The sequence below is a fragment of the Microvirga sp. HS2 genome (genome assembly GCF_055792805.1).
This window is the reverse complement of sequence record NZ_JBVVAJ010000017.1, coordinates 1-56006: the sequence shown is the minus strand read 5'-3', so window position 1 is coordinate 56006 and position 56006 is coordinate 1. Positions and strand designations below refer to the sequence as shown.

The 56006-nt window shown below is 64.6% G+C and carries 57 protein-coding genes and 1 tRNA gene (1 of these 58 running past the window's edge); 21 read left to right on the top strand and 37 right to left on the bottom strand.

Annotated features, from left to right (window positions below; genetic code table 11):
- From nuoG to ACS5Q0_RS15665, 15 genes are all read right to left on the bottom strand, one after another.
- Positions 1 to 568, bottom strand: the start of a protein-coding gene (nuoG, locus tag ACS5Q0_RS15735) for an NADH-quinone oxidoreductase subunit NuoG (protein ID WP_473127594.1). It extends 1511 nt beyond the left edge of the window; the window shows 568 of its 2079 coding nt (coding positions 1-568); it begins with the start codon at positions 566 to 568; its stop codon lies beyond the left edge, outside the window.
- Positions 569 to 576: 8 nt separating this feature from the next.
- Entirely contained in the window at positions 577 to 1878 is a 1302-nt protein-coding gene (gene nuoF / locus ACS5Q0_RS15730) for an NADH-quinone oxidoreductase subunit NuoF (RefSeq protein ID WP_473127593.1), read from the bottom strand.
- A gap of 15 nt (positions 1879 to 1893) precedes the next feature.
- Positions 1894 to 2946 (bottom strand): NADH-quinone oxidoreductase subunit NuoE, encoded by a 1053-nt coding sequence (gene nuoE, locus ACS5Q0_RS15725; protein ID WP_473127592.1) that lies wholly within the window; start codon positions 2944 to 2946, stop codon positions 1894 to 1896.
- Positions 2947 to 3064: 118 nt separating this feature from the next.
- On the bottom strand, positions 3065 to 4255 hold the full coding sequence (locus ACS5Q0_RS15720; protein WP_473127591.1) for an NADH-quinone oxidoreductase subunit D: 1191 nt from the start codon (positions 4253 to 4255) through the stop codon (positions 3065 to 3067).
- Between the two features lie 18 nt (positions 4256 to 4273).
- On the bottom strand, positions 4274 to 4876 hold the full coding sequence (locus tag ACS5Q0_RS15715; protein WP_473127590.1) for an NADH-quinone oxidoreductase subunit C: 603 nt from the start codon (positions 4874 to 4876) through the stop codon (positions 4274 to 4276).
- A 15-nt stretch (positions 4877 to 4891) separates the two neighbouring features.
- Positions 4892 to 5476 carry a NuoB/complex I 20 kDa subunit family protein gene (locus ACS5Q0_RS15710; protein WP_473127589.1) on the bottom strand — a complete coding sequence of 195 codons (585 nt, stop codon included), beginning with the start codon at positions 5474 to 5476 and terminating at the stop codon, positions 4892 to 4894.
- On the bottom strand, positions 5467 to 5832 hold the full coding sequence (locus tag ACS5Q0_RS15705; RefSeq protein ID WP_370437226.1) for an NADH-quinone oxidoreductase subunit A: 366 nt from the start codon (positions 5830 to 5832) through the stop codon (positions 5467 to 5469). The genes ACS5Q0_RS15710 and ACS5Q0_RS15705 overlap by 10 nt, the downstream gene beginning before the upstream one ends.
- Before the next feature lie 176 nt (positions 5833 to 6008).
- Positions 6009 to 6434, bottom strand: a complete 426-nt coding sequence (locus ACS5Q0_RS15700) for a low affinity iron permease family protein (RefSeq protein WP_473127588.1) — start codon at positions 6432 to 6434, stop codon at positions 6009 to 6011.
- 185 nt (positions 6435 to 6619) lie between these two features.
- Positions 6620 to 6696: transfer RNA gene (locus tag ACS5Q0_RS15695), tRNA-Asp, on the bottom strand.
- Positions 6697 to 6972: 276 nt separating this feature from the next.
- Positions 6973 to 7464, bottom strand: coding sequence for a MerR family transcriptional regulator (locus tag ACS5Q0_RS15690; protein ID WP_473127634.1), 492 nt, complete (start codon positions 7462 to 7464; stop codon positions 6973 to 6975).
- Positions 7465 to 7486: 22 nt separating this feature from the next.
- Complete coding sequence (locus tag ACS5Q0_RS15685; protein ID WP_091134929.1) at positions 7487 to 7798, bottom strand: integration host factor subunit alpha; 312 nt, start codon at positions 7796 to 7798, stop codon at positions 7487 to 7489.
- A gap of 127 nt (positions 7799 to 7925) precedes the next feature.
- Entirely contained in the window at positions 7926 to 8903 is a 978-nt protein-coding gene (locus ACS5Q0_RS15680; protein WP_473127587.1) for a beta-ketoacyl-ACP synthase III, read from the bottom strand.
- Positions 8904 to 8916: 13 nt separating this feature from the next.
- Positions 8917 to 9951, bottom strand: a complete 1035-nt coding sequence (gene plsX, locus ACS5Q0_RS15675) for a phosphate acyltransferase PlsX (protein WP_473127586.1) — start codon at positions 9949 to 9951, stop codon at positions 8917 to 8919.
- A gap of 142 nt (positions 9952 to 10093) precedes the next feature.
- The gene (locus ACS5Q0_RS15670) at positions 10094 to 10609 is read right to left on the bottom strand and encodes a YceD family protein (protein ID WP_473127585.1); all 516 of its coding nucleotides are present in this window, start codon (positions 10607 to 10609) and stop codon (positions 10094 to 10096) included.
- Positions 10606 to 11151: a ubiquinol-cytochrome C chaperone family protein gene (locus ACS5Q0_RS15665; RefSeq protein WP_473127584.1), complete on the bottom strand. Its 546-nt coding sequence runs from the start codon at positions 11149 to 11151 to the stop codon at positions 10606 to 10608. The genes ACS5Q0_RS15670 and ACS5Q0_RS15665 overlap by 4 nt, the downstream gene beginning before the upstream one ends.
- A 103-nt stretch (positions 11152 to 11254) precedes the next feature.
- Between ACS5Q0_RS15665 and ACS5Q0_RS15660 the strand changes: the two genes are divergently transcribed.
- Positions 11255 to 11710 (top strand): outer membrane protein assembly factor BamE, encoded by a 456-nt coding sequence (locus ACS5Q0_RS15660; protein WP_473127583.1) that lies wholly within the window; start codon positions 11255 to 11257, stop codon positions 11708 to 11710.
- 122 nt (positions 11711 to 11832) lie between these two features.
- Here ACS5Q0_RS15660 and ACS5Q0_RS15655 read toward each other — a convergent pair whose 3' ends face one another.
- The 12 genes from ACS5Q0_RS15655 to ACS5Q0_RS15600 all read right to left on the bottom strand — a co-directional run bounded on the left by ACS5Q0_RS15655 (position 11833) and on the right by ACS5Q0_RS15600 (position 24227).
- Positions 11833 to 13956: a sodium-translocating pyrophosphatase gene (locus ACS5Q0_RS15655; protein ID WP_473127582.1), complete on the bottom strand. Its 2124-nt coding sequence runs from the start codon at positions 13954 to 13956 to the stop codon at positions 11833 to 11835.
- 159 nt (positions 13957 to 14115) lie between these two features.
- Entirely contained in the window at positions 14116 to 15333 is a 1218-nt protein-coding gene (locus tag ACS5Q0_RS15650) for an MFS transporter (protein ID WP_473127581.1), read from the bottom strand.
- Positions 15290 to 16297 carry a thiamine-phosphate kinase gene (thiL, locus tag ACS5Q0_RS15645; protein WP_473127580.1) on the bottom strand — a complete coding sequence of 336 codons (1008 nt, stop codon included), beginning with the start codon at positions 16295 to 16297 and terminating at the stop codon, positions 15290 to 15292. The genes ACS5Q0_RS15650 and thiL overlap by 44 nt, the downstream gene beginning before the upstream one ends.
- A gap of 8 nt (positions 16298 to 16305) precedes the next feature.
- The gene (gene nusB / locus ACS5Q0_RS15640; protein WP_473127579.1) at positions 16306 to 16788 is read right to left on the bottom strand and encodes a transcription antitermination factor NusB; all 483 of its coding nucleotides are present in this window, start codon (positions 16786 to 16788) and stop codon (positions 16306 to 16308) included.
- 2 nt (positions 16789 to 16790) lie between these two features.
- On the bottom strand, positions 16791 to 17279 hold the full coding sequence (ribH, locus tag ACS5Q0_RS15635; RefSeq protein ID WP_473127578.1) for a 6,7-dimethyl-8-ribityllumazine synthase: 489 nt from the start codon (positions 17277 to 17279) through the stop codon (positions 16791 to 16793).
- A gap of 95 nt (positions 17280 to 17374) precedes the next feature.
- Positions 17375 to 18010 (bottom strand): riboflavin synthase, encoded by a 636-nt coding sequence (locus ACS5Q0_RS15630; RefSeq protein ID WP_473127577.1) that lies wholly within the window; start codon positions 18008 to 18010, stop codon positions 17375 to 17377.
- Positions 18010 to 19146: a bifunctional diaminohydroxyphosphoribosylaminopyrimidine deaminase/5-amino-6-(5-phosphoribosylamino)uracil reductase RibD gene (ribD, locus tag ACS5Q0_RS15625; RefSeq protein ID WP_473127576.1), complete on the bottom strand. Its 1137-nt coding sequence runs from the start codon at positions 19144 to 19146 to the stop codon at positions 18010 to 18012. The genes ACS5Q0_RS15630 and ribD overlap by 1 nt, the downstream gene beginning before the upstream one ends.
- Complete coding sequence (gene nrdR / locus ACS5Q0_RS15620; protein ID WP_473127575.1) at positions 19146 to 19643, bottom strand: transcriptional regulator NrdR; 498 nt, start codon at positions 19641 to 19643, stop codon at positions 19146 to 19148. The genes ribD and nrdR overlap by 1 nt, the downstream gene beginning before the upstream one ends.
- 13 nt (positions 19644 to 19656) lie before the next feature.
- A complete protein-coding gene (glyA, locus tag ACS5Q0_RS15615; RefSeq protein ID WP_473127574.1) occupies positions 19657 to 20961 on the bottom strand; it encodes a serine hydroxymethyltransferase in 1305 nt (434 codons plus the stop codon).
- 176 nt (positions 20962 to 21137) lie between these two features.
- Positions 21138 to 22394, bottom strand: coding sequence for a L,D-transpeptidase family protein (locus ACS5Q0_RS15610; protein WP_473127573.1), 1257 nt, complete (start codon positions 22392 to 22394; stop codon positions 21138 to 21140).
- A gap of 322 nt (positions 22395 to 22716) precedes the next feature.
- Positions 22717 to 23175: a DUF6163 family protein gene (locus tag ACS5Q0_RS15605; protein ID WP_473127572.1), complete on the bottom strand. Its 459-nt coding sequence runs from the start codon at positions 23173 to 23175 to the stop codon at positions 22717 to 22719.
- Positions 23175 to 24227: an enoyl-CoA hydratase/isomerase family protein gene (locus tag ACS5Q0_RS15600; RefSeq protein WP_473127571.1), complete on the bottom strand. Its 1053-nt coding sequence runs from the start codon at positions 24225 to 24227 to the stop codon at positions 23175 to 23177. The genes ACS5Q0_RS15605 and ACS5Q0_RS15600 overlap by 1 nt, the downstream gene beginning before the upstream one ends.
- Before the next feature lie 202 nt (positions 24228 to 24429).
- Here ACS5Q0_RS15600 and hemB point away from each other — a divergent pair, with 202 nt between their 5' ends.
- From hemB to ACS5Q0_RS15575, 5 genes are all read left to right on the top strand, one after another.
- Positions 24430 to 25470 (top strand): porphobilinogen synthase, encoded by a 1041-nt coding sequence (hemB, locus tag ACS5Q0_RS15595; protein ID WP_473127570.1) that lies wholly within the window; start codon positions 24430 to 24432, stop codon positions 25468 to 25470.
- A 16-nt stretch (positions 25471 to 25486) separates the two neighbouring features.
- A complete protein-coding gene (locus tag ACS5Q0_RS15590) occupies positions 25487 to 26842 on the top strand; it encodes a branched-chain amino acid ABC transporter permease (protein WP_473127569.1) in 1356 nt (451 codons plus the stop codon).
- 31 nt (positions 26843 to 26873) lie between these two features.
- On the top strand, positions 26874 to 28115 hold the full coding sequence (locus ACS5Q0_RS15585) for a threonine ammonia-lyase (RefSeq protein WP_473127568.1): 1242 nt from the start codon (positions 26874 to 26876) through the stop codon (positions 28113 to 28115).
- Positions 28116 to 28124: 9 nt separating this feature from the next.
- Entirely contained in the window at positions 28125 to 28610 is a 486-nt protein-coding gene (locus ACS5Q0_RS15580; RefSeq protein ID WP_473127567.1) for an RDD family protein, read from the top strand.
- 102 nt (positions 28611 to 28712) lie between these two features.
- Positions 28713 to 29459: an arginyltransferase gene (locus ACS5Q0_RS15575; protein WP_473127566.1), complete on the top strand. Its 747-nt coding sequence runs from the start codon at positions 28713 to 28715 to the stop codon at positions 29457 to 29459.
- A 2-nt stretch (positions 29460 to 29461) separates the two neighbouring features.
- Here the strand turns inward: ACS5Q0_RS15575 and ACS5Q0_RS15570 are convergent, their stop codons facing one another.
- The gene (locus ACS5Q0_RS15570; RefSeq protein WP_473127565.1) at positions 29462 to 29800 is read right to left on the bottom strand and encodes a hypothetical protein; all 339 of its coding nucleotides are present in this window, start codon (positions 29798 to 29800) and stop codon (positions 29462 to 29464) included.
- Positions 29801 to 30173: 373 nt separating this feature from the next.
- On the opposite strand from ACS5Q0_RS15570, the gene wrbA reads away from it, so the two are divergent.
- A complete protein-coding gene (gene wrbA, locus ACS5Q0_RS15565) occupies positions 30174 to 30836 on the top strand; it encodes an NAD(P)H:quinone oxidoreductase (RefSeq protein WP_473127564.1) in 663 nt (220 codons plus the stop codon).
- A 23-nt stretch (positions 30837 to 30859) separates the two neighbouring features.
- On the opposite strand, the gene ACS5Q0_RS15560 is transcribed toward wrbA, so the two are convergent.
- The 3 genes from ACS5Q0_RS15560 to recO form a co-directional block, all read right to left on the bottom strand.
- Positions 30860 to 32263, bottom strand: coding sequence for an MFS transporter (locus ACS5Q0_RS15560; RefSeq protein ID WP_473127563.1), 1404 nt, complete (start codon positions 32261 to 32263; stop codon positions 30860 to 30862).
- Positions 32264 to 32366: 103 nt separating this feature from the next.
- Complete coding sequence (parC, locus tag ACS5Q0_RS15555) at positions 32367 to 34613, bottom strand: DNA topoisomerase IV subunit A (RefSeq protein ID WP_473127562.1); 2247 nt, start codon at positions 34611 to 34613, stop codon at positions 32367 to 32369.
- A gap of 67 nt (positions 34614 to 34680) precedes the next feature.
- Entirely contained in the window at positions 34681 to 35412 is a 732-nt protein-coding gene (gene recO, locus ACS5Q0_RS15550; protein WP_473127561.1) for a DNA repair protein RecO, read from the bottom strand.
- Between the two features lie 196 nt (positions 35413 to 35608).
- On the opposite strand from recO, the gene ACS5Q0_RS15545 reads away from it, so the two are divergent.
- Positions 35609 to 37543 (top strand): OmpA family protein, encoded by a 1935-nt coding sequence (locus ACS5Q0_RS15545; protein ID WP_473127560.1) that lies wholly within the window; start codon positions 35609 to 35611, stop codon positions 37541 to 37543.
- A gap of 667 nt (positions 37544 to 38210) precedes the next feature.
- Here the strand turns inward: ACS5Q0_RS15545 and era are convergent.
- From era to ACS5Q0_RS15520, 5 genes are all read right to left on the bottom strand, one after another.
- Positions 38211 to 39125, bottom strand: a complete 915-nt coding sequence (gene era, locus ACS5Q0_RS15540; RefSeq protein WP_473127559.1) for a GTPase Era — start codon at positions 39123 to 39125, stop codon at positions 38211 to 38213.
- Positions 39112 to 39822, bottom strand: a complete 711-nt coding sequence (gene rnc / locus ACS5Q0_RS15535) for a ribonuclease III (protein ID WP_473127558.1) — start codon at positions 39820 to 39822, stop codon at positions 39112 to 39114. The genes era and rnc overlap by 14 nt, the downstream gene beginning before the upstream one ends.
- A gap of 3 nt (positions 39823 to 39825) precedes the next feature.
- The gene (gene lepB, locus ACS5Q0_RS15530) at positions 39826 to 40581 is read right to left on the bottom strand and encodes a signal peptidase I (RefSeq protein ID WP_473127633.1); all 756 of its coding nucleotides are present in this window, start codon (positions 40579 to 40581) and stop codon (positions 39826 to 39828) included.
- Between the two features lie 198 nt (positions 40582 to 40779).
- Positions 40780 to 41211: a holo-ACP synthase gene (acpS, locus tag ACS5Q0_RS15525; protein WP_473127557.1), complete on the bottom strand. Its 432-nt coding sequence runs from the start codon at positions 41209 to 41211 to the stop codon at positions 40780 to 40782.
- A complete protein-coding gene (locus tag ACS5Q0_RS15520; protein WP_473127556.1) occupies positions 41208 to 41966 on the bottom strand; it encodes a pyridoxine 5'-phosphate synthase in 759 nt (252 codons plus the stop codon). Before ACS5Q0_RS15520 ends, acpS begins: the two co-directional genes overlap by 4 nt.
- A gap of 129 nt (positions 41967 to 42095) precedes the next feature.
- Here ACS5Q0_RS15520 and ACS5Q0_RS15515 point away from each other — a divergent pair, with 129 nt between their 5' ends.
- The 9 genes from ACS5Q0_RS15515 to ACS5Q0_RS15475 all read left to right on the top strand — a co-directional run bounded on the left by ACS5Q0_RS15515 (position 42096) and on the right by ACS5Q0_RS15475 (position 50815).
- Positions 42096 to 42350 carry a hypothetical protein gene (locus ACS5Q0_RS15515; RefSeq protein WP_473127555.1) on the top strand — a complete coding sequence of 85 codons (255 nt, stop codon included), beginning with the start codon at positions 42096 to 42098 and terminating at the stop codon, positions 42348 to 42350.
- 381 nt (positions 42351 to 42731) lie between these two features.
- Positions 42732 to 43133, top strand: coding sequence for a 30S ribosomal protein S6 (gene rpsF / locus ACS5Q0_RS15510; protein ID WP_473127554.1), 402 nt, complete (start codon positions 42732 to 42734; stop codon positions 43131 to 43133).
- 2 nt (positions 43134 to 43135) lie between these two features.
- The gene (gene rpsR, locus ACS5Q0_RS15505) at positions 43136 to 43387 is read left to right on the top strand and encodes a 30S ribosomal protein S18 (RefSeq protein ID WP_160883627.1); all 252 of its coding nucleotides are present in this window, start codon (positions 43136 to 43138) and stop codon (positions 43385 to 43387) included.
- Between the two features lie 128 nt (positions 43388 to 43515).
- Complete coding sequence (locus tag ACS5Q0_RS15500; protein WP_473127553.1) at positions 43516 to 44478, top strand: DUF2232 domain-containing protein; 963 nt, start codon at positions 43516 to 43518, stop codon at positions 44476 to 44478.
- 25 nt (positions 44479 to 44503) lie between these two features.
- Positions 44504 to 45067, top strand: a complete 564-nt coding sequence (gene rplI / locus ACS5Q0_RS15495) for a 50S ribosomal protein L9 (protein WP_473127552.1) — start codon at positions 44504 to 44506, stop codon at positions 45065 to 45067.
- Positions 45068 to 45408: 341 nt separating this feature from the next.
- Positions 45409 to 46902 (top strand): replicative DNA helicase, encoded by a 1494-nt coding sequence (locus ACS5Q0_RS15490; protein ID WP_473127551.1) that lies wholly within the window; start codon positions 45409 to 45411, stop codon positions 46900 to 46902.
- Positions 46899 to 48062, top strand: coding sequence for an alanine racemase (alr, locus tag ACS5Q0_RS15485; RefSeq protein ID WP_473127550.1), 1164 nt, complete (start codon positions 46899 to 46901; stop codon positions 48060 to 48062). Before ACS5Q0_RS15490 ends, alr begins: the two co-directional genes overlap by 4 nt.
- A complete protein-coding gene (gene radA, locus ACS5Q0_RS15480) occupies positions 48062 to 49462 on the top strand; it encodes a DNA repair protein RadA (protein WP_473127549.1) in 1401 nt (466 codons plus the stop codon). The genes alr and radA overlap by 1 nt, the downstream gene beginning before the upstream one ends.
- Before the next feature lie 141 nt (positions 49463 to 49603).
- Entirely contained in the window at positions 49604 to 50815 is a 1212-nt protein-coding gene (locus ACS5Q0_RS15475; RefSeq protein WP_473127548.1) for a cadherin repeat domain-containing protein, read from the top strand.
- A gap of 113 nt (positions 50816 to 50928) precedes the next feature.
- Here the strand turns inward: ACS5Q0_RS15475 and ACS5Q0_RS15470 are convergent, their stop codons facing one another.
- Positions 50929 to 51315, bottom strand: coding sequence for a YybH family protein (locus ACS5Q0_RS15470; protein WP_473127547.1), 387 nt, complete (start codon positions 51313 to 51315; stop codon positions 50929 to 50931).
- A 357-nt stretch (positions 51316 to 51672) separates the two neighbouring features.
- Here ACS5Q0_RS15470 and ACS5Q0_RS15465 point away from each other — a divergent pair, with 357 nt between their 5' ends.
- The 4 genes from ACS5Q0_RS15465 (at position 51673) to ACS5Q0_RS15450 (ending at position 55933) form a co-directional block, all read left to right on the top strand.
- A complete protein-coding gene (locus ACS5Q0_RS15465) occupies positions 51673 to 52290 on the top strand; it encodes a CvpA family protein (RefSeq protein WP_473127546.1) in 618 nt (205 codons plus the stop codon).
- Positions 52291 to 52402: 112 nt separating this feature from the next.
- Entirely contained in the window at positions 52403 to 53890 is a 1488-nt protein-coding gene (purF, locus tag ACS5Q0_RS15460; protein ID WP_473127545.1) for an amidophosphoribosyltransferase, read from the top strand.
- A 9-nt stretch (positions 53891 to 53899) separates the two neighbouring features.
- The gene (locus ACS5Q0_RS15455; protein ID WP_473127544.1) at positions 53900 to 54643 is read left to right on the top strand and encodes an SDR family NAD(P)-dependent oxidoreductase; all 744 of its coding nucleotides are present in this window, start codon (positions 53900 to 53902) and stop codon (positions 54641 to 54643) included.
- A 327-nt stretch (positions 54644 to 54970) separates the two neighbouring features.
- The gene (locus ACS5Q0_RS15450) at positions 54971 to 55933 is read left to right on the top strand and encodes an SbmA/BacA-like family transporter (RefSeq protein WP_473127543.1); all 963 of its coding nucleotides are present in this window, start codon (positions 54971 to 54973) and stop codon (positions 55931 to 55933) included.
- Positions 55934 to 56006 lie beyond the last annotated feature (73 nt).

Genomic DNA, 56006 nt, shown 5'->3' with positions numbered 1-56006 from the left:
TCTCGAGATAGCTCGTGATCTCCATGTCCTCGCCGCGCCACAGGGCGCCCATATCCGGCACGCCCGCCACCTCGGCGGTGAAGCGCACGCAGCGGGTGCAGTGGATGCAGCGGTTCATGGAGGTGCGCACGAGCGGGCCGAGATACTTGTCGGTCACGGCGCGCTTGTTCTCATGGAAGCGGCTGGTGTCGACGCCGTAGGCCATGGCCTGGTCCTGCAGGTCGCATTGTCCGCCTTGGTCGCAGATCGGGCAGTCAAGCGGGTGGTTGATCAGGAGAAACTCCATCACACCCTCGCGCGCCTTCTTCACGGTCGGCGACTTGGTCGAGATTTCCGGCGGCTCCCCGTTCGGGCCCGGGCGGCAGTCGCGCACGCCCCAGGCGCAGGACGCGACCGGCTTCGGCGCGCCCTTCACCTCGACGAGGCACATGCGGCAATTGCCGGCGATCGACAGCCGTTCGTGGTAGCAGAAGCGCGGAACCTCGGCGCCCGCGGCCTCGGCGGCCTGAAGCAGCGTGTACTCGGCGGGGACGTCGACCTCAACGCCATCAACGATGATTTTAGCCATCTTCACTCTCACTCCGCCGCGATCATGACGGATTCTGAATGCGGGTTCGCCGCGTAGTCGTCGATCCGCTTCTCGATCTCGTGACGGAAGTGACGGATCAGGCCCTGGACCGGCCAAGCCGCCGCGTCGCCGAGCGCGCAGATGGTGTGGCCTTCGATCTGGGTCGAGACTTCGAGCAGCATGTCGATCTCGCGCTTCTGCGCGCGGCCCTCGGCCATGCGGTTGAGCACGCGCCACATCCAGCCGGTGCCCTCACGGCACGGGGTGCACTGGCCGCAGCTCTCGTGCTTGTAGAAATACGAGATCCGGGCGATGGCGCGAACGATGTCCGTGGACTTGTCCATGACGATCACCGCCGCGGTGCCGAGACCGGACTTCAGGTTGCGCAGCGTGTCGAAATCCATCGGCGCGTCGATGATCTCCGCCGCCGGAACGACCGGAACGGACGAGCCGCCCGGAATGACGCCGAGCAGGTTGTCCCAGCCGCCGCGGATGCCGCCGCAATGGCGGTCGATCAACTCGCGGAACGTCAGGCCCATGGCCTCTTCCACGTTGCAGGGCTTGTTCACATGTCCCGACACGCAGAAGAGCTTGGTGCCGACGTTGTTCGGGCGGCCGATGCTGGAGAACCAGGACGCGCCGCGGCGCAGGATCGTGCCCGCGACCGCGATCGACTCCACGTTGTTCACCGTCGTCGGGCAGCCGTAGAGGCCCATATTGGCCGGGAACGGCGGCTTCAGGCGGGGCATGCCCTTCTTGCCTTCGAGACTCTCGATGAGGGCCGTCTCCTCGCCGCAGATGTAAGCGCCTGCGCCGTGGTGGACGTAGAGGTCGAAGGGGTAGCCGTGGACGTTGTCCTTGCCGATGAGACGGGCTTCATAGGCCTCGTCCACCGCCCGCTGGAGCTCGTGGCGCTCCGCGATGTACTCGCCGCGGATGTAGATGTAGGCCGCGTGCGCGCCCATCGCGAAGGACGCGAGCAGGCAGCCCTCGATGAGAAGATGCGGGTCGTTCCGCATGATCTCGCGGTCCTTGCAGGTGCCGGGCTCCGACTCGTCGGCATTGACGACGAGATAATGCGGACGCCCGTCCGACTGCTTGGGCATGAACGACCATTTCAGGCCCGTGGGGAAGCCCGCGCCGCCGCGCCCGCGCAGGCCGGACGCCTTCATCTCGTCGATGATCCAATCGCGGCCCTTCTCGAGCAGGAACTTCGTCCCGTCCCAGGCGCCGCGCATCTTCGCGGCTTCGAGGCCCGGCGAATGGAAGCCGTAGAGGTTGGTGAAAATGCGATCCTTATCCTGAAGCATCTTAAGCTCACTCCCTCACGACGTCTTGTTGTCTTTGTCGACGACCACGCCCGGCTTGCTCTCGCTGCCGTCGCGGCGTCCCTCGGACTGCGCCGGAGGTGTACCGGCATTCGGTGTGGTGGGGCTCGTCGGAACGGCGTCCTTGCCCGGTGTCGGCACGTAGGACTTGCTGCTCTGCGGAGCGGGCTGCGTGCCCTTCTCCGTATGCGCGTCGCCCTTGGTGGCCTTCGACGGATCGGCGGCCTCCTTCTGGTCGACGGGGCTCACGGGAGTCTCGCCTTCCTTGGCGCGCTTGGCCGGCGTATCGGCGGCGTCGCTCTCGATCGGGCGGCCCGCCTTGGGCTTTGCGGCCTTGGCGTCCTGCGGAACGGACGCCGTGGCGGCCGCCGCCTCGCCGGTCGCCGCAGGCTGAGCCTGTTCCTCGAAGCGCTTGCGCCACGCGCCGATCTGGGATCCGTCGTAGAGCGAAGGATCCTGCAGGGTGTTGACGGCCTCGAACGGCTCGGAGGTGACGCGGCCGATCTGCGAACCCGTCTTGACCGGGCGGCCGGCGGCGAGATCGTCGAGCAGCTTCTCGAAGTTCTCGGTCGTCAGGTCCTCGTAGTAATCGTCGTTGATCTGCACCATCGGGGCGTTGCAGCACGCGCCCAGGCACTCGACCTCGAGCCAGGAGAACTTGCCGTCGGCGGTGACGTGGTTCTGGTCGCCGATGCGCTTCTCGAGAACCTTCTTGATATCTCCGGCCCCGCGCAGCACGCAGGGCGTGGTGCCGCAGAACTGGATGAAGTATTTTCCGACCGGCTCGAGGTTGAACATCGTGTAGAAGGTCGCCACTTCCATCACACGGATGATCGGCATGTCGAGGCGCGCGGCGACGGCCTCGATGGCTTTGCGGGGGAGCCAGCCACCGGCCTGCTCCTGCGCCTTCCCCAGAAGCGCGATCACCGCCGAGGCCTGACGACCGGGCGGATACTTGGCGATCTGCTGCTGGGCGAAAGCTTCCGTCTCGGGCGAGAACACGAAGCTCTCGGGCTGCATTTCTTCAGGCGCGAGCTTACGAACGGCCATTTTGACTCTTCTCCTCATCGTCATGGCCGAGCGCGAGCCCGGCCATTCACGACTTGAACGCTTTGATCACGCCTTCAAACAGCGTGTCCCAGGCCCGTAACCGAGCCTGGATTGTTTCTTACCGGTCCACTTCACCGAACACGATGTCGATGGAACCGAGGACGCCCGCGACGTCGGCCAGCATGTGACCGCGGCACATGAAATCCATGCCCTGCAGGTGAGCGAAGCCCGGAGCGCGCACGTGGCAGCGATACGGCTTGTTGGTGCCGTCCGAGACCAGATACACGCCGAACTCGCCCTTCGGAGCCTCCACGGCCGCATAGACCTCGCCAGCGGGGACGTGGAAGCCCTCGGTGTAGAGCTTGAAGTGATGGATCAGCGCTTCCATCGAGCGCTTCATGTCCTTGCGCGAGGGAGGCGCGACCTTGCCGTCGAGGGTGTTGACCGGCCCCTGCCCGTCCGGAGCGCGCAGCTTGTCCAGGCACTGACGCATGATGCGCACGGACTGGCGCATCTCTTCCATGCGGATCACCTGACGGTCGTAGTTGTCGCCGTTGAGGCCCACGGGGATGTCGAACTCCATCTCCTCGTAGCACTCGTAAGGCTGCGACTTGCGAAGGTCCCAGGCCACGCCGCAGCTGCGCACGATCACGCCGGAGAAGCCCCACTTCCAGCAGTCGTCGAGGGTGAGCGTGCCGATATCCACGTTGCGCTGCTTGAAGATGCGGCTACCCATGACGAGCGTGTCGAGATCGTCCAGCACCTTCAGGAAGGGATCGCAGAAGGCCTCGATGTCGTCGATCAGCTCGGGCTGGATGTCCATGCTCACGCCGCCCGGCCGGAAGTAATTGGCGTGCATGCGCGAACCGGAGATGCGCTCATAGAAGATCATGAGCTTCTCGCGCTCCTCGAAGCCCCACAGGGGCGGCGTGAGCGCGCCGACGTCCATGGCCTGCGTGGTCACGTTGAGGAGATGCGACAGCAGACGGCCGATTTCCGAGAACAGGACGCGGATCAGCTGCGCGCGACGCGGAACCTCGATGCCGAGGAGCTTTTCCGTCGCGAGACAGAAGGCGTGCTCCTGGTTCATCGGCGCGACGTAGTCCAGCCGGTCGAAATAGGGATTGGCCTGAACGTAGGTCTTGTACTCGATCAGCTTCTCGGTGCCGCGGTGAAGCAGGCCGATATGCGGGTCCACGCGCTCAACGACCTCGCCGTCTAGCTCCAGCACGAGGCGGAGCACACCGTGCGCGGCCGGGTGCTGGGGACCGAAGTTGATCGTGAAATTGCGGATATTATGCTCGCCCATGGGTCGCCCTTTCCGCCTTTAAGCCTTGGCCTTCTCGTCGCCGGGCAGCACGTAATCCGTGCCCTCCCAGGGAGAGAGGAAGTCGAAGTTGCGGAATTCCTGGCTCAGCTTCACCGGCTCGTAGACCACGCGGCCCTGGCCGTCGTCGTAGCGGACCTCGACATAACCCGTGAGCGGGAAGTCCTTGCGGAGCGGATGCCCTTCGAAGCCGTAATCGGTCAGCAGCCGGCGCAGGTCAGGATGGCCCGAGAACAGAACGCCGTACATGTCGTATGTTTCGCGCTCGAACCAGTTGGCTGCGGGGAAGAGGCCGATGATCGAGGGGACCGGAGTCACCTCGTCCGTCTCCACCTTCACCCGGATGCGGCGGTTATGGTGAGGCGCGAGGAAGTGGTAGACCACGTCGAAGCGCTTCTCGCGGGCGGGATAATCCGCGCCGCAGATATCGATGAAGCAGACGAAACGGCACTGCGGATCGTCCCGCAGGAACGTGACGACCCGCTCGATCTCCTCGAGACGGGCGACGAGCGTCAACTCGTTGAAAGCGATCGCGCGATCCTCGATCGCCTCGCCGAGGGACGAGGCGATGTGGTCGCTCAGGGCTTGGAGCTCAGCACTCATGAAGATGACCTTTGCTCAGCGCTCGATGGTACCGGTACGGCGGATCTTCTTCTGGAGAAGAAGCACGCCATAGAGGAGCGCCTCCGCGGTCGGGGGGCAGCCGGGCACGTAGATGTCGACCGGAACGATGCGGTCGCAGCCACGAACCACCGAATAGGAATAATGATAATAGCCGCCGCCATTGGCGCAGGAGCCCATGGAAATCACGTAGCGCGGCTCGGGCATCTGGTCGTAGACCTTGCGGAGCGCAGGCGCCATCTTGTTGGTGAGCGTACCGGCGACGATCATCACGTCCGACTGGCGCGGTGAGGCGCGCGGCGCGAACCCGAAGCGCTCGGCGTCGTAGCGAGGCATGGACATCTGCATCATTTCGACGGCGCAGCAGGCCAGGCCGAAGGTCATCCACATCAGCGAGCCGGTCCGCGCCCACTTGATGAGCTCCTCGGACGAGGCCACGAGGAATCCCTTGTCGGCCAGCTCGTCGTTGATGGAGACGAAATACGGATCGGTCGAGCCGACCGGCTTGCCGGTATTCGGGTCGATGATTCCGCGCGGGGCGGGCGCCACCAAGGCGGACTGGTTGTCAGAGATCAATCCCATTCCAGGGCCCCTTTCTTCCACTCATAGACGAAGCCGATGGTCAGGACGCCGAGGAAGAGCATCATCGAGAGAAAGCCGAACCAGCCAAGGTTCCCGAACACGATGGCCCAGGGGAACAGGAAGGCGACCTCCAGGTCGAAGATGATGAAGAGAATAGCGACCAGATAGAAGCGCACGTCGAACTTCATGCGTGCGTCATCGAAGGCATTGAACCCGCACTCGTAAGCGGAGAGCTTCTCCGAATCGGGCTTGCTGTAGGCGACGATGAACGGCGCCACGAGCAGCGCCACCCCGATCAGGAGCGACACGCCGATGAAGATCACGAGAGGCAGGTAGTCGGCGAGAAGATTCGTCATACGACACCCAGAAGAAACGGAGCACGGCCGGACCGGCCGGCGGCATGCCACGCATTTAAGCCACAGAAAGGCCCGAAGGAAGGTCCTGCGACAAACGGCGGTTTGTGGCCGGAGGCTTAGCCGAGTTCCCCTGCCCTGACAAGTGTTTGAGGCGCTCGAAAAAGAACCATTCCAAACTAAGACGTTGCCTGCTCGGCCGCATGGGCCGCCTTGCGGTTGGCCTTCTCCTCCGCCCGATTTGCGGCGCTTTCCGCCTTGGCTTTGGCCTCACATTTGGCCCGAATCTCGTCCAGCTCCTCCTGCGTCAGGTGTTCGATGCCGATGAAGACGTTCTGGGCCGCGCTGGCCCGGATCAGTTCGTCGAGCTTGGCCTGTATCGCGGCCCCGTCCCGGTTCTGGGTGTTCTGAATCAGGAACACCATCAGGAAGGTCACGATCGTGGTGCCGGTGTTCACCACCAGCTGCCACGTGTCGGAGAAGCCGAAGAGCGGACCGGATAGAGCCCAGACGAGAATAATCACCAGGCTGAGCGCAAAGGTGAGAGGCCGCCCGGAGACCTGCGCCACCCAGTTGGAGAAACTGGTAAAGACCTTCGACACCATCGGCAGAACCCTAGCTCACACTCGTCAGACCCTTTTGCGGCGCAGAAGGGCCCGACCTCACTGGGAAATGCGCAAGGTCTCAAAAAGTGCCACGCTTCGGCCGCATGCGGCAATCGGACGGAAAACGGCCGCCTCGGGCGAGGCCACGTCTTGTCTCGATGGAAGCGTATGAGGGGGAGGGAAAGTGGCGCGGGCGACGGGGCTCGAACCCGCGACCTCCGGCGTGACAGGCCGGCACTCTAACCGACTGAGCTACGCCCGCGCATTTCTTGGTCCGCCGAAGCGGTGTGGGTGCTTTAAGGGCCGCCCTGTTCCCTGTCAAGCGGTTCCCTGCACGTGTTTTCAGATCAGCTTCAAAAACCTGCGCCGCGCAGTTTCACAATCTTCGCCGAGGAGCAAATTCACCGAGAGCATCGGACCCAAAAGTGGATCTGCACTTTTGGGATCCATCCGATGCTCCCTCTAAAGGCAGCGCATCGTTCGAGCGGAAAACCGGGTCCACTTTTCCGTACGATGCGCTAGGCGAACCTGTAAATCCCTACTCGGAAGCAACCGATTCACCGGCCTTCAAGGAGCGGAGCACCCGGTCGCATTCGACCAGCTCCTCCAGCGCCGACTGAAGCTTGCGCAAGGCTTCCTCGGGAAGGGCATCCTGAAGCGGAACAGGGCCGGATTCGACGTCGGAAGGCTCGATGAGCTCCTCATCCTCCTCGACGACGCTCTCCCTCGCCTCCTGCCTGGGCGCGGATACGCTCTCCTCGCCCCGCCCAACGGCTTGCACGAACCGCACGCCTTCGGACTTGAGAATGCGCTGCACGCCCCTGATCGTATAGCCTTCACCGTAGAGGAGATGACGGATCCCTTTCAGGAGATCCACATCGTCGGGGCGGTAATAGCGGCGTCCGCCGCCGCGCTTCAGGGGCTTGATGTGGCTGAATCGGGTTTCCCAGAAGCGCAGCACGTGCTGCGGCACGTCGAGATCCTCGGCCACCTCGCTGATGGTGCGGAACGCGTCAGGGCTCTTGTCCATGGCGCCGCCGGCCATCTGGGGCTCAGTCCTCGCGCTCGACGGTTTCGCCGTTGATGTAGGCTTTCAGGACGTTGGACGGCTTGAAAACCATGACCCGGCGCGGGTCGATGGGAACTTCCACGCCGGTCTTGGGATTGCGCCCGACGCGCTCGCCCTTGCTGCGCACGACGAAGGAGCCGAAGGACGACAGCTTGACGGTTTCGCCGGCGGCCAGGCTGTCGCAGATCTCCGCCAGGACCCGCTCGACCAGTTCCGCCGATTCGGTCCTCGAAAGGCCGACCTTCTGGTAAACGGCCTCGCTCAGATCCGCCCTCGTCACAGTTTTGCCAGCCATTGAGCTCCCCAAGCCAGAATGAGTCCTTGGTCTTTCAATCAGTTAAGACGCTATGCAGATGGCTCCGTATGGTCAACCTTAGACTTGTCGTCAAGCGGTAACCATATAGGCCAGATGGCCTATATTCCTACCATCTGATGAGCGCGCTGCCCCAGGTGAAGCCGCCGCCGATGGCCTCGATCATGACGAGGTCGCCATCCTTGATCCGCCCGTCCTTGCGGGCGACGTCGAGGGCGAGCGGGATGGAGGCGGCCGAGGTGTTGCCGTGCCGGTTGACGGTGATCACGACCTTTTCGGGCGAGATCCCGAGCTTTTCAGCGCTCGAGGTGATGATGCGCCTGTTCGCCTGATGCGGCACGAACCACTTCAGCTCCTCGGCAGACGTGCCGGTAGCCTTGAAGGCGTCCTGCACGACGTCGGCGACCATGCCAACGGCGAACTTGAAGACCTCCCGGCCTTCCATTTTCAGGACCCCGGTGGTCTTGGTGGAGCCGGGGCCGCCATCCACGTAGAGCTTCTCGCGGTAGCGTCCGTCCGAGCGGAGATGCGACGTCAGGACCCCACGGTCGGCGGAGGTCCCCTCCCCCTCCTGCGCTTCCAGCACGAGAGCGCCGGCGCCGTCTCCGAAGAGCACGCAGGTGGTTCGGTCGTTCCAGTCGAGGATCCGGGAGAAGGTCTCGGCGCCGATCACGAGGGCGCGCTTGTGCGAGCCCGATTGCAGGAACTTGTCCGCCGTGGCGACCGCGTACACGAAGCCGGTGCAGACCGCCTGCAGGTCGAAGGCCGCGCCGTGCGTGATCCCCAGGCCGTTCTGGATCATCGTCGCCGTGGACGGGAAGGTATGATCCGGGGTCGAGGTGGCGCAGACGATGAGGTCGATGTCCTGCGCGTCGAGCCCCGCGTCGGCGAGCGCCGCCTGGGCGGCCTTGATGCCGAGAACCGACGTGGTTTCGCTGTCGTCGGCGATATAGCGCTGCTCGATGCCCGTGCGCTGCACGATCCAGTCGTGGGTGGTATCCACGATCTTCTCGAGGTCCTGATTGGTCAGCTTGCGTTTGGGCAGGTAGGAGCCGACCCCGCGCACAACGGAACGGATGCGTTTCAAGATACTACTTTCCTCAGGCCTCATGCCCGACCGGACCATGCTCCAGCATGCTCCGGATGGTCCTCATCAATTCAAAATGCGCCATGTCGTAGGCCACGTCGATGGCGCTGGCAAAGCCCAGATCGTCCGTGCCGCCGTGGCTCTTCACGACCACCCCCTCGAGGCCCAGGAAGAGACCGCCATTGACCTTGCGCGGGTCCATCTTGTCCTTGAGAGCGTTAAAGGCCTGTTTCGCGAACAGATAGCCGATCTTGGCCATCAGGGTGCGAGTCATGGCCGAGCGGAGATACTGGCCGATCTGCTTGGCCGTGCCCTCGGCGGTCTTCAGGGCGATATTGCCCGTGAACCCCTCGGTCACGACCACGTCCACCGTCCCCTTCCCGATATCGTCGCCTTCCACGAAGCCGCGGTATTCCAGGTAAGGGGCGTCCATCTCCTTGAGAATCCGGCCGGCTTCCTTGACGGCCTCGATCCCCTTGATTTCTTCCGTGCCCACGTTGAGCAGGCCCACGGTCGGCCGTTCCAGGTCGAACACGATGCGCGCCATGGCCGCGCCCATGATGGCCATGTCGACCAGATGCCCCGCATCCGCGCCGATGGTTGCCCCCACGTCGAGCACGATGCTCTCACCGCGCATGGTCGGCCACATGGCGGCGATCGCCGGGCGCTCGATATGGGCCATGGTCTTCAGGCAGATCTTCGCGGTCGCCATCAGAGCGCCGGTATTGCCGGCGGAGACGGCCGCATCCGCCTCCCCGTCCCGCACCGCCTGAACGGCCTTCCACATGGAGGACTTGCCGCGGCCCATGCGGATCGCCTGGCTCGGCTTCTCGTCCATTCCGATCGAGATCTCGGTATGGCGAAGCTCGCTCGCCGCCTTCAGCTTCGGATGGGCATCCAGGAGCGGCGCGATCAGTGCCTCGTTGCCGAAGATGAGAAAGCGGATATCGGGATGGCGCTCGAGGGCCAGCGCAGCACCAGGGATGACGATCGACGGGCCATGGTCCCCCCCCATCGCATCGAGCGAAATACGCACTGGCTTCGACATACCGCTTATTCTTTCTTTCGGCTTGAACAGGGGGCGGAAAATACCTTTTTGCGAGGGTATCGCAACCGAATTCTATAGCCCCGTCGACAGCGGCCCGCGGGAGAGGCATCCCCCGCAAGCCATTGTTTTTGAACGCTTCGGCTTACTTGTCCGCCTTGAGCTTGCCCAGGGCTGCGAAAGGCGAATCCTTGTCGCTCCCGGGGTCGCGGTAGTCGAAATCGACACCGGGCTTGCGCGGGTAGGGATCGAGGCCGAGCGCCAGGAATTCGGCGGTCAGCGCCCCCAAATCGATCTGGCCGTTGATGATCTCGTCCGGCGGCTCGTACTCGTTGATATCTGTCGGCGGCTCGGCCGGCATCCCGGAGGATTTCGCGAAATCCACCTCGACCTCCTCCTCGATATCCGAATCGAAGGGATCGAGGGTGACGACGCAGACCTGCGTGATGGATGCTTTGACGACCCCGGTGACGTTGATGCCCTTGGCAGTGGTGTTGAGCTTGAAATCGCCGGAGAGCGCCTGGATTCCCGGCAGCCCAAAGTCCTTCGCGAGGGCGTCCCGCTCTTCGGCGCTCGCCTCCACGCGGATCTCCTGCCCACGCGGCGGGATGTTCATGACGTCCACGAGGCGCGACAAGGGACCAACGGTTTCAGGGGTCATCGGCTTTCCTCCTTTGAGAACGCCTCGGGCGCCGGGAAAGCGGGCCCGGATTCGAGTAACATCTCCAGCGTGACGCCTTTAAGGCTCCTGTCCGCCGCCAGGGCATAACGCGCGAGCCCGATGGCGGGTGCATCGCCGCCGAGGGCGTTTCGTCCGAGAGCTTCGGCAAGCTCGGCCTCGTCCCCGGCATTGAAGGCCGGGTCATAGGCCTGAGCCCTGCCATAAAAGGCCGCGGCGACCTTCTTCATGCGTTTGGGCACGACCGTGTCGCCGACGCCCATCTCCCGCAACGAAGCGTCCATGTCCCGGAAAAAGGCGTCCGTCAGATCCTTCGCCACGTCGTCCGCCGGAGCCGGAAGCTCCCGCAGGGCCCGCAGGGCGAGGATCATGTGCAGCGAGAGGGATTCGAAACGCCCCTCGAGACTGTCCGGGATGCCGAGTGCCGCATAGAGCCCCGGGATGCGGGAGGCATTGGCGATTCTCGCATAGAGAGCCGCGATGGCCGTACGCCGGGGGTCCTTGCGGAAGAGACTGAATATCACAGCCTTTTCCCTTCGAAGCTTGTCAAAATCGAAACCTCGGGTTACGCCATCACGATCCATAGGCGCAAGCTCATCCGCGCCGCATTCCTGGAAGAACCGTACAATGCGTCGATATCATACCCTTTTGGTACGCTTGGCTACTGCGACTTTCCTGGCCACCTCCGTTGCAGCCTGCACGATGGGTGAGGAATTTGCCCGCGGATATCAGCTCGACGAGAACGCCGTGAACCAGGTGAAGAAGGGCATGAGCGCCGAGCAGGTGCTCCAGACCCTCGGCACCCCCTCGACAGTGTCCACCGTCGGCAACAGGAACTGGTATTACATCAGCCAGCGGTCACGCCGGACGTTCCAGTTCATGGGCGAGACGGTCGTGGATCAGCGGGTCACCGCCGTCTATTTCGACAAGAACCTGCGCGTCGAGCGTGTGGGCCTCTACGGCATTCAGGACGGCCAGGTGTTCGACTTCATCAGCCGCAAGACCCAGTCCGGCGGCGAGGAAACGAGCTTCCTCGGACAGATCCTCAAGGGCACGAACACCTTCAATCCGTTCGGCACCTGAGACGCCAAACATCCCCAACACGAAGGCCGGGCTCTCGTCCCGGCCTTTTTCTTTGCCTGGCGCCGACAAAAAAACCCGCGGCCTGGGCCGCGGGTCTGTCGGAATTCGCGAGCGTCCGGCTGTTACGAATGCGCCAGGATCGCCAGCAGCATCAAAGCGATGATGTTGGTGATCTTGATCGCCGGGTTCACGGCAGGGCCCGCGGTGTCCTTGTAGGGGTCGCCGACCGTGTCGCCGGTCACGGAAGCCTTGTGCGCCTCCGAGCCCTTGTGGTGGGTCGTGCCGGAGGCATCGGTGAAGCCGTCCTCGAAGGACTTCTTCGCGTTGTCCCAGGCGCCGCCGCCGGAGGTCATGGAGATCGCGACGAAGAGACCCGTCACGATCACGCCGAGCAGCATCGCCCCCACGGCCGAGAAGGCCTGGGATTTGCCCGCCACCCAGTAGATCACGAAATAGGTCACGATCGGCGCGAGAACCGGCAGGAGCGACGGCACGATCATTTCCTTGATCGCGGCGCGGGTGAGCATGTCCACCGCGCGTCCGTAATCAGGACGATCCGTGCCCGCCATGATGCCCGGCCTCTCGCGGAACTGACGGCGCACCTCCTCCACGACGGCGCCCGCCGCGCGGCCCACCGCCGTCATGGCGATGCCGCTGAACAGGAACGGGATCAGGCCGCCGAACAGAAGACCGACCACCACGTAAGGATTGGTGAGCGAGAAGTCCGGAGCCACGCCCTGGAAGTAGGGATACTGCTCGGCGTTTTTCGTGAAGTAGGTGAGGTCCGACGTATAGGCGGCGAAGAGCACGAGAGCACCCAGGCCCGCCGAGCCGATGGCATAGCCCTTCGTGACCGCCTTGGTGGTGTTACCCACCGCGTCGAGCGCGTCCGTGGACTTGCGCACCTCTTTCGGCAGTCCCGCCATTTCGGCGATGCCGCCCGCATTGTCGGTGACCGGGCCGAAGGCGTCGAGGGCGACGATCATGCCCGCGAGGGCCAGCATGGCTGTGACCGCGATCGCGATGCCGAACAGGCCCGCGAGCTTGAACGCCACGATGATACCCGCGATGATCACGATGGTCGGCAGCGCCGTGGATTCCAGCGAAACCGCGAGGCCCTGGATCACGTTCGTGCCGTGCCCCGTCACCGAAGCCTGCGCGATGGAGCGCACCGGACGGAAGCCGACGCCGGTATAATACTCGGTGATGACGACGATGAAGGCTGTCACCGCGAGACCGATGATCGCACACCAGAACAGAGCCTGGCCGGTAAAATCCGCCCCCTGGATCGGACCGAATCCGATCAATTGCCAGGTCACGAGAGCGATCGCGATCGCGGAGAGGACGCCCGTCGCGATGAGGCCCTTGTAGAGCGCTCCCATGATCGATTCGTTCTGACCGAGCTTCACGAAGAAGGTGCCGATGATCGAGGTGACGATGCACGCGGCGCCGATGGCGAGCGGATACATGAGCATCGAGTCGAGGATGCTCTGTCCGCCGAAGAAGATTGCAGCCAGCACCATGGTGGCGACCACCGTCACCGCATAGGTCTCGAACAGGTCGGCGGCCATGCCGGCGCAGTCGCCGACGTTGTCGCCCACATTGTCCGCGATGGTGGCCGGATTACGGGGATCGTCCTCGGGAATGCCCGCCTCCACCTTGCCCACGAGGTCGCCGCCGACGTCCGCGCCCTTGGTGAAGATACCGCCGCCGAGACGGGCGAAGATCGAGATCAGCGAAGCGCCGAAGCCCAGCGCCACCAAGCTGTCGATGACCGTGCGGTTATCGGGGGCCAGGCCGTCGATGCGGGTGAGATAGCCGTAATAGAGCGCCACGCCGAGGAGCGCGAGACCGGCCACGAGCATGCCGGTGACGGCGCCCGCCTTGAAAGCCACGTCCAGGCCGCCGCCGAGGGATTGGGTGGCCGCCTGTGCGGTGCGGACATTGGCGCGAACGGACACGTTCATGCCGATGAAGCCCGCGGCTCCGGACAGGATGGCGCCGATGGCGAAGCCGATCGCGACGCGCAGACCGAGGAAGTAGGCGATGATGGCAAACAGCACCACGCCCACGATGGAGATCGTCGAATATTGCCTGCGGAGATATGCCTTTGCGCCTTCGGCAACCGCGCCTGCGATTTCCTGCATGCGCTGTGAACCGGCGTCGCGCTTCATCACGTCGCTGATGGCCCAGAGGCCATACGCAATCGAGAGAAGCCCGCCCAGAATAATAAGGGTGAGTGCCATCGTGCCATCCTTGTTATGGGAAAGCAGAAAGCCGCTCTTCAAGGCCTGAATTCAGGCCTTGAACGGCCTCCACCCCCAGCGAACTTTATATTTGGTGGCAAAAAACTAGGCCGTTCGCAACGATACTTCACGCCCAACCCACAGGAAGCCCTTTAGACTTTATGCGGGTACCGTCGCTCGCGCCCTCTGCTGCCAAGCTAGCAGAAGTAGCGCGACGGCGACGGGCGGGAAGACCATCCAGTTGACGGTTTCCCATCCTCCCGCGTTCAAGAGCTTCCCCGAGGAGAAGGAGGCGAGAGCGACCGAACCGAAGACGAGGAAATCGTTGGCCGCCTGAACCTTCGTGCGCTCCTCCGCCCGGTAGCAATCCGTGACCATGGCGGTCGCGCCGATGAAGCCGAAGTTCCACCCGAATCCGAGCAGGATGAGCGTGGCCCAGAAATGGGCCACGTCGACGCCCGACAGGCCGATGACGGCCGAAACGGCGATGAGGCACAATCCGGCAGCCGTCACAGGCTCCTTGCCGAAACGGGTGATGAGCCGTCCCGTGAAGAAGCTGGGGCCGAACATGGCCAGGATGTGCCAGCGGATGCCGGAGGCCGCGTCGCCTACAGTATGCCCGCAACCCACCATGGCGACGGGGGCTGCGGTCATGACGAAGCTCATGAGGGCATAGGAGACGAGGCCCGCCACGACCGCGACGACGAACCGGGGCTGTCTCATGATTTCGCCCAGCGGCCTGCCGCCTGCCTTCGGCGCGGCGCTGACCGGCACAGGCTTGAGAAACGAGACGACCACCATGGACAGGAGTGCGAGCGCCGCCTGCCCCAGGAATGCGCCCGCGAACGGCGCGGCCGGTGCGGCGTCCTGGAGCCAGATCACCGTCTGGGGCCCGATGAACCCGGCCGCGATGCCGCCGATCATGACCCAGGAGATGGCCCGGGGCTTGAACGACTCGGATGCGGCATCGGTGGCGGCGAACCGGTAGCTCTGATTGAAGGAGCCGTACATGCCGATGATGGTCGTGCCCAGGCAGAACAGCAGGAAGCTCGTGGAGACGATTCCAAAGGCCGCGAGGCAGCCGCCGAACAGGCCGATGCCTGCCCCGACGATATAGCCGATGCGCCGCCCGGCGCGCCGCATGAGGATGGCGGCCGGAATGGTGCCCAGAGCCAGGCCCAGATTGAGCAGGCTGACGGGAAGCGTGGCGAGTTCCTTGTTGTCGGCGAGATTCTGCCCCACGAGACCGCCGAGGGAGACGACGATGGCCGGACTTGAGCCGCCAAGCGCCGCCGCCATGGCGAGAACGACGGCGTTGCGCTTCGCCAGCGCGTCAGAAGTGGGAGAATGAGCCTTCATCGTAGCGTCTTTCAGCATCTTGCATCCGAAAGACCGGGGCTTCCTGCCCTTCAACGACTCGGCCTATGGCGGACATCATGACGCCCACGCTATCAGCCTCTTTCATGAAGCTGTCGAGATTCTTTTCCGCCACTGTGCAGAGAATCTCGTAATCGTCGCCGCCCGTGACCGCCAGATCGAAGAGGCCGGGATCGGCGGCGACGGCCTTCATTACGGCGGGCGAGAGCGGAACCTTGTCCGCGTCGACGATGGCCGAAACGCCGCTCACCCGCATCATCTTGGCGAGATCGCCCGCAAGCCCGTCCGAGACGTCCATGGCGGCATGCGCATGGTCACGCACCGCCTGCGCGAGCCGGTGCCGCGGACGGGGATGGAGGTAGCGGTCGGCCAGATGCGCCCGCTCCTCCGCCGACAGCCCTCTGGCCCATGCCGGAGCCTGCCGGAGCTTCAGGCCCAGGGCGGCATCGCCGATGGTGCCGCTCACGCAGATCACATCGCCCGCCCGCGCGGTCGTGCGGCGAACCATCCGTCCGGCGGGCACTTCGCCGATGGCGGTGACCGAGAGGGTGAGCCCCCCGCTCGCCTTGACGGTGTCTCCGCCGAGGAGCGGGCAGGCGAAGTCGCGCGAAGCCTGCCCCAGACCGGACGCGAAAGCCGCGAGCCATTCCTCGGTCCAGGCTTCGGGAAGTGCGAGGCTCAGAAGGAATCCCGCCGGCTCCGCACCCTTGGCGGCAAGGTCCGACACGTTCACGCCCAACGCCTTCCGGGCGACGGATGCAGGAGAATCCTCCGGGAGGAAATGAACCGACTCGACCAGGGCATCCGTCGTCAGCACGAGATCGTGCCCCGGCCGGGGAGACAGGCAGGCCGCATCGTCCTTCAGCCCGAGAGCGCCCTCGCCTGCGAGCGGCGCGAAGAAACGGGCGATCAGGCCGTCCTCGCTGGGACGCTCATGAGAGCCTTGGCCTGACGGTCCCGCCATCCGAAGCCTCAGCGCTTGCCCTGCCCGGCCGCCTTCTTTTCGAGCTCGCCGGGGCGAACGTCGCGGGCGAGCTTGTCGAGCACCGCGTTCACGAGGCCCGGCTCGTCCTCGCCGTAGAAGCCGTGGGTCACGTCCACGTATTCCGTGATCACGACACGGGCGGGAACGTCCTTGCGGAACATCAGTTCGTAGCCGCCGGCGCGCAGAATGGCGCGCAGCACCGCCTCGACACGACGCAGGGGCCAGCCTTCGGAGAGAGCCTGATCGACCTTCACGTCAATCGGGCGCTGGTTCTGCACCACACCCGAGATGACATTGCGGAAAAATTCGATGTCGGACGGCTTGAACTCGATGCCTTCCACTTCGCGGCCGATCCAGAAAGCCTCGAACTCGGCAAGCGCGTCCGTCACGGTCTTGCCGGAAAGATCCATCTGGTAGAGGGCCTGGACGGCAGCGAGGCGAGCGGCCGAGCGCTCTGCAGGCTTCGTCATGATCAGGCCTCCAGCTTTTGTTTGATACGCAGAACGGCGAGCGCCGCTTCCACCGCACCCCCGCCCTTATTCAATTCACTCACGCTGGCCCGGGTCCAGGCCTGCTCATCATTCTCCACGGTCAGGATGCCGTTGGCGAGCGGGACCTTGCGGGCGACCGACAGGTCCATCAGCGCCCGGGCGCTCTCACCCGCCACGATATCGTAATGCCCCGTCTCGCCCCGGATCACGCAGCCGAGGGCCACAACGGCATCATAGGGCCTTCCGGCCTTCTCGGCGGCATCGAGGGCAATGGCGACGGTCGCCGGGATTTCGAGCGCGCCGTCGAGCGTCAGCACGTCCACTGCGGCCCGGGCGGCCTCGGCCGCGCCTTGTGCCCCACGCAGCAGCTCGTCGGCGATGTCGTCATAGAACCGGGCCTCGACGATCAGGATGCGGGCGCCGGGAACCGGCGGGCGGGAGTCTTGCGGCTTTGCGGAATGCGAGACCATGGAACAGTCCTTCATCCTCCCCTTGCCGGGGAGGTTCGGCGCCGAACGGGCAGCGTCGACGAATATGGTGAAACACGAATGAGATGGGCGTTCCCCTACCCCGCCCGGCGAGCCTCCGCAAGCCGTGCCGCGTAGCGAGCCATGAGATCGACTTCGAGATTGAGTCGGTCGCCCTCTTTGCGCTCGCCCCAGGTGGTTACGGCGAGCGTATGCGGGATGATGAGCACGGAGAAGAGATCGCCCTCCACCGAATTGACCGTGAGCGACGTGCCGTCGAGGCAAACGGAGCCCTTCTCCGCGATGAACGGCGCAAGGGCGGACGGCGCCTTGATGACGAAGCGCGCGGTCGGGCCCCAGGGATCGTCGCCGGCGGTGATCGCTTCCCGCGTCACGATGGTCGCCAGGCCGTCCACATGGCCGGTGACGATATGGCCGCCGAGCTCGTCGCCGATCTTCAGCGAGCGCTCCAGGTTGATCCTGGTGCCCGCCTTCCATTTGCCGACCGTGGTGCGGTCCAGCGTTTCCGCCGCCGCATCGACATCGAACCAGCAGCCACCCTCGCGCGGGCCGACGGCCACGACCGTCAGGCACGGTCCTCCGCAGGCGATGGAGGCGCCGAGGGCAATGGTCGCGGGATCGTAGGACGCGTGGATGCGCAGGCGCTTGAGGGTGCCCTGTGCCCCTTCCGCGGACACGACCTCGCCGACATCGGTGACGATACCCGTAAACATCAGGGCTTCTCCCAGAACATGAAAAGATCGGAGCCGACCTGTTCGCCGGCGTAAAGGTCGAGGGCGTCCATGCGGTCCTGCAGCGCCAGCCCGAGGGCGGGCACATCGCCCTGACCGCGCGCGGAACGGCCCGTGACGAGGATCAGCTCGTCGATGAGGTCGGCCCCGGCCAGCGCATCGGCCAGCCCCGGTCCTCCCTCGCAGAACACGCGCGTGAGGCCGCGCGCGCCGAGCAGCGTCAGGGCCTCGGACAGCGACACATGCCCCTTCTGGTCCGAGACCCGCAGCACCTCGACGCCTTGCGCGACGAGAGCCCGCTCCGCCTCGACGGGTGCGGCGATTGTGGTCACGATCCAGGTCGGAATCTCGCGGGCTCCCGCGACGATGCGGGCCGACAGGGGCGCCCGCAGATGGGAGTCGAGCACGATGCGGACGGGCGAGCGGCTCTCGAGACCGGGCAGGCGCACATTGAGCAGCGGATCGTCGGCGAGGATTGTGCCGACGCCGACCATGATGGCATCCGCGTGGGCACGCATCAGGTGCATCGTCGCGTTGGCGATCTCCCCTGTGATCATCAGGCGCGGACCGTTGCGCGACCCCGCCAGACCTTCGGTCGTGCGGGCGAGCTTCACGGTAACGGCGGGCCGCCCCTTCGTGACGCGGGTGATGTGACCGCGATGGGCGCGGCGCGCCTGAGGCTCCAGGCACCCGGTCACCACCTCGATTCCGGCGACCCTCAGCCGGGCATGGCCGAGCCCGGCGACGCGAGAATCCGGGTCCTCAATGGCGGAGACCACGCGGGCGATGCCCGCCTCCACCACCGCATCGGCGCAGGGAGGCGTCCTGCCGTGGTGGGAGCATGGCTCCAGGGAAACGTAGAGGGTCGCGCCCTTCGCCCGGTCGCCGGCGGCCGCAAGCGCGACCCGCTCCGCATGCGGGCGTCCACCCGGCTGGGTCGCCCCTTGCGCGACGATCACGGGAGCGTCCCCGCTCTCGTCCACGACGACGGAGCCGACGGAAGGGTTGGGCCAGGTCAGGCCGAGATTCCGCTCGCCGAGCGCGATGGCGAGGCGCATGAAGCGCTCGTCCTGCCGGTCTCTTTCGGAGCCCCGATCCTGTGCTTCGGTGAGGCTCATCACTCGGACTGCGCGGGCTTCTTCTGCAGGCGCGGAGCCTCCTCCGGCTCTTCCGCCAGTTTCCCGAGGATCTCCTCGAAATCCTTGGCTTCGCGGAAGTTCTTGTAAACGGAAGCGAAGCGCACATAGGCCACGTCGTCGAGGGCCTTGAGGCCCTCCATGACGAGTTCGCCCACGGTTTCGCTCGGCACCTCGCCGTCACCCATGCTCTCGAGCTGGCGCACGATGCCGTTGATCATCCGTTCCACACGCTCGGGGTCCACCGCGCGCTTGCGCAGAGCCACCTCGACCGATTGCTGGAGCTTGTCCCGGTCGAACGGCACGCGCCTCCCCGAGCGCTTGACCACCGTCAGCTCGCGCAGCTGCACGCGCTCGAAGGTCGTGAAGCGGCCGCCGCAATCCGGACAGACGCGGCGGCGGCGGATGGAGGAGGAATCGTCCGTCGGCCGGGAGTCCTTCACCTGAGTGTCGAGACTCCCGCAATAGGGACAGCGCATGGTCGATCCAAGTTTAAGCGTAGATCGGGAAGCGGCGGGTCAGCTCGTGGACGCGGGCCTTCACGGATTCCTCGACCGAGGCGTTGGCTTCCTCACCGTGGGCGGCAAGTCCGTCGAGCGTCTCGACGATCAGCTCGCCGACCTTCCGGAACTCGGCAACGCCGAAGCCGCGCGAGGTGGCGGCGGGGGTGCCGAGACGGATGCCGGAGGTCACCATCGGCTTCTCGGGATCGAAGGGCACGCCGTTCTTGTTGCAGGTGATGTGGGCGCGGCCCAGGGCAGCCTCGGCGGCCTTGCCGGTGAGCTTCTTCGGGCGCAGGTCCACCAGCATCAGATGGTTGTCCGTGCCGCCCGCGACAATGGCGTAGCCGCCGGCGAGCATCGTGTCGGCGAGCACCTTGGCGTTCTCGACGACCGAGCGGGCATAAAGCTTGAACTCGGGGCGCAGCGCCTCGCCGAAGGCCACGGCCTTCGCGGCGATCACATGCATGAGCGGGCCGCCCTGGAGGCCGGGGAAGATCGCGGAGTTGATCTTCTTCGCCAAGTCCTCGTCGTTCGTGAGGATCATGCCGCCGCGCGGGCCGCGCAGGGTCTTGTGGGTGGTGGTGGTCACCACATGGGCATGGGGGAACGGCGACGGATGCGCGCCGCCCGCCACGAGACCGGCGAAATGCGCGATATCCACCATGAAGAAGGCCCCGACCTCGTCCGCGATCTCACGGAAGCGGGCGAAGTCCCAGAAGCGCGAATAGGCCGAGCCGCCGGCCACGATCACCTTCGGCTTGTGCTCGCGGGCGAGCTGGGCGACCTCGTCCATGTCGATGATCTGGTCGCTCTCGCGGACCTTGTAGCTCACCACGTTGAACCATTTGCCCGACATGTTCACGGGCGAGCCATGGGTCAGGTGGCCGCCGCAGGCGAGATCCAGGCCCATGAAGGTGTCGCCGGGCTTCATGAGCGCCATGAACACGGCCTGGTTGGCCTGAGAGCCGGAATTGGGCTGGACGTTGGCGAACTTGCAGTCGAAGAGGCGCTTGGCGCGCTCGATGGCGAGTTCCTCGGCCATGTCGACGAACTGGCAGCCGCCATAGTAGCGGCGGCCCGGATAGCCTTCCGCGTACTTGTTGGTCATCACCGAGCCCTGAGCTTCCAGCACGGCGCGGGAGACGATGTTCTCGGAGGCGATCAGCTCGATCTCGTCGCGCTGGCGGCCGAGTTCGAGCCCGATGGCGCGGGCGATCTCGGGGTCGCTGTCGGCGAGGCTGGCCGAGAAAAAGCTGTTGGACAGGTGATTTCTTGCTGCTTCGCTCGCGCTCATGGTCGTTCTCGCCTTGCTGTGAGCCCCGCCTGACAGGTGCTCATGTCCCGATGGCCCAGGCCTTTACCATGGGCAGCCCGAATACGCCAAGCCGCTCTGAGGACTTGTGGATCCGGCTCCGAAAAAGCAACAGCCCGCCTTGGGGGCGGGCTGTCGTGAAGCAGAGGCCGAGAATCTCAGTTCTGGAGGAACATTTCCTCGTCCGGCTCGGTCGGGGTGCGGCTCGCCACCGGGATGGCGCTGCCGAGGCCGTCCTTGTTGTAGATGTCGTCGCGGAACTGAACGAGCCCGTCCGGGGTCGCCCAGGCCGTCATGTAGATCCAGTGGATCGGCACCGGCTGGGCCAAGCGGGCGTCGATGCGCTCGCCCGACTTGAAGGTGGCGTCGATCTGCTCGCGGCTCCAGCCGGGGGTGTCCTTCAGGAGCCACTCGATATAGTCGCGCACGTTCTGCACGCGGATGCAGCCCGAGGAGACGAAGCGGAAATCGTCGCCGAAGATGCCCTTCGAGGGCGTGTCGTGCATGTAGACGCCATCCTTGTTCGGGATGTTGATGCGCACGAAGCCCATGGAGTTCAGCTCGCCGCCCGGATCCTGGCGGAAGCGGTAGCGGGTCGCCTCGTCCGAGAACCAGTTGACCTGGGACGGCAGAATTTCGCGGTCGCCGCTGAAGATGCGGATCTTGTTGTCCGTCAGGTAGTTCGGCTCCTTCTGCATCTTCGGGATCAGGTCCTTCTTGATGATCGAAGCGGGCACGGTCCAATAGGGGTTGAAGTTGACCTCGACCACCTTGGTGTTCAGGAGCGGCGACTGGCGGTCGCTCTTGCCGACGCCGGCGGCATGGCGGGTGTGGACCATGCCCCCCTCCACCGTCTCCACGAGCGCGGCGGGGATGTTGGCGACCACGTACCGGTTGGGCAGGCCGCCGGCCACGAGGCTGCGCAGGCGCGCGACGTTGATCTCGAGCTGGCGGATGCGGATGTCGGCGGACACGTTCATCGCGGCCACGGTCGCAGCCGTCACGGTGCCGGTGGAGCTGATGCCGTGGCGGGCCTGGAAGCGGCGCACGGCGGCCTCGACATAGGAATCGTAAATCGGCGATTCTCCCGCCGACTGATCGAGATCGCCCGTGATGATGAGGCGCTGGCGCAGAGCGATCACTGCGGGGCTCTTGGAGCCGACGCGCAGGCCCTGCACACCCTGGACCGGCTGCCATCCGCCGCGGGCGGCGATGTTCCGGTAATACTCGATCATCTGCTCGGTCGCAGCCAGGGATTCCTGGGACAGCATCGGCGTCGAGGTCCGCTGCACGCGGGTGCGCGACACGGCTTCGTAATTCTGCGACCACTCCGCCTGGGTCTGCGCCATGGCGACAGTGGCGGGCGTGAGGACAAGGGCTAGCGATCCTGTCAGGAGGGCACGGCGGGACAACATGAGCGCAGGCTCTTCTCTGTTAGGTGTGGCACGGCAACGGGAGGCGTCAGGACCATCATCCAGATCCCCCCGCTCCCAGCGGAAACTGCCGGGATTGAATTAAGGAACGGTATCGAAAACGAAGAACTTCGGGGCCGTTTTATGGCAAAATTGTCCTCGGCTCCGACTTCAGCCCTCGCGACCGCCCTCACCTGCGATGTAACTCCGAACTGTGCTCTTGAGGATACACTTCTCTGTGAGGAGCATATCCCTAGGGAATGCCTACTTCCCGGGAAGGCCCTCGCTCAGGCCGCCCGCGAGCCGGAGCCCTGAAAGGGCTTCCCTAGTCCTCCTGCGCCGCGAGCCAGGAAACCGCCACATAGACCGCCACGAGGGTCAGGAAGAACATGATCGTGAGAATGCCGCTGGAGACGATGCTCGGGAAGAAGGCCGCGAGGATCAGATGGCTCATGACCGCCAGGAGCCACATGATCCCGCCCCAGGTGCTCGCCATCCAGAGCCCGACCGCCGCGATCAGATCGATCAGGGCGAAGTAGATGATCATCGCCTGATAACCTGTCGAGCGCGCTTCGAACTGCCCAGCGGGCGTCCAGATCCCCAGGATCACGGACCAGGAGCTGAGCCCCTTCATGATCCAGATGATCGCAAGCACCCGCATGAACCAGGTCAGGACGAAGCCCCAGCGCATGGAGGTCGGCGCCGCCGGACGCTCCTCGATGCGGTCGGACAGATAGTCCCGCGCGGCCTCGTGCCCTGCGCCGTTGTTGCCGTTCCGGGGCATCAGGCGGTCTCCAGTTCACGAGGGCCCAGGCCCGCGAAGTAATGTTCGACGGATTCCGGAGTGACGCCATCGAGGGAAGCGGGCTCCCAGCGGGGCTGGCCGTCCTTGTCGATGAGGACGGCGCGGACGCCTTCGTAGAAATCTTTGCCGTCGCCGATGCGCGAGACGATGCGGAACTCGGTCCTCATGGCGTCCTCGAAGGAGAGGGACGCTCCCCGGCGCACCTGCTCGAAGGCAATGCTCATGCTCGTCGGCGACTTCGCGCGCATGCCCGCCGCCGTCCTGGCCGCGAATTCGTTGCCCTTGGCCGCAGCCTCATCAAGGCGCCGCAGCACGCCGGAGACGCTCTCAGCGGCGTAGCAGGCATCGATGACGGAGCGCTCCGCGCTCAACGGCGCGGGCCCCGGATCGGAAGATGCCTTCGCCAGCGCCTCGTCCACCGGCTCCCCGGCGATCAAAGCCTGGCGCAGGGGCTCCATCGCGCCGCTCGCGACAGCATGGGTGGCAAGGCCCAGCATCAGCGCATCGGCCTGTTTCACCCGCTCGCCGGTGAGCGCCAGATACATGCCGGTCTGGCCGGGTAGGCGCGGCAGGGCATAGGTGGCGCCCACGTCCGGGAAGAAGCCGATGCCGACTTCCGGCATCGCAAAGAGGTAGCGCTCGCCCGCAACGCGATGGGATCCGTGCAGCGACACGCCGACGCCGCCGCCCATGACGATGCCGTCGATGAGGGAGACATACGGCTTCGGGTAACGCTTGATGAGGATGTTGAGCTGGTACTCCTCGCGCCAGAAGGCGAGCGCTTCGTCGCGCTCTCCCGCCTGCAGGAGCTCCGTGAGGCGACGGATGTCGCCGCCCGCGCAGAAGGCCTTCTCCCCGGCGCCCTGAACGACGACGCGGGAGACGTCCGGATCCGTGGCCCAGGCGTCGAGGGCCCGGCGCATCTCACGCACCATGGTCAGGGTCAGGGCGTTGAGGGCGCGGGGACGGTTGAGCGTGATGATGCCGGCGGCACCGTGCTTCTCGCATGTCACTTCCGCATTCTCGTCCATGGAGCCCTTCCCTTGCTTCGGCCGAATGCCCGCATCCGCGATTAAACAGGGCCCAAGGTTACCGTCAATGCATGGCTGCCCTGTTCGATATCCCCTCAGGAATGTTCCGGATGCGACGCCGAACCCTTTTTTACAGCGATTTAAATGTGCTACCCCTCTTCCGCATGCGCCGGCGCAGCGAAGCCGGCTCTGGATGAGGATTATGTCGAAACTGTCGCCGTTCCCCCGCCCCGCAGCCCAGGAAGCCGCTTCCTCCCTCAATCTGTCCCACCGCCCGCGACGCAATCGCAAGGCCGAGTGGTCCAGGCGGCTGGTACGCGAGAACGTGCTGACGACGAACGATCTGATCTGGCCCCTCTTCGTCGTCGAAGGCGAGAGTGGACGCCATCCGGTCGCGTCCATGCCGGGCGTCGAGCGCCTGACCATCGGTGAGGTGGTGAGGGAGGCCGAGCGCGCCGCTGCCCTCCACATCCCTGCCATCGCTCTCTTTCCCTATACCGATCCGGCGCTGCGGGACCCGACGGGGTCCGAATCCCTGAACAGCCGCAATCTCGTCAACCGCGCCGTGCGCGAGATCAAGCGCGCCGTGCCCGAGATCGGAGTGATCACGGACGTCGCCCTCGATCCCTATACCAGCCACGGCCACGACGGGGTCATGGACGGGGAGCGGATCCTCAACGACGAGACGGTCGCGCTCCTCGCCAAGCAGGCCGTGCTCCAGGCGGAGGCGGGATCCGACATCATCGCGCCCTCCGACATGATGGACGGGCGCGTCGGCGCGATCCGCACGGCGCTCGACGAATCCGGGTTCCAGGACGTGCAGATCATGGCCTATGCGGCGAAATACGCCTCGGCCTTCTACGGCCCGTTCCGCGACGCCATCGGCACCAATGCCACCCTGGTCGGCGACAAACGCACCTACCAGATGGACCCGGCCAACACGGACGAGGCCCTGCGCGAGGTCGCTTTCGACCTCGAGGAGGGCGCGGACATGATTATGGTCAAGCCCGGTATGCCTTATCTCGACATCGTGCAGCGGGTGAAGGAGAGCTTCGCCGTCCCGACCTTCGCGTACCAGGTGTCGGGCGAATATGCGATGATCCAGGGCGCGGCCCTGAACGGATGGATCGACGGCGAGCGCGCCATGATGGAAAGCCTGCTGGCCTTCAAGCGTGCGGGCGCCGACGGCATCCTCACCTATTTCGCGCCGCGCGTCGCCGAGAAGCTGAAGGCTCAGGCCTGACCGCGCAAGGCCGCACATGATGGGGGCAGGCTTTCTCAGGGCATGGCGTCCGATCGCCTGTCTCGCAGGCCTGCTCCTTCTTTCGGCTTGCGGCCTGTCCATCGACGCGGATCAGGCCCGTGTGTGCCGATCCGCCCTGCCGGCGCTCAACCCGGGCGCCTCGATCCGGGTCCAGCGCATCCAGGAAGGCCCGGCCCCGAGGAGCCTGACGGTCCTTTATTCGGCCGAGCGCCCGGACCGCCCCCCGCTCGACCGCTATGCCATCTGCACCTTCGCCGCCGAGGGGCTTTCCCTCAACAAGGCGGAACTGACCGGGCTCGCCACCGAGGAGGGACCAATCTCGGGCGCGAGCCTTTACATGCTCAAGCACTATTACCTCGATACGCCCGAGGGCATCGCGGCGGATCCCGGCAGCCCGCCGGGCGCAGGCGTGGCCGAGCTTCCGGCCGGCTTCGCCTATTGGCTGCAGCAGATCCTGGTGAGCCTCCCACGCACGGCGATCTATGCCCTCCTGTCGGTTGCCTTCGCCCTGGTCTTCGGCCTCAGCGGGCGCGTCAATCTGGCCTTCGGGGAGCTGGCGGCCGTGGGATCGGCCGCTGCCGTCACGGGGGCAGCCCTCGTCATCGCCTCGGGCCTGAACTCGCCCCTTCTTGGGATCGCGGCGGGCCTCGGCTGCGCAGTGTTCGCCGGCGCCATGCACAGCGCGGTCGGCGGGTACCTCACCATCAGCCGCATCGCCACGGCCAGCTCCCAACCGAGCCTCATCGCGACGGTCGGCCTCTCGCTCGTGCTCATGGAATACCTGCGCCTCGTCCAGAGCCCCGTGACGATCTGGCTTCCGCCCATCTGGTCCGACGCGTGGCCCCTGGCGCGCGCGGGAGACTTCCTGGTTAGCCTCACGCCCGTCAGCCTCATGACGGCGGGAATCGGCCTGGTCGCCGCGCTCGGGCTTTTGTGGCTGATGAAGGCGACAGGCTTCGGACGGGCCTGGCGGGCCGTTGCGGACGACGCCCGCGCGGCGGCGATCATGGGGGTCAACGGCCCTCGCCTCCTGACGCAGACCCTCGCCCTGGCGGGAGGCATGGCGGGCCTCTCCGGCATGCTGATCGTGGTGCAATACGGGGGCCTGGGCTTCGCCGGCGGGTTTCAATACGGCCTCAAGGCCCTGATCGGCGCGGTGATCGGCGGCATCGGCTCGGTGCCGGGAGCCCTGTTAGGAGGTTTCATTATTGGATTGTTTGAAACCGTCTGGTCGGCTTATCTACCGATCGAGGGACGGGATATCGCGCTCTATGCGGCGCTCGTCGTCTTCCTGATCTTCCGGCCCGGCGGATTGCTGGGATTTCAGGAGGCGACGCCACGACCCGTCTAGAACTGGTATAATAAGCAATTCGGAGGAAGCCTTGGCCGACTACGCCATCACCCTGCAAGACGCGGAACGCGCAGCCGATACGATTCGCGGCCAGGTGCTGCGCACACCGCTGGTGCCTGCGCCGCGCCTGTCCCAGATCACGGGCGCGAATGTCTGCGTCAAACATGAGAACATGCAGCCCACCGGCTCCTTCAAGGAGCGCGGCGCGGTCAACAAGCTGGAGAGCCTGAGTCCCGAGGAGCGCCGGCGCGGCGTCATCGCCATGTCGGCGGGCAACCATGCGCAGGCCGTGGCCTACCATGCCCGGCGCCTCGGCATTCCGGCCGTCATCGTCATGCCGGAGAGTGCCCCTCTGGTGAAGGCGGAGAATACGCGTTCCTACGGCGCGCGCGTGGTGCTGTTCGGCGAGACACTCTACGAATCCGCCGCCAAGGCGCGCGAGATCGCGGAAGCCGAGGGGCTCGTCTTCGTCCATCCCTACGACGACCCGAAGGTCATGGCGGGCCAGGGCACCATCGCGATGGAAATGCTGGCCGACGCGCCCGATCTCGACCAGATCGTCGTGCCCATCGGCGGGGGCGGCCTGATCGCCGGCATCGCTATCGCGGCGAAAGCCCTGAAGCCCTCCATCGAGATCATCGGCGTGGAGGCGGCCCTCTATCCGTCCTTCACGAACGCGATCCGGGGCGAGGAACGCCCCATCGGCGGCGCGACGCTGGCGGAAGGCATCGCGGTCAAGACCGTGGGCCAGTTGCCGCTGCCGATCGTGCGGGATCTCGTCTCGGACATCATTCTGGTCGAGGAGCCGCTCATCGAGCGGGCGGTCAACGCCTACGCCACCCTCCAGCGGACCATGGCGGAAGGCGCGGGGGCGGCGGGCCTCGCCGCCATGCTGGCAGATCCCAAGCGCTTCGAGGGAAAACAGGTCGGCCTCGTGCTCTGCGGCGGCAACATCGACGCCCGCATCCTCGCCTCGGTCATGGTGCGCGAACTGGAGCGGGACGACCGGATCGCCTCGTTCCGGATCACCTCCCACGACAGGCCGGGCCTCCTGGGCCGTGTGGCGAGCCTTCTCGGAAGTCTGGGCGCCAATATCCTCGAAGTATCCCACGGCCGTCTCTTCCTCGACGTGCCCGCCAAAGGCGTTTCCATCGACATCACTATCGAAACTCGCGACAGACAACATACATTGGAGGTATTCGAGGCCTTGAAGGCGGAGGGCCTCGAACCGCGACGGATCGACTCGCGCGGCCTGTCGGAGACCGCCTATTGAGGAAGAGACATGGTCAATCGGCCCTACCCGCCGACCATCGACTACAACACGTTCCCGGCGGATAGCCGCCTGACTGACGGCGTCATCGCGCGCCGGTTCTGGGCCTATCTCATCGACCTGCTCGTCATCGCGCTCTGGGTGGTGCTGATTTCCATCGGGATCTTCTTCCTCGGCATCATCACCCTCGGGCTCGGCTGGGGCCTGTTCTTCGCCCTTCCCCTCACCGCGTTGATTTTCATCGTCTACAACGCGGTGACCATCGGCGGCCCCAATCAGGCGACCGTCGGCATGCGCACCATGGGCCTCCGGGTGATCGACCCGGCGACGGGCCGCCGGGTCTCGATGCTCGCGGCCGCCGTGCACGCGCTGTTCTTCTACGTCGCGATTTCGACCTTCCTGCTCTGGGCGTGCGACGTGCTGGTCGGCTTCATCCGAAACGACGGGCGCTTCATCCGCGACCTGCTCACGGGCATGATGATCATCCGCAGCGAATAAGGGGCTGCGACACCTGTTCTCTTTTCCTGGACGGGGCGGGCACCAATGTTATCCTTGAAGCGTTGATTCAACGCTCAAGGTTTCTCCACAAGGCTTTCCGGTTTGACGAGTCATTCCCGCGACGCCCCGCAATTCTATCTGACCTCGCCGTCCCTCTGTCCCTACCTGCCGGGCAAGGAGGAACGGAAAGTCTTCACGCATATCGTGGGACGGCGCGGTCGCGAGCTCAACGAGATCCTCACCCAGGGCGGCTTCCGCCGTTCGCAGACGATCGCATACCGTCCCGCCTGCGACACCTGCAGAGCCTGCGTGTCCGTTCGCGTTCTCGCCGGCGAATTCGAGCCATCGGGAAACCTGAAGCGCGTCCTCAGGAACAACGCCGACCTGATCGGCAACGAGATTCCGAACCGGCCGAGTTCGGAGCAATACGCGCTCTTTCGTCGCTACGTCGATACCCGTCACGCCGATGGCGGCATGGCCGACATGTCGGTGCTCGATTATTCCATGATGGTCGAGGACAGCCACGTGGACACGCTTCTGATCGAGTACCGACGCCGCGGCATCGACAGCGGCATCACGGGACGGGGCGAAGGCGATCTCATCGCGGTCGCTCTCACTGATGTGATGAGCGACGGCTTGTCGATGGTCTATTCATTCTACGATCCCGATCATCAGGACCGGAGCCTCGGCACCTTCATGATCCTCGATCACATCCGCCGCGCGAAGGCGATGGGATTGCCGTATCTCTATCTCGGGTACTGGGTCGAGGGCTCGAAGAAGATGGGCTACAAGGCCCGCTTCACCCCCCAGGAGCGCCTTGGCGCCCATGGCTGGGTGCGTTTTGATTAGGGTCAGCCAACGTGCCAGTATTCCATGTAAGAGAAAAAGGCCACGACGCTACCCATCACCAAGCCCAGAAAGCCTGTGATTGCCGCTGCTATCATGCGCCAGTCCTGTAAAAATGAACCGGCCTGCGAGCGATGCATTCCTAAGAGGAGAATGTAGACGCTTAACCAGGACAACGGGAAGTAGATGAAAAGCATCCCGAGGAAATTTAAAGAGTTTTTATCGTACCCAGAACCGCTATCAACGGACATGTTGATCACGGTTGCAATTTCCCAGCCCACGATCCCGCTGATTGCGCCGTAACCGACAATGGCGGCGGCAAGCTTCGTCATGGATTTCAGCATTGACCCGCCTTTCGCTGACTCCGATGCAACATTATTACATATTCACATCATCCATGACAAGTCAATGTAATTTAGCCGCGAATTATGCTGGCCTTCTTGTTGCTGCTGGATTTCTCCCATCGTGCGACATGTCGCAATCTCGTTGAGGGGTCATGGGCATGCTGTTCAAGCATGGAGCCGCCTCAATCAAGCGGACATCACGGCGGCGATCGTGCATGGCGGTTCACGAAGTGCGCGCTGAAAGGACCTCTATCCGCCTACGATTATCAAGTCTGATCTCCTTCTCGGAACGTGCCAAGGCGCTGCCCGAATATTTTCGCCGGGAACAACACGCCGCACACCATGTTTGGATGCATTCATCCGGAGATGCGCGATGGCGAAAATCCTGGTCCTCTATTACTCGTCCTACGGGCATGTCGAAACGATGGCCCGGGCCATTGCGGAAGGCGCACGCTCGGTCGCGGGCACCGACGTCACCGTCAAGCGCGTTCCCGAACTCGTGCCCGAGGAGATCGCGCGCAAATCCGGCATGAAGATCGACCAGGACGCGCCCGTGGCCGATCCGAACGAGCTCGCGGATTACGACGCCATCATCTTCGGCACGCCGACCCGCTACGGCAACATGGCGGCGCAGATGCGCAACTTCCTCGACCAGACCGGCGGCCTGTGGGTGAAGGGGGCGCTGATCGGCAAGGTCGGCAGCGTCTTCGCATCGACGGCGACGCAGCACGGCGGCCAGGAGACCACCATCACCTCCTTCCACACCACCCTGCTCCACCACGGCATGATCATCGTCGGTCTGCCCTATTCCTATCCTGGGCAGACGAAGATAGACGAAATTTCCGGCGGCACGCCCTATGGGGCGACGACCCTCGCAGGCGGCGACGGATCCCGCCAGCCGAGCGAGAACGAGCTGGGCGGCGCACGCTTTCAGGGACGCCATGTGGCGGAGATCGCCGCCAGGTTGGAAAACGGCGCCGGGGAGCGCGGCCCCGTGCCCGCCGATATGCAGAACCCGACCGAAACGACGGGTTGAGCCGGCCGCTCTTTCGTTCCTGATCAGGTCGCGCCTTGCGTCGGCGCAACCGTGACCCGCAGGCTCGCCAGCCACGCCGCGACTGCCATCACGGCGCTCACGGTAAAGACTGAGACCATTGCAGGAGCAAGAACCTCCGGCGCGAGATCGCCGTCGAACCCGGCTGCCTGGGCGACGATCCCCGCCGTCGCGGATCCGATGGCGTATCCCGCCGATTGCGTGGTCGGCACCAGGCCGGACGCGAGATCCTGCTCGCCCGGTCTGGCGGCCCTCATGATCGCCTGGCTGAGGAACGCCCAATTGATGCCGAACCCGCAACCAATGGCGATCTGCGCCCCGATCAGAACCTGCGGCAGCTCGAACAGGATCGCCACGGCGACGCCCGCAAGACCGAGAACCAGCAGCAGCGGCCCCAACCGGATGAAGCGCTGAGGCCAGGGCGCGCGGCTCACGAACGAAACGGCGAAAGCCGTCGCCGACCACGACAGCGCCATGAGGGCTGACACGAAGCCCGCCTCCGTCGGTGCATAACCCCAGAGCCTCTGGAGCGACAAAGGCAGGTACACGGAGGTGGAAGCCTGCGCCACCGGCATCAGGAGCGCGACCCACAATCCGGCGCCGACCGTGGAGGTCAGGGAGAAGGCATCGCTCGGGAAAAGACGATGGAGACTGCGTCTGTCGTGAAGGACGGTGACGGCCAGCGTGGCGATCGCCAGGCACACGAGCCCCGTCGTGAGCCACCAATGCGACTGCAGTCCCGCAACGGCGATCAGCATGATTCCGGCTGCGATTCCCGCGAGCCGCCCAAGCGGCGGCATGCCTTTCGTGGCTCCGTCGCGCCCCGACGGGATGATGGCGAGGACGAGCCCCATGAAGATCAGGATGAGAGGCACGTTCATGAGGAAAGCGGCGCGCCACGACCACGTTTCCGTCAGGAAACCGGCGAGGAGCGGGCCGCCGAAAGCGCATCCCGCCCAGGTCACCGCGAGCAGGCCGAAGAATCGCGGCACCTGGCGCGGCGGCAGGAGCTCCGCCACGAGGGCATAGCAGGCTGCCGCGATGATCCCTTCCCCGAGCCCTTGCAGAGTTCTGCCCACAAGAACCATGACCATGGACGAAGCATAGCTCGCCAGAAGCGTGCCGATCAGGAACACGATTGCGGGCCCGATGAGCAGAAGGCGCGCGCCCAGCCGCGCCTTGAGGAATCCCGCCGCGGCGCCCCCGACAATGGCCGCCACCAGATAGACCGTGAAGGCCCAGTTGATGAGCGCGGCGCCGCCCAGTTCGATCACGGCCGAAGGCAGGGACGTGGACACGAGGAAGCTGTTGAGGGCGTAGATCCCTTCACCCAGGCAGAGTGTCAGGGTGAGCACCAGGGCATTCGGAAAGAGAGTGGCCGGCAGCCGATCGTCTCGGACGTCATCCATGGCGCAGAATTCCGGAATTCAACAGCAGCTCGGAGTGGAGATGCCGCCGTCGGGGTGGGATGCTTGTAAATGGAGGCCCGCCTTTTCGGCGGGCCTCTTTATATCACTCTCCGAATTTGTTGGACTTCGGGAAGCCCTTCGGCGGAAGGCGGCCCGCGTCGGTGCGATCGCCCAGCCAGTCGCGCAGGTCTTCCTTCGCCACGGTCCATGTGCGCCCGGAGGTGTCCTTCCAGGTAAGACCTTCTTTCAGCGTGAAGACCTTCGCGTCCGAGACGCCGCCGTCCTTGTAGCGCTGCAGGCGCACGCCTTTGCCGCGGGTCATTTCGGGCACCTGCTTCGCAGGGAAGATCAGGAGCTTGCGGTTCTCGCCGATGATCGCGATGTGATCGCCTTCGGCCTCGGTGCAGACCACCATGGCGGCCGGCGCATCGAGGTTGAGGACCTGCTTGCCCTTGCGCGTGTTCGCCGTGACGTCGTCGGCGGGCACGATGAAGCCGCGCCCGTCCGATCCCACCACGAGGAGCTTCGAGCCCGCCTTGTAGGGGAAGGCCGCGATGAAATCCGCTCCCTCCTCCAGATCGACCATGAGGCGGATCGGATCGCCGAAGCCGCGGCCGCCGGGGAGCTTCGACGCATCCAGCGTGAAGAAGCGCCCGTTATTCGCCACCACGATGATCTTGGAAGTGGTCTCGGCGAAGAAGGCCGTCTTGAGCTTGTCGTCACCCTTGAACTGCACCGAGGAGACGTCCTCCTGGTGGCCCTTCATGGCGCGGACCCAGCCCTTGTCGGATACGATCACGGTGATCGGCTCGCGCTCGATCATGGCCTCTGCGAAGTCGATGTCGGAAGTGTCCGGAGCGTCGGCGAAAGTCGTGCGGCGCTTTCCGAGCGCCGTATCGGGACCGAAGGTCTTGCGGACCTCCTTGATCTCGCCGGCGACGGTCTTCCACTGCACCTTGTCGGAGCCGAGGAGTTCCTCGATCTGAGCCTTCTCGTCCTGCAGGTTCTTCTGCTCGCGCTTCAGCTCCATCTCCTCGAGCTTGCGCAGGGAGCGCAGGCGCGTGTCGAGAATGGCGTTGGCCTGAACCTCCGTCAGCTTGAAGACGCGCATCAGCTCCGCCTTGGGCTCGTCCTCCTCGCGGATGATTTTGATCACCCGATCGAGGTCGAGATAGACGATGAGCAGGCCGCCCAAAATCTCCAAGCGCCTGTCGATGGCGGAGAGACGGAACTTCGAGCGGCGGATCAGCACCTCGCGGCGATGATCGAGCCATTCGCGCAGGCATTCTGCGAGGCTCAGCACCTTCGGCACCTTGCCGCCGGCGAGGACGTTCACGTTCATCGGAATGCGGCTCTCTAGCTCAGTCAGCTTGAAGAGAGATTCCATGAGGATGATCGGATCGACCGTCTTGGCCCGGGGCTCCAGCACCACGCGGATGTCTTCCGCCGACTCGTCGCGGATGTCGGCGAGCAGCGGCAGCTTCTTTTCCTGCAGCAGTTCCGCGATCTTCTCGATCAGGCGGGACTTCGGCACCGAGTAAGGGATCTCGGTGACGACGATCTGCCAGTTGCCGCGTCCGAGATCCTCCTTCTGCCAGCGGGCGCGAACGCGGAACGAGCCGCGCCCGGTGCTGTAGGTCTCGGCCATGGAGGCCAAGCTGTCGACGATGATGCCGCCGGTCGGAAGATCGGGCCCCTGCACGAACTGCATCAGCTGCTCGGAGGTGGCATTAGGCTTCGTAATGAGATGGAGAGCCGCATCGCACAACTCGGCCGCATTGTGCGGCGGGATGGAGGTCGCCATGCCGACCGCAATGCCCTGCGAGCCGTTGGCGAGCAGGTTCGGGAAGGCGGCGGGCAGCACCACCGGCTCTTCGTTGGCCTGATCGTAGGTCTCGCGGAAATCGACCGAATCCTCGTCGATGCCTTCCAGCAGAAGGCGCGCGACCTCCGTCAGCTTGGCCTCGGTGTAGCGCATCGCGGCGGCGCCGTCGCCGTCGATATTGCCGAAATTGCCCTGCCCGTCCGCCAGCGGATAGCGCTGGGCAAAATCCTGCGCCATTCGCACCAGCGCGTCATAGATCGATTGGTCGCCGTGGGGATGGTACTGACCCATCACGTCGCCGACGATGCGGGCGCATTTCTTCGGCGCGGACTTGGGATCGAGCTTCAGAAGCCGCATGGCGTGCAGGATGCGGCGATGGACGGGCTTCAACCCGTCGCGCGCGTCCGGCAGCGCCCGGTGCATGATGGTGGACAGCGCATAGGCGAGATAGCGCTCTTCCAGGGCGTCCTTGAGATTGATGTTCTCGATCTCGCCGCCAGAGGGTGGATTGACCGGCTTACCCATTACTCGAATTCCTCAACTGCGAATCGCTTCTTTACCACCTGAAAAGAGAACATAACAGAAACAAACCCTATTCGTCCCCAGCTGTCGCGAGTGCGACGAAACGCGCCCGCTCCTCGGGAGCCCGCTGCCCCTGGGGGGCGAAGACGTTCTGATGCAGGAAGAAATCCGTCAGCGCAAATCCGGCCCGGATCTCGCTCTCGCTCGGCCGGTTGGCCCGGCTTTGGCCGATCAGGAAGCCCGGGAGCTTCAGAAGGCGGTCCTTGTAGGGCTCTCCCGCCGCGGCGCTGACGGCGCGGCCGCTCCTGGGCGAAACATAGACGAGGTCCCGTTCGCTGCCCGTGGCCGCGCAGGAGGTGAGATCGAGCCCGAAGCCGAGTTCCGCGAGCATGGCGAGTTCGAACCGCACGAAGAGCGCGGGCGCCAGGTCGGGATCGTCCAGGTGGTCGACCAGAACGGTCAGGGTCTCGTAGAGGGCGAAATGCGGATCGCGCTCGGGAACATTGCGCAGCAGGTGCGCCAGAGCGGCGAGGCCGTAGAGCGCCATGGACGAGCCCATGAGCCGAGAAGCGCGCAGCTTGATGGCCTCCACTTGGAAGGCGCCCAGATGCTCATCGAGCCGGGCGCGCCACGTGACCTGAACGGTGTTCCCGGGCTGGAGCACCGGCTGCAGGACTTTGGAGCGCCCACCGTGGACGAGGCCCGAATGGCGGCCGTGCTCGCGCGTCATAGTTTCGAGGATAACGCTCGTCTCGCCATGCTTGCGGACGCCGAGAACGACGCCTTCATCGGTCCATTGCATCGGGTGCGGTTGCTTTCTGCGCGGCCTCTAGGCTGAAGCCCTGATGTAAGCATCGGAAGAGCTTTTCGCCATATTTTCCAAGATCATCGCGCCAAAATGTTAAGATCTTTTGCAAGATCGCACAGCGCCTAAATTGGAACAAAATGGACAGCTTAGCATTCTCGCTCATTCATACCCCAAATGTGAACTGAGGATCATGAAGCTCACCAACCTGTTCCTTGCGAGCACTGCCATTCCGCTGATGATGCTGTCGGCGAACGCGTCTGCGCTCCAGCCGCAGAACCCTGCACCCGTCACCGTGGCCCAGGCCGAAACGGGTGAACAGCCTCAACAGCCGCCGAGAGCCCGGCAAAAAGCGCAGGGTCAGGACGAGCAGGCTCCTCCCGGCCAGCAGCGCCGCGAGCGCCGCCCCGGAGCGGACGACGAAGGCGGACGTCCGCAACGTCCCCAGCGCGGCGGCCAAGGCGGCGAGGCCCCCGAGGCTCCTCGCTCCCCCCGCGCAGCCAGCCCTGACCAGGAAGCGCCCGCAGCGCCTCGCCGTGGCAAGGACGAGCGCTCGCAGGAACAGCGCCCGCAAGAGCGGCGGCAGCAGGAGCAGGATCAGCGGCAACAGGAGCGCCGGCAACCGGAACAGCGCCAACCGGCAGAGCGGCCCACTCCAGCCCGCCCGAACCAGGCGCCAGCCGAGCGCAGCCAGACCCAGGACGAGACGCCCGCACGCCCGCAGCGCCCCAATGCGCAGGAGCGCGATCAGCGCCCCGGCGACCGCCAGCGTCCGCAGGCTCCCGCCGCGTCGGAGCGCCCCGCGGCGCCGCCCACTACGGCCCCGACCCCGGCCCCAGCCCAGCAGGGCCGGGACGCGACCCCGGCTCCACGACCGGGGGACGAGCAGCGCCAGGATCAGAATCGACGCGGTGATCAGGATCAGCAGCGGGATCGGGATCAGCGCAGGAACCAGGATCAGCGAAGGGATCAGGACCAGCGGAGGGATCAAGACCAGCCGAGGACCCAGACGGCCCCATCGGCACCGCGCCCCGCGCCGGCTCCGACGGCACCTGCGCCCGAGCCTCGGACGCAGCCTGCCCCGACAGCGCCGGCCCCGGCCCCGGCCCAGCCCGCACCCGCGCCTCGGGCTCAGCCCACGCCGCCGCCCGCACCGGCTGCGCCCCAGCAGGCCCAGCCCCAGCAGGCGCAGCCCCTCGATCCATCGCGGGTGCGCATCGACGATCTGCGCCGCGAGCGCCGCGAGCGCAGGGAAGGCGACCGGGTCATCATCGAGGAGCCGGGCAACCGCACGATCATCCGTGAGGGCAACAGTGTCATCATCCGCCACGACGAGTCGGAACGCTTCCGCCGCATCTACGGCCAGGATGAAGTGCGCGTGGAACGTCGCGGCCCCGGCGAGGAGGTCACCATCGTCCGTCGCCCAGACGGCTCGGAAATCGTTTCCGTCCGAGACGAATATGGCAACCTGATCCGCCGCATCCGGCGCGAGCCCGCGGGCCGTGAGGTCGTTCTCATCGAGAACCGGCGCCGGGGCATCGATGCCCGTCCGGGCTACGGCTATGTGGAGGAGGAGGTCCTCCGCCTTCCGCCTCCCCGCGTCACCATCCCGCGGGAGGAATACATCGTCGAGACGGAACGCGCCTCGCCGTCGCAGATCGTCGAGGCGTTCACGGCCCCGCCGGTGGAGCGGATCGATCGCGCCTATACCCTCGATGAAGTCCGCCGCAGCCAGCCGCTCCGCGAGCGCATGCGCCGCGTGGACCTCGACACGATCAACTTCGAGTTCGGCTCCTGGGAGCTGCCGCCGGATCAGATCGACGCCCTCGGCTCGATCGCCGACGGTCTGCGCCAGGCCATCTCCCGCAACCCGAACGAGATCTTCCTGGTGGAGGGTCATACCGATGCGGTGGGATCGGACGAGGACAACCTGACGCTTTCGGACCGCCGCGCGGAAACGGTTGCGACTATCCTGTCCCAGCGATACCAGATTCCCGCCGAGAACCTGACGACGCAGGGCTACGGCGAGCAATATCTGAAGGTGAACGTGCAAGGCCCCGAACGGGAAAACCGCCGCGTCACGCTGCGCCGCATCACGCCGCTGCTGCAGGGGCAGAACCAGCAGTAAAAAATGAAAGCCGCGAGGAAATGCTCCTCGCGGCTTTACATCCAGTACTAAGGCTGAGTCTCGAAGAAGGCCTTTGTCGGCCCTTTCTTCGACCAGAACTTACGAGGAAAATCGCACGCCGACGGGTGAGATCCGGAAAGAATGAAGTATCGATCTTCCACGGAAACTTCCGCATAAGGTTCAGGCTCCTTATTGACGCGGAGAACTCTCCAGTCAGATGTTGCCCGTGCCTTGATCCGGCCAGAACCCAAGTCGTTTAAAAATAGTGCTTGTCCGAGCATGTCGGAAAAATCCCACGGATAGGGTAAAAATTTGCACCGCAGGATCCGGCTTCCCTCGTCGTAGTGCCCGCAACTCCCGTTCATCAATAGCTCTTTCGATGTGTCGCGAAATTTCACTCTAAGGGACACATCGAGATTCCCTTCACCTATTAAGTGCGTTCTCCATGCATTCCTTCCCATGAATTGAACGGATGTCACCAATTGTTTCGGGTGTTGTCTTAGGTGCATCTCATCGTATTGTCGGGAGAAACAAAAGTTGGACCCCCGCTGTATTGCCGGGAAAGGAGAAGGTCCAGCCTCTTCGGCAGATGCCGCCGATATTATATATGATATACCGCTACATAAGAAAAATACAATAAGGCGGCGCATGGATTGAGCCTTTCACCTTACCCCTTCGGGAACTCCAGCCCCATCTCGCGATAGCGTTCGGGATCGTCGCTCCAGTTCTCGCGGACCTTCACGAAGATGAACAGATGGACGGGGGCTTCCGCGATCTCGGCGATTTCCTTGCGTGCAGCCTGACCGATCGCCTTGATGGTCTGGCCGCCCTTGCCGAGGACGATCTTGCGCTGGCTGTCGCGCTCCACGAAAACGGTCTGCTCGATCCGCACGGATCCGTCCGGACGCTGCTGCCACTGATCCGTCTCGACGGTGGACTGATAGGGCAGTTCCTCGTGCAGGCGCTCGTAGATCTTCTCGCGGGTGATCTCGGCGGCGAGCATGCGCAGGGGCGCGTCCGAAATCTGATCCTCCGGGTACAGCCAGGGGCCCGCCGGCATCAGGGCCGCGAGCTCGCGCCTGAGCCTGTCGATGCCGTCGCCGTTCAGCGCCGAGATCATGAAGGTGTGGGCGAACGGCACCTTCTCATTGAGCTTCGCGGCCAGTTCCAAAAGCTTCGAGCGCTCGATCAGGTCGATCTTGTTGAGGATCAGCACCTTCGGCTGCTTCAGCTCGGGGAGCTTGGCGAGGATGGCCTCAGCCTCTTCATCCACTCCCCGGCGCACGTCGAGCAGGAGCGCCACCACGTCCGCGTCCCCTGCCCCGCCCCAGGCGGAGGTGACCATCGCCCGGTCGAGCCGGCGCTTGGGCTTGAAGATGCCGGGCGTGTCCACGAAGATGATCTGCGTATCGCCTTCCATGGCGATGCCCCGCACGAGGGCGCGCGTCGTCTGCACCTTGCGGGAGACGATGGAGACCTTGGATCCCACGAGCGCGTTGAGCAGGGTCGACTTGCCCGCATTGGGCGCGCCGATGAGCGCGACGAAACCCGCTTTTGTGTTGGTCGGCTCAGGGTGTTCCATGCTTTTCCTCCGTCCAGACGCCTTCTCGGAGGAGAAGGCTTCGCGCTGCCGCCTGCTCTGCGATGCGCTTTGATGTGCCATCCCCGAACTCGGATTCGGAGCCTTTCACCTTCACCATCACGCGGAATTTCGGCGCGTGATCGGGCCCGGTCTGCTCGGCCACCGTATAGGTCGGCGGCGGCAGGCCCCTTCCCTGCGCCCATTCCTGCAGGGCGCTCTTGGGGTCCCGAAGGGAGCGGCGGGGCGCTTCCAGCAAGGCCTTGAAGCTGCGCTCCACCAGACCCTTCGCGGCATCGTAGCCGCTGTCGAGGAAAACCGCGCCGATGATCGCTTCGCACACGTCCGCCAGGATGGTGGGGTTGCGCCTCTCGCCGGAATGGGCTTCGCCCGCGCCGAGCTTGAGATAAGGCGCCACATCCCAGGCGACGGCGATCTCGGCGCAGCTCTCGCGGCGCACCAGCTCAGCCAGGCGGCGCGAGAGTTCGCCTTCGGGCGCCCTGGGAAAGGTCTGATAGAGCATCTCGGCGACGGCGAGGCCGAGCACACGGTCGCCGAGGAATTCGAGGCGCTGATAGCTCTTTCCGCCGGCCTTCGGAGCGCTCACATGGGTGAGCGCCTCGTCGAGAAGTTCGGGCTTCTGAAACTCGTAGCCCAGCGTCTTCAGCAACGCGTCATGGTTCGGTTTGCGACGGGTCACGGCTTATCGGATCCGCTCGAACATGCGATTCCAGCGAATGTGCTGCGGCCAGTCCCAGAACCGCCACAGGGAGGCGCCCTCGTCGATGGAGAAGAAGATGATCTCGGCGCGGCCGACAAGGTTCTCGGCCGGAACCTGACCCACATTCGCCTCGTCACGCGAGTCGGTGGAGTTGTCCCGGTTGTCGCCCATCATGAAGTAATGGCCGGGCTGCACCGTGTAGATGTCGGTGTTGTCCCAATAGGCCCGGTCGCCCTTCAACTCGATGATGTAATGACTGGTCCCTTCCGGGAAGGTCTCCTTGTAGCGCGGGACGGCGGCGGGACGGCCGTACTCGTCCACCGTCTGGTAATCCTCCACGCGCTCGCGATGCACCGGCTGGCCATTGATGTGCAGAACGCCGCCGATCACCTGGATCCGATCGCCAGGCAGGCCGACCACGCGCTTGATGTAGTCGGTCGAGTTGTCCTTGGGCAGCTTGAACACCACGATGTCGCCGCGCTTCGGCTCGGAGCCGAAAATCCGGCCGGAGAACAGGGGCGGGCTGAACGGCATCGAGTGCTTCGAGTAGCCGTAAGCGTATTTGGAGACGAAGAGATAATCGCCGATCAGCAGGGTCGGAATCAGGGAGCCCGAAGGAATGTTGAAGGGCTGGAACAGGACCGTGCGGACCACCACGGCGATCAGAAGCGCCTGGATGATGACCTTGATCGTCTCCCAGAGGCCCTCTTCTTCCTTTTTCTTCACGCTGCTACCCATGCTGTGCTTGGCGTTGTCGCTCACTTGAATCGACCTATGCTCGAGGAATGTCGCGGCCTGAGGCCGCCCTTCTATGCCTGTGCGGCAGTCGAGAGCGGTTTGCACTTCGTGAGAAAGTGCAAACCGCTCTCGAAGGTTTTTAAAGCCTGATGGCTTCCGAGCCGGCATGCCTGCCCGCCTCGTGGCCCATGCTCTAGCCTATGGCGGGTGCTGCCGCAACGCGCCTGTCCCTGCAAGAGGCCGCGCTTCGATCACCACGAAGGCCTGCGCCAGGGGCGGATCATCGGTAAGGGAAACATGGATCACGGGCTCGTGTCCTTGCGGCATCATGGCTCTGAGCCTTTCCAGGGCTCCGCCGGACAGGCGCAGGGTCGGGCGGCCGCCAGGGAGATTCACCACCTCCATGTCGCGCCAGAACACGCCGTGGCTGAGACCCGTCCCAAGGGCCTTGGCACAGGCCTCCTTGGCGGCGAAGCGCCGGGCATAGGAGGGGGCGCGGGCGGCACGGCGGTCGCTGCGCGCCCGCTCGCCTTCCGTGAAGATCCGGTGCGTGAAGCGGTCCCCGAAACGTTCGATGGAGCGTTCGATCCGGCGAATGTCACAGAGGTCCGATCCGATTCCGAGAATCATGCAGGCACCTGTGCCCGGCCCTCGTCCATGGCGGCGCGCATGGCGCGGACGGCCTCGTCGAGGCCCATGAAGATCGCATCCCCGATGAGGGAATGGCCGATGTTGAGCTCGACGATCTGGGGGATCGCCGCGACCGGACGAACCGAATCGAGAGCCAGTCCATGGCCCGCATGAATTTCGAGCCCGATGCGAGCCCCATAGGCGGCGGCCCGGCGCAGGCGCTCCAGCTCATGGGCGACCTTGGCCTCGTTCCCTTCCGCGACGGCCTCGCAATAGGTGCCGGTGTGAAGCTCGACCACGGGAGCACCCAGCTCGCAGGCTGCGTCCATCACGTCCGTCTCGGGCTCGACGAAGAGCGAGGCGCGGATGCCCTGAGCTTTCAATTCCTGGATCATCGGACGCAAATGGGAAGCGCCACCGATGATGTCGAGTCCCCCTTCCGTCGTCCGCTCCTCGCGCTTTTCCGGCACGAGGCAGCAGGCATGGGGATGAATGCGCGTGGCGATCTCGAACATCTCGGGGGTCGCCGCCATCTCGAAGTTGAGCGGCGCGAAAAGCTGGCGCTTCAGGCGCTCTATGTCCAGGTCGCGGATGTGCCGCCGGTCCTCGCGCAGATGGGCCGTGATACCGTCGGCTCCGGCCAGCACGGCCATATGGGCGGCCCGGATCGGATCGGGATGGACGCCCCCGCGGGCGTTCCGGACGGTTGCGACATGATCGATGTTGACGCCGAGACGAAGAGGAGGAGCTTTCATAGGCCTGTTTCTAACCGAGAACTTCGCATTGGCCACATCTTACAAGAAAACGCTCGTTTCTCTATTGCCGCGATGTAGATGTATTATAGTTACATTTTTCAGCCAAAGACCTGTCAGCCGAAGACCTGCATGATGCTGCGCATTGTCGTGATAACCCTGGCAGGGATGGGTGCCATGCTCTGGCTATGGATAGTCAGGATCGCATTCATTATCGAAGCCGGCCCCATGGAAGAAGGAATCTCCTATGGATTTGCCGTCCTATCAACCTTGTTGTTCCTGATATTTACTCTTCCGGCTTTCATTTTGAGCTTGAAAAACAAGGCGCTGCGGCTGGCTCTCGTATTGGCGATTGTGCCGTTGACCTCTCTGGCGTTGTTTCTTTAGACACCTCTCGAACCGATGGAGCAATCGGGCGTCAATGCACCGCTATCCGCCTTGGCTCGGCTCGGCCATGACCCAGGAGGCAGGAAAGGCGCCTCCTGTGAAAGTCCAGGGTACGAGAAAGACTACGGCGGACCCATTTGCCTTTCTCGCCCAAATCGACTATAGCCCCCGCTTCGCGTTCGCTCCGGCCGGGGGCTGAACGGACGGTGCGGCTCGCCGCACAGGGTTTTCGGACCCGTCGTCCCGTGTCTCCGCCTTCGACAACCGCTCGGGCCTTGCAGGCTCGAAGGGCTTGGCGCCGATCGGACGCGCGAAACCGGCCTGAACACTTCATCCAGACGTGGTGCGAAGGCCAGATCCTCAAACTGAGAAAGGCCCATTATGCCTCTCTACGAGCATATCTTCCTGGCTCGCCAGGACGTGACGCCTCAGCAGGTCGAAGCAATGGTCGACCAGTACAAAGGCGTCATCGAGCAGAACGGCGGCAACGTCGAGAAGACCGAGATGTGGGGCGTGAAGTCCCTCGCCTACCGCATCAAGAAGAACCGCAAGGCGCACTTCACGATGTTCAACGTCAACGCTCCCGCCGGCGCGATCGCCGAGATGGAACGTCAGATGCGCATCAACGAAGACATCCTTCGCTTCATGACCATCAAGGTCGACGAGCTCGAGTCCGAGCCGTCCGTGATGATGCAGAAGCGCGACCGTGACGAGCGCAAGGACCGCGAGCGCCGCGAGCGCGACGGCGGCGGCTTCGACGGCAACGAAGGCGAGGAGGCTTAATCATGGCATTTGGTGCTGGTGGCGGCGGTGGCCGTCGTCCGTTCTTCCGTCGTCGCAAGACCTGCCCGTTCTCGGGCCCGAACGCGCCGAAGATCGACTACAAGGACACGAAGCTCCTGTCCCGCTACATCTCGGAGCGCGGCAAGATCGTTCCTTCGCGCATCACGGCCGTGTCGGCCAAGAAGCAGCGTGAGCTCGCCCAGGCGATCAAGCGCGCCCGCTTCCTGGGCCTGCTGCCCTACGTGATCCGCTAATAGCCCTTCGGCGGGCCGCTCTCCCGGGCGGCCCGCCTTCTTGACGTTTCGCCCAGCGGTGAAAATCCGCCGGGTCAGTTGGGGCCTGGCCCCTAACCCTGCCGGTGAGCAGCGGGACAGCGAGAGCCATGAATTTTATCGCAACAGGCATCGGCGCGGGCCTCGTCTCGGCCCTTCTGACAGTGGTGGTGGTCAAGGAGACCATGCTGGCTGTCCTGCTCGCCATGCTTGCGCCGCTCCCCATCCTGATCGTCGCTCTCGGCTGGAACCATCGCTCCGGCCTCGTCGCCACCCTGGTGGGCGGCCTGGCGATCGCGGTTTTCACCGCCTCCCCCATCAGCGCCATCGGCTTCGTGGCCATCACGGGCCTGCCGGCCTGGTGGCTCGCCTATCTGGCTCTGCTCGGCCGCCCTGCCCCCGACGGCACCATGGAATGGTACCCGGTCGGGCGCCTTCTCGGCTGGGTCGCGGCCACGGCGGCGCTCACCATCGTCGCCACCGGGATCATCTCATCGGGGGGCGATTACACGGCGTTCCAGACCCGGTCGCGGCAGATCTCCGAGGCCTTCGTCAGCATGTTCTTCGAAGCGCCCGAGCCGGGAACCGAGGACGGGCGCGAGGCTCTTACGGACACGCTGGCAACCATGACGCCCGCCCTGTCAGCCTTCGGCTTCACCTTCTTCATGGGCCTCTATCTCTGGCTTGCAGCCAAGGTGGTTTCGGCCTCGGGACGCCTGCCGCGCCCCTGGTCGCCCGTCCCGGAACTGGCGATGCCGCGCACCATCCTGTGGGCCCCGGTCCTGGCCTTCGTCCTGATCCAGTTCGAAGGCTTCGCCGGCGCGCTCGGCTATGCCCTGTTCGGCGCGCTCCTGATGGCCTTCACCCTGCAGGGCCTCGCGGTCATCCACGAGCGGACGCAAGGGAAGCCGGGACGCGGCTTCATCCTGGCGGGCCTCTATGCGCTGCTGTTTCTCACCCAGGGCGTCATGATCACGGCCCTGTCGCTCTTCGGCCTCGCCGATACGATCTTCGGCTTTCGACGCCGCTTCGGCGGAAACAGGCCGAAACAACCACCGACCCTTTCAACCTGATCACGAACATTAAAGGAGAAAACCGATGGAAGTGATCCTTCTCGAGCGCGTCGCAAAGCTCGGCCAGATGGGCGAGACCGTCAAGGTTCGCTCGGGCTATGCCCGCAACTTCCTCCTGCCGCGCGGCAAGGCTCTGCGCGCCACGGAGGCCAACAAGAAGCATTTCGAGCAGCAGCGCGCCCAGCTTGAGGCCCGCAACCTCGAGCGCCGCACCGAAGCCGAGGCGGTGGCCGAGAAGCTGAACGGCCAGAGCTTCGTCATCCTTCGCCAGTCCGGCGAGACGGGCGTGCTCTACGGTTCGGTCTCCACCCGTGACCTCGCCGAGGTGATGTCGGCGAACGGCTTCACGGTCGACCGCAACCAGATCGTCCTCAACACGCCGATCAAGACCCTCGGCATGCACGCTGTGCCGGTCTCCCTCCACCCGGAGGTCGAGGTTTCGGTGACGATCAACGTCGCCCGCAGCCCCGAGGAAGCTGAGCGTCAGGCTCGCGGGGAGGCGGTCACCGCCCGCGAAGAGACCAACCTCGACGATCTCGGCCTCGAAGTGGGCGCCGCCCTCGCCGAGGCTGGAGACGTGGAGCTCTAAGGAGCTTCCTTCCGATGCTCTGAAAGCAGCCTCCTCTCCCTGCCCGTCCGGCGGGGCGGAGGCTGCAGGCGACAGCACGGGAGCTTGGCAAAACCCTTGCCGTAGTTCCTGTTTTGTTCCAGAATGGCGCTCTTCATCGATTCGATGGGGAGCGCTTTTTCGTTGGGTTCTTCGTGCACCGGAGAGTCAAGCCGAATGAGTCGCGAAGCCTCGGCCCATGTGAGTATTGAGGACAATGAGGACAGGTGCCCCGAGTCCCGGCTATGTGTCCGAAGAGCAACCTTTCGGACACGAATTCGGGTCTAAGACCATCAACCCTACCCTCGTTTTCGGAGCGCCCGATGGCCACCGCCAACGCCCTGATCGCCCGCTTAGAAAATGCCGAGCCGCAGTTTCGCACGCCGCCGAGCAACCTCGAGGCCGAGCAGGCCCTGCTGGGCGCGATCCTGGTCAACAACGACGCCTATTACCGCGTTTCCGATTTTCTTGAGCCCGAGCATTTCATCGAGGATCTGCACCGCCGCATCTACGAAGTCGCCACGAGCCTGATCAAGGCCGGCAAGGTCGCGACCCCGATCACGATGAAGACCTTCCTGGGCGACCAGGATCTGGGCGGCGTCACCGTCTCGCAATATCTCGCCCGCCTGGCGGCGGAGGCCACCACGGTCATCAACGCCGAGGATTACGGCCGCACGATCTACGATCTCGCGATCCGCCGCAGTCTCATCAATATCGGCGAGGATCTGGTAAACACCGCCTTCGACGCCCCCGTCGACAGCTCGCCCCGCGACCAGATCGAGGAGGCCGAGCGGCGCCTCTACTCCATTGCCGAAACGGGCCGCACCGATGGCGGCTTCCAGCGCTTCTCCGATGCGCTCACCGCCGCCATCGACATGGCGGCGGCCGCCTACAAGCGTGAAGGCGCCTTGTCCGGTGTCTCGACGGGGCTCATCGATCTCGACAAGTCCCTCGGCGGCCTTCAGCCCTCGGACCTGATCATCCTGGCAGGCCGCCCGGCCATGGGTAAGACCTCGCTGGTGACGAACATCGCGTTCAACATCGCCAAGGCTTACAGGGCGGAGAAACAGCAGGACGGCTCCCTGAAAACCGTGAACGGCGGGATCGTGGGCTTCTTCTCCCTCGAAATGTCCGCGGAACAGCTCGCGACCCGCATCATCGCGGAGCAGGCGGGCGTGCCCTCCTACAAGATCCGCCGCGGCGACATGCGTGAGGACGATTTCTACAAGATCACCGAGGCTGCCCGGGAGATGCAGTCGATCCCCTTCTATATCGACCAGACCGGCGGCATCTCCATCGCTCAGCTCACCGCCCGCGCCAGACGCCTGAAGCGCCAGCGCGGCCTCGACCTTCTCATCGTGGACTACCTGCAGCTGCTCTCCGGCTCGTCGAAGAAGGGCGAGAACCGCGTGCAGGAGCTGACGGAGATCACCACGGGCCTGAAGGCCCTCGCCAAGGAACTCTCCGTACCGCTCATCGCGCTGTCCCAGCTCTCGCGTCAGGTGGAATCACGCGACGACAAGAGGCCGCAGCTCTCCGACCTTCGTGAATCGGGCTCGATCGAGCAGGACGCCGACGTGGTCATGTTCGTTTACCGCGAAGAGTACTATCTAAAGAACAAGGAGCCGAAGCCCGGCACCGAAGAGTATTTCAAGTGGCAGGCGGAGATGGATCAGGTCCACGGCAAGGCCGAGGTCATCATCGGCAAGCAGCGTCACGGTCCCACGGGCACCGTGCAGCTGGCCTTCCAGGCCGACATCACCCGCTTCACCAACCTCGCAGACGAAGACAAACTTCCCGATCGGATCGGCGATTGACCAAGACAGACCAGACCAGCACCGCCAGCCGCATCCCCAGCGACATCGCCGGCGGCCTCCTTCACATCGATCTTGCGGCCCTCGCCTCCAACTGGCGCGTTCTTCGCGACAAGGCAGGCGGCGCGGAGGCCGCGGCTGTGGTCAAGGCCGACGCCTACGGCATCGGCATCGAGCAGGCGGTCCCCACCCTCCATCAGGCGGGATGCCGCACATTCTTCGTGGCGCATGTGAGCGAGGCGATCCGCGCGCGCGCCGTCGCGCCCGATGCCGTCATCTACGTGCTGAACGGCCTGTTCCCCGGCACGTCCCCGGCTTACGCGCAGCATGACCTGCGCCCTGTCCTCGGCTCGTTCGAGGACATCGGGGAATGGGCGGCGTTCTGCCGTTCCCAAGGGCGGAAATACGCCGCCGCGATCCATGTCGACACGGGCATGAACCGCCTGGGCCTCACGGTTCCCCAGGGCTTGACCCTGAAGGACCGCGAGGAACTGAAGGATTTCGAGACCGCGCTTCTCATGAGTCATTTCGTCAGCGCGGAAGAGAGCGACAACCCGATCAACCTGCGCCAGATCGGCTCCTTCAGGGCCGTGCGCGAGACGCTTCCCGGCATGCGCGCATCGCTCGCCAACTCCTCCGGCATCTTCCTGAAAGAGCAGCCCCATTTCGATCTCGTGCGTCCCGGCTACGCCCTTTACGGCGGCAACCCGACGCCCGACCGGGACAATCCCATGAGCGCCGTCGTCGGGCTCGAGGCGCGCATCGCGCAGCTGCGCTGGGTCGAGGCGGACGACACGGTCGGCTACAACGCGCGCTGGCTCGCGCTCGGACGCCGCCGCATCGCGACGCTCTCCGTCGGTTACGCGGACGGCTATCCGCGCTCGGCAAGCGCGCGTGGCACGAGCGGTGAGGAGTTGCTCGTCGGCCGGGTTCTCGTCGCCGGACGGCCCTGCCCCTTCGCGGGCAACGTCTCCATGGACCTGATCACGGTCGACGTGACCGATGTCCCGGAAAACGAGATCAAGCGCGGCGACACGGTCACCATGATCGGTGGCTCTCTCACCATCGACGAAGTCGGCCGCCGCGCGGGCACCATCGGCTACGAGATCCTCACCAATCTGGGCCGTCGCTACGCTCGCACCTATGGCGGGAAGCAGGGCTGATGGCCAAGCGTCACCCGTCGTTCGTCTGCCAGGAATGCGGCGCGGTCTACAACCGCTGGAAGGGCAAATGCGAGGCCTGCGGCGGCTGGAACACCATCGCCGAGGAAGCAGGCTCGGCAAGTCCGATGTCGGGACCCGTCGCGACGCGCCCGTCCCGCGCGAAAGGCCGCATCTTCCCGCTCGAAGGCCTCTCCGGCGAGACCAAGGAAGCGCCCCGGACGCCCTCCGGCATCGCGGAACTCGACCGGGTGACCGGCGGCGGCTTCGTGCACGGGTCGATCATCCTCCTCGGCGGCGATCCGGGCATCGGCAAATCGACGCTGCTCATGCAGGCATCCGCCGCGCTCGCCAATCGCGGCGAGCGCGTGGCCTATATATCGGGCGAGGAAGCGGTGGGGCAGGTGCGCCTGCGCGCGGAACGCCTCGGCCTTGGACAGGCCCCGGTGGAGCTCGCCTCCGAGACCAATGTGGAAGATATCATCGCCACCCTGAGCCAGGGCCGCCCGCCCGCGCTCGCCATCATCGACTCGATCCAGACCATGTGGACCGAGACCGTGGAATCCGCGCCCGGCACGGTGACCCAGGTGCGAGGGTCGGCCCAGGCGCTCATCCGTTTCGCGAAGACGACGGGCACCGCCGTGATCCTCGTGGGCCACGTCACCAAGGACGGACAGATCGCCGGTCCTCGCGTCGTCGAGCACATGGTCGACGCGGTGGTGTCGTTCGAAGGCGATACGGGCCACCATTTCCGGATCCTGCGCGCCGTGAAGAACCGCTTCGGCCCCACCGACGAAATCGGCGTCTTCGAGATGTCCGATCAGGGCCTGCGCGAGGTTCCCAACCCTTCCGAACTGTTCCTGGCCGGGCGCGACCTGGCAACCGCGGGCACGGCGGTCTTCGCCGGCATGGAAGGCACGCGCCCGCTCCTCGTCGAGATCCAGGCGCTCGTCGCCCCCTCCTCCCTCGGCACCCCGCGCCGGGCCGTCGTCGGCTGGGACCAGAGTCGCCTGTCCATGGTGCTCGCGGTGCTCGAAGCTCATGGCGGCCTGAAGCTCGGCATGCACGACGTCTATCTGAACGTCGCGGGCGGCTTGAGGATCACGGAGCCCGCTGCGGATCTGGCGGCAGCGGCGGCCCTCGTGTCGTCCCTGTCCGGCAACCCGCTGCCCCCGGACACCGTCTATTTCGGCGAAATGGGCCTCTCCGGCGCGATCCGTCCCGTCGCGCAGGAACAGGCGCGGCTGAAAGAAGCGGCCAAGCTCGGCTTTTCGAGCGCCGTGTCCCCTGCGCCGCGCATCGACAAGAACAAGCCGGAAAGGCTCCCGCTCGCCACCTCGTCGATCGGCCATATCACTGATCTTGTTGCCGGAATCGCAGCCCGGCGTCGTCGTGTCTCCTAAAGGACCGCTGTTTTTAGCAGCCATATAGACCGTTCAGCCTAATTGACCCTTTATGGTTATTTTATAGCGTGTAACTGGAGCACTACTGACGTACCTCGTTGGTAGAGGCAACGATAGCTCTTGAGATCCATAGAGGAATAAATGGCTACAATCACCCTTTCCGGCACCAGCGTCGACGAGAATCCGGATGTCGGCACCCTCATCGGCATCATCAGCGTCGATGGCGCTCAGACCGACGAGACCTTCACATACACGCTTGCAGACTCTCTCGCCGACCGTTTCGAGATCGGGGAAGTCACGATCGATGGCGTGACACGCTACGCTCTTTTAGTGAAGACGAGCACCGCGAACGGCACGAGCCTCTTCGATTTCGAAACCAGGGAGCTGAGCAGCTTCGGCGTTGCAATCTCCGCGACCAGCAACATGACCGCTGGCGGGACAACGGTGGACAACGGTTCCTTCACGGTCACCGTGACCGACAAGAACGAAGCTCCGACCGGTCTGACCGTCACAGGCGGCACGGTTGCCGAACTCTCTGCAATCGGCACGCAGATCGCCACTCTTGCCGGCATTGATCCGGACGGGGGTGACACGCTGAGCTACATGTTCGTTGCCGACGAGAACGGTAGCCCGCTGGTCGCGGATAATGCCTTCTTCCGGATCGAGAAGGACAAGATCGTCCTGAAGACAGCGCTCGACGACGCGCAGATCGGCACCCACGAACTCTGGGTCAAGATCACGGACGCCGCCGGACTCTCGAAGGTCGAGAAGGTCACGGTCACGGTTACCGATACGCCCGAAATCAACGGCACGAACCACAACAACAGGCTGGTCGGCACGGGCGCTTCCGAGGTCATCAATGGCCTCGGCGGCAACGACAAGATCTATGGCATGGGTGGCGACGACACCATCAATGGCGGCACGGGCAAGGACATGCTCTTTGGCGGCGCCGGCAAGGACACCTTCGTGTTCAACACGCCCGTGAAGAAAGGTCACTTCGACCACATCATGGACTTCAACTCGGTCGACGACACGATCCAGATCAGCCTCGCATCCCTGAAGGCTTTCAAGGTGAAGGTCGCCAAGGAAGAGGTCTACGAGTCGCTCGAAGGCACCCGCGAAGGCAAGAAGAAGGGCTTCTACAGCCTCGACAAGGTGTTCGAGAAGGGCAAAATGGAGGGCAAGTTCTTCTCCAAGGGTCACGCCAAGAACTCGTACGACTTCGTCACCTACGACAAGAAGACCGGTTTCGTTTACCTGGATCTCGACGGCTCGGGCCACGGCAAGGGCTTCGCGATCCTCAAGCTGAAGCCGGGCACCTACGTCCAGGCGGACGACTTCGCCTTCATCTAAATCGGCATCGCCTGTTTCCCCGCCCGACGGTCCCCGTCGGGCGGAATTCATTTACGGCCCTGCGCAATCCCGCCGTCCCACACCTCGCTCCTGAAGCGGCGTCTTGAAGGCGGTCAGCTGCGCACCGTGAGAAGATTCGCGTCGCGTGCGAGCCGCCACTGGCCGTCGGCCTCCTTGCTCAGAAGAGACAGCGTATGTCCGGAGCGGTGGATCGGCTCATCGCTGTCCGGAAGAGCGATCTTCATGTCCATCTGGCATCGCATGAAGGCCCAATCTCCCAGCACCTGAAGCTCCAGGATCTCGCTCGTTCCCTCGATACGCATTCCACCCATGCTCATCGAGGCGGCAGCGAATGCTTCCTTTCCGAACGGCTCCTGGCCCGGAACCATGAAGATCACGTCCTCGGCCATCAGGGACAGGATCGTGGCGACATCGCCGCTCCGGCTGGCCGCCATCCATGCTGCGACAAGCTCCCTGATCGCTTTCTCGTCATCCGTCATGCTCGCCTCCGCGTTGGGAAAACATGTGCGCCGCCAGTTGCGGCACCCGCGCCATCCTTCCCAAGCAGTATGCCGGTGCCTCCTCGGCCGGGCATTAGACCATCCGGTCTAATTGACCCCGCTCGCCAATCTTATACGCATGGTTTCAGAACTTTTTGGGCACATATGCTGGCCGCAAGAGTTGACAGTTACTCCTCTCCCCCTGGCCCTGGCGAATTTCGCCGGGGTCTTTTTCTGTTCGCCCTTTCAAGCCTCTTGAGCCAGCACAGGGGTGACGAAACCATCTCTTGAGGCTATACAGCCTGGCCTCGTTCCGCGAACGCGGCCCTTGTCCCTGTTTCTGCGTAGGCTCGGCTCATGCCCTTTTCTGTCCTGGACCTCGTTGTCATCGGAATCGTCCTGATCTCGGCCCTCCTGGCAGCCGTTCGCGGCTTCACCCGCGAGGTTTTGGCCATCGTGGCCTGGGTCGTGGCCGCCGCTGCGGCCTGGTACCTCCACCCGACCGCCCTTCCCATCGCGCAGCAATATATCCACAGCAACACCGTTGCCCTCGTGGCCGCCATCGGCGGCATCTTCGTGGTCACCCTGATCATTGTCTCGATCATCACGGTGCAGATTTCCGACCTCATCCTCGATTCCCGCATCGGAGCCATCGACCGGACCCTCGGCCTGGTCTTCGGCGCCGCCCGCGGCTTCCTGATCTGCGTGATCGGCTGGGCTTTCCTGAGCTGGCTGCTCCAGGGCAAGGAGCCCGAATGGGCGACCGCCTCCAAGACCCGCCCCGCCATGGAGAACACCCGCGACAGCATCATCGCCATGCTGCCGGAGAACGCGGAAGCCCTCATCCAGAAGCTCAAGAAGCCGAATGCCCCGGAAAACGAGCCCGTGGAGCCGGCCGAGCCCGATCCGCAGCAGCGCGGCACGGCTCCCGCTCCGGCCGCTCCCGTCCAGCCGACGCCCCCGCGCCGGGGATGAGCCTCCCCCTGTTCACTCTTTGAAGAGCGACAGGAAAACCCATTGGCCTTTGGCCTCAGGACGATTACATAAAGGCCGCGCCGGTGGGGGCGCGGATCCCAAGGAAATCACGATGTCTTCCAGGTCTGAGACGTGGCAGGTCACCCCTAAGAAGGTAGACCTCGACCTCGACGGCGATACCCTGCGTGAAGAATGCGGTGTCTTCGGCATCTACGGTCATCCGGATGCGGCGGCGATCACCGCCCTCGGGCTTCACGCCCTCCAGCACCGCGGCCAGGAGGCGGCCGGCATCGTCTCCTTCGACGGCGGCGTGTTCCACTCCGAACGTAAGCTGGGCCTTGTCGGCGACAGCTTCTCCGACCGTGCCACCATCGAGCGGCTCACAGGCGTCTCCGCCATCGGCCATGTGCGCTATTCGACCACCGGCGAGACGGTCCTGCGCAACGTGCAGCCCCTCTTTGCCGAGCTCGACGGCGGCGGTTTCGCCGTGGCCCATAACGGCAATCTCACCAACGGCCTCACCCTTCGCCGCAACCTGATCCGCGACGGAGCGATCTGCCAGTCCACCACGGATACGGAGGTGATCGTCCATCTGGTCGCCCGCAGCCGCAAGGACCGGGTCGTGGACCGCTTCGTCGAGGCGATCCAGAAGATCGAAGGCGCCTATGCCCTCGTGGCGCTCACGAACAAGAAGCTGATCGGCGCCCGCGATCCGATGGGCATCCGCCCGCTGGTCCTCGGTGAGCTCGACGGCCGCTACATCCTCACCTCCGAGACCTGCGCGCTGGACATCATCGGCGCCCGCTTCGTCCGCGACGTGGAGAACGGCGAATGCGTCGTGATCTCGGACGAGGGCATCGAGTCCTTCCGCTTCGCCGATAAGGTGCCGCCCCGCCCGTGCATCTTCGAATACATCTATTTCGCCCGCCCCGATTCCATCGTGAACGGACGCAGCGTCTATGAAGTGCGCAAGGGCATGGGCCGGGAGCTCGCCACGGAATCGCCCGCCGATGCCGACGTGGTCATTCCGGTGCCGGATTCGGGCGTCCCGGCCGCCCTGGGCTTCGCCCAGAGCTGCGGCCTGCCGTATGAGCTCGGCATTATCCGCAACCATTACGTGGGCCGCACCTTCATTCAGCCGACCCAGTCGGTGCGCGAGCTCGGCGTGCGCATGAAGCACTCCGCTAACCGCGCCGCCATCGAAGGTAAGCGCATCGTTCTGGTGGACGACAGCCTCGTGCGCGGCACGACTTCCGTGAAGATCGTGCGGATGATGCGGGAAGCCGGCGCGAAGGAGGTTCACTTCCGCATCGCGAGCCCGCCGATCACCCATCCCGACTTCTACGGCATCGACACGCCGGAGAAGGAGAAGCTGCTCGCGGCGACTCACGACCTGGAGCAGATGCGGGACTATATCGGCGCGGACTCGCTCGCCTTCCTGTCCATCGACGGCATCTACCGGGCCATGGGCGAGAAGAGCCGCAATCCCGCCCTTCCGCAATTCACCGACCATTGCTTCACGGGCGACTACCCGACGGCCCTGACGGACCTCTCCGTCGCCACTCCGCGCCGCCTCGCCCTTCTGGCCGAAGCCGATTGAGGACCTCTCATGGATAAACCCCTGCTCAACCGCGTCGCGGTTGTCACCGGCGCATCCCGCGGCATCGGCCGCGCGGCGGCCCTGGCTCTGGCCGAAGCCGGTGCGCACATCATCGCGCTGGCCCGCACCCAGGGTGCGCTCGAGAGCCTCGACGACGAAATCCGCGCCAGGGGATCGTCCGCCACCCTCGTTCCGGTGAACCTGAAGGACCTCGACGCCATCGACCGCCTGGGCGCTGCGATCTACGAGCGCTGGGGCAAACTCGACATCCTCCTCGGCAATGCGGGCCAGCTCGGCGAACTCGCACCGATCACCCATATCGACCAGCCGGTCTGGGATGAGGTGATGACAGTCAACGTCACGGCCAATTACCGGCTGATCCGTTCCTTCGATCCGCTGCTGCGTGCCTCCGATGCCGGACGCGCGATCTTCCTGACCTCGGGCGCCGCCCATTCGTGCAAGGCCTATTGGGGCGTCTATTCGATCTCCAAGGCGGCCCTTGAGGCGCTCGTCCGCACCTATGCCGCCGAGACGGCGACGACGCCGATCAAGGTCATGCTCCTCAGCCCCGGCGCTCTTCGCACCTCCATGCGCCGCGCCGCCATGCCGGGCGAGGACCCGCTGACCCTCAGGACTCCCGAGGATCTCGCCCCGCACATCGTGAAGCTCGCCCTGCCCTCCTGGACCGAGACCGGCAAGATCTACGACTTCAAGCAGGACGGGAAGGTCGTCACGCCGCAAATGCCGGCCTGAGAGCGCCCTGCGACATATTGACCTTTTACTGAAGGCAGCCCTTTCCGGGCTGCCTTTTTTGCTTGGCGTCAAGCATGTGTTGCAGGCCGACACTGGATTCTTCAGCAGAAGTTCATATTGAGAGCACTATTCGTCTCCCATCAGGACTTCGCCTCGCCAGCGAATGCTTGAGGAAGAGACTTCTCCCGAACGAATACTCAAAACACATAACAATTGCCTGGCAGGGCCGACACGCGGAAAGCGGCGCTCCCTGACAGGATCCAAGGGCAGCACGCCGGACACAGGGCCGTCAGAGTTCCGGTGCGGCGGGTTGCGCGGGGCATATCCATGTTTATCCAAACGGCAGCGCCGGCACCTTCGGCGCAACGGGGACGGCTGGCCGCTTTCCTCTCCTCCTTCCGCTCGCGCAATTCATTCCTAGCCGATGTCTGGGCCCTCGCCCGACCCTATTGGCACTCGGACGAGAAATCCTATGCGCGGCGCATGCTGGCTCTCCTGCTCGCCATCAAGTTCACCGCCATCTGGATCTGCGTGCAGCAGAACAATTGGTACGCGAGCTTCTACGCGGCCATCGAGCACCGCGAGATCGCGGAATTCCTGAAGCAGATCGGTGTCTTCGCGCTGATCGCCGGAAGCTTCATCACGACCCTCGTCTATTCCCATTGGGTCGCCGAGAGCCTGAAGCTGCGCTGGCGCGACTGGCTCGTGCGTCGCTATACGCAGGACTGGCTCTCCGATCGCGCCTATTACCGCCTGCAGATCGGCGATGCGCCTGGCGTCAATCCGGATCAGCGGATCGTGGAGCATCTCGGCCTCTTCGCCGGACAGACGATCAATCTCGTCGTGGGCTTCCTGGATGTCGCGGTCAGCCTCGTGGCGTTCACCGCCATTCTCTGGTCGCTCAGCGGCACCGTCACCATCGCGGGTTACTCGATTGCGGGATACATGGTTTTCGCGGTGTTCGGCTACACCTTCCTGGCGAGCTGGTTCACGCATCTCATCGGCCATCCCCTCGCCAAGCTCCACACTGCCAATCAGAATCTCGAAAGCGACTTCCGCTACAGCCTCGCGCGCCTTCGCGAGAATGCGGAGACCATCGCCTTCTATCGCGGCGAGGAGCGTGAGGCCGCCGTCATCGGCGCGCGCTGGACCAAGGTGGTGCAGAATTTCTGGGGCATCATGCGGCGCGAGCGCTCCATCGGGCTCTTCGCCCATGCCCATGGGCAGTTCAGCACCATCCGGGACTGTCGGAATTTCCGTGTAAGGGCCGGGTTCATCATCCCAGCCTGAAGCGGCCTTCGAACAGAATGGCGAACTGGGCTTTCGCCATGCTCCACTCCCGTGGCGGCATCTTCCACTCTTT

Coding starts and splice junctions, on each gene's coding strand:
- ACS5Q0_RS15650 (WP_473127581.1), bottom strand. CDS start 15,333: ATGCTGAAAGACGCTACGATGAAGGCTCATTCTCCCACTTCTGACGCG.
- parC (WP_473127562.1), bottom strand. CDS start 34,613: ATGGGTAAGCCGGTCAATCCACCCTCTGGCGGCGAGATCGAGAACATC.
- ACS5Q0_RS15705 (WP_370437226.1), bottom strand. CDS start 5,832: ATGACGAATCTTCTCGCCGACTACCTGCCTCTCGTGATCTTCATCGGC.
- thiL (WP_473127580.1), bottom strand. CDS start 16,297: ATGGCGGGACCGTCAGGCCAAGGCTCTCATGAGCGTCCCAGCGAGGAC.
- ACS5Q0_RS15590 (WP_473127569.1), top strand. CDS start 25,487: ATGATGGGGGCAGGCTTTCTCAGGGCATGGCGTCCGATCGCCTGTCTC.
- radA (WP_473127549.1), top strand. CDS start 48,062: ATGGCCAAGCGTCACCCGTCGTTCGTCTGCCAGGAATGCGGCGCGGTC.
- ACS5Q0_RS15630 (WP_473127577.1), bottom strand. CDS start 18,010: ATGTTTACGGGTATCGTCACCGATGTCGGCGAGGTCGTGTCCGCGGAA.
- recO (WP_473127561.1), bottom strand. CDS start 35,412: ATGCAATGGACCGATGAAGGCGTCGTTCTCGGCGTCCGCAAGCATGGC.
- ACS5Q0_RS15515 (WP_473127555.1), top strand. CDS start 42,096: ATGATGCTGCGCATTGTCGTGATAACCCTGGCAGGGATGGGTGCCATG.
- ACS5Q0_RS15655 (WP_473127582.1), bottom strand. CDS start 13,956: ATGGCACTCACCCTTATTATTCTGGGCGGGCTTCTCTCGATTGCGTAT.
- nrdR (WP_473127575.1), bottom strand. CDS start 19,643: ATGCGCTGTCCCTATTGCGGGAGTCTCGACACTCAGGTGAAGGACTCC.
- ACS5Q0_RS15465 (WP_473127546.1), top strand. CDS start 51,673: ATGCCCTTTTCTGTCCTGGACCTCGTTGTCATCGGAATCGTCCTGATC.
- ACS5Q0_RS15470 (WP_473127547.1), bottom strand. CDS start 51,315: ATGACGGATGACGAGAAAGCGATCAGGGAGCTTGTCGCAGCATGGATG.
- rplI (WP_473127552.1), top strand. CDS start 44,504: ATGGAAGTGATCCTTCTCGAGCGCGTCGCAAAGCTCGGCCAGATGGGC.
- ACS5Q0_RS15710 (WP_473127589.1), bottom strand. CDS start 5,476: ATGGGATTGATCTCTGACAACCAGTCCGCCTTGGTGGCGCCCGCCCCG.
- wrbA (WP_473127564.1), top strand. CDS start 30,174: ATGGCGAAAATCCTGGTCCTCTATTACTCGTCCTACGGGCATGTCGAA.
- ACS5Q0_RS15455 (WP_473127544.1), top strand. CDS start 53,900: ATGGATAAACCCCTGCTCAACCGCGTCGCGGTTGTCACCGGCGCATCC.
- ACS5Q0_RS15560 (WP_473127563.1), bottom strand. CDS start 32,263: ATGGATGACGTCCGAGACGATCGGCTGCCGGCCACTCTCTTTCCGAAT.
- glyA (WP_473127574.1), bottom strand. CDS start 20,961: ATGAGCGCGAGCGAAGCAGCAAGAAATCACCTGTCCAACAGCTTTTTC.
- rpsR (WP_160883627.1), top strand. CDS start 43,136: ATGGCATTTGGTGCTGGTGGCGGCGGTGGCCGTCGTCCGTTCTTCCGT.
- ACS5Q0_RS15450 (WP_473127543.1), top strand. CDS start 54,971: ATGTTTATCCAAACGGCAGCGCCGGCACCTTCGGCGCAACGGGGACGG.
- ribD (WP_473127576.1), bottom strand. CDS start 19,146: ATGAGCCTCACCGAAGCACAGGATCGGGGCTCCGAAAGAGACCGGCAG.
- hemB (WP_473127570.1), top strand. CDS start 24,430: ATGTCGAAACTGTCGCCGTTCCCCCGCCCCGCAGCCCAGGAAGCCGCT.
- lepB (WP_473127633.1), bottom strand. CDS start 40,581: ATGGGTAGCAGCGTGAAGAAAAAGGAAGAAGAGGGCCTCTGGGAGACG.
- rpsF (WP_473127554.1), top strand. CDS start 42,732: ATGCCTCTCTACGAGCATATCTTCCTGGCTCGCCAGGACGTGACGCCT.
- ACS5Q0_RS15500 (WP_473127553.1), top strand. CDS start 43,516: ATGAATTTTATCGCAACAGGCATCGGCGCGGGCCTCGTCTCGGCCCTT.
- acpS (WP_473127557.1), bottom strand. CDS start 41,211: ATGATTCTCGGAATCGGATCGGACCTCTGTGACATTCGCCGGATCGAA.
- ACS5Q0_RS15715 (WP_473127590.1), bottom strand. CDS start 4,876: ATGAGTGCTGAGCTCCAAGCCCTGAGCGACCACATCGCCTCGTCCCTC.
- ACS5Q0_RS15700 (WP_473127588.1), bottom strand. CDS start 6,434: ATGGTGTCGAAGGTCTTTACCAGTTTCTCCAACTGGGTGGCGCAGGTC.
- era (WP_473127559.1), bottom strand. CDS start 39,125: ATGGAACACCCTGAGCCGACCAACACAAAAGCGGGTTTCGTCGCGCTC.
- ACS5Q0_RS15580 (WP_473127567.1), top strand. CDS start 28,125: ATGGTCAATCGGCCCTACCCGCCGACCATCGACTACAACACGTTCCCG.
- ribH (WP_473127578.1), bottom strand. CDS start 17,279: ATGGTCTCGCATTCCGCAAAGCCGCAAGACTCCCGCCCGCCGGTTCCC.
- ACS5Q0_RS15720 (WP_473127591.1), bottom strand. CDS start 4,255: ATGGGCGAGCATAATATCCGCAATTTCACGATCAACTTCGGTCCCCAG.
- nuoF (WP_473127593.1), bottom strand. CDS start 1,878: ATGCTTCAGGATAAGGATCGCATTTTCACCAACCTCTACGGCTTCCAT.
- ACS5Q0_RS15670 (WP_473127585.1), bottom strand. CDS start 10,609: ATGACCCCTGAAACCGTTGGTCCCTTGTCGCGCCTCGTGGACGTCATG.
- ACS5Q0_RS15520 (WP_473127556.1), bottom strand. CDS start 41,966: ATGAAAGCTCCTCCTCTTCGTCTCGGCGTCAACATCGATCATGTCGCA.
- nuoE (WP_473127592.1), bottom strand. CDS start 2,946: ATGGCCGTTCGTAAGCTCGCGCCTGAAGAAATGCAGCCCGAGAGCTTC.
- nusB (WP_473127579.1), bottom strand. CDS start 16,788: ATGACGAAGCCTGCAGAGCGCTCGGCCGCTCGCCTCGCTGCCGTCCAG.
- ACS5Q0_RS15610 (WP_473127573.1), bottom strand. CDS start 22,394: ATGTTGTCCCGCCGTGCCCTCCTGACAGGATCGCTAGCCCTTGTCCTC.
- ACS5Q0_RS15685 (WP_091134929.1), bottom strand. CDS start 7,798: ATGGCTGGCAAAACTGTGACGAGGGCGGATCTGAGCGAGGCCGTTTAC.
- ACS5Q0_RS15605 (WP_473127572.1), bottom strand. CDS start 23,175: ATGCCCCGGAACGGCAACAACGGCGCAGGGCACGAGGCCGCGCGGGAC.
- ACS5Q0_RS15690 (WP_473127634.1), bottom strand. CDS start 7,464: ATGGACAAGAGCCCTGACGCGTTCCGCACCATCAGCGAGGTGGCCGAG.
- ACS5Q0_RS15570 (WP_473127565.1), bottom strand. CDS start 29,800: ATGCTGAAATCCATGACGAAGCTTGCCGCCGCCATTGTCGGTTACGGC.
- ACS5Q0_RS15475 (WP_473127548.1), top strand. CDS start 49,604: ATGGCTACAATCACCCTTTCCGGCACCAGCGTCGACGAGAATCCGGAT.
- purF (WP_473127545.1), top strand. CDS start 52,403: ATGTCTTCCAGGTCTGAGACGTGGCAGGTCACCCCTAAGAAGGTAGAC.
- ACS5Q0_RS15660 (WP_473127583.1), top strand. CDS start 11,255: ATGCGTCGATATCATACCCTTTTGGTACGCTTGGCTACTGCGACTTTC.
- ACS5Q0_RS15490 (WP_473127551.1), top strand. CDS start 45,409: ATGGCCACCGCCAACGCCCTGATCGCCCGCTTAGAAAATGCCGAGCCG.
- ACS5Q0_RS15600 (WP_473127571.1), bottom strand. CDS start 24,227: ATGGACGAGAATGCGGAAGTGACATGCGAGAAGCACGGTGCCGCCGGC.
- plsX (WP_473127586.1), bottom strand. CDS start 9,951: ATGTCGAAGCCAGTGCGTATTTCGCTCGATGCGATGGGGGGGGACCAT.
- ACS5Q0_RS15545 (WP_473127560.1), top strand. CDS start 35,609: ATGAAGCTCACCAACCTGTTCCTTGCGAGCACTGCCATTCCGCTGATG.